Below are 57,671 nucleotides of genomic sequence, written 5' to 3'. Positions count from 1 at the left end.
TATCGCCTGTGCGGCGCAACGGTGCATGTGCCCGCCTTACGCGAGCGGGTGGACGACATCATCTTGTTGGCCGATCACTTTCTGGCGCGCGAAGAGCGTGAGCATGGCGCCAAACGCTGGCTCAGCCCTGATGCTGTAGAGCTGTTTCGACGTTATTCGTGGCCGGGCAATGTGCGGCAGCTGGAAAACGCCGTGCGCCGTCTGAGCCTGACCAGCCGCACCGACGAGATTACCAAATCTGAGGTCGAAATGGTTCTGGGCAGCCAGCCCGAGGCCGAACCGATTCTGGGCGATGGTGAACGTGAGAAATTATCGGCCTCAGTTGCCCGTCATTTGCGCCGATATTTCGACCTTCACGGAAATCTCTTACCGCCACCGGGCCTGTATCAGCGGATTTTGCGCGAGGTCGAGGCGCCACTGATAGAACAGGCTTTGGACGCAACTGGCGGAAATCAGGCGAAATGTGCGGATCTGCTGGGGATTAACCGGAATACGTTGCGGAAAAAGATTACAGATCTCGATATTCAGGTGACACGTCGACGCAAACTGATGTAATATCGCCACACAAATCGTGGCATCTGGGTTCTCACCCGGCAAGGACCACGACATATGGCGGTACGTCGCGCAAGCGACACATCAGGATGAGGGCAGACGGTGGCAACCCGGGCACAGAGCGGGCCGATTCCAGCGATAAATCGGTGGCGGAAATCCCGAAAACTGCGCAATTTCGGCACATTGGGGCTGGTTCTTCTGGGCCCTGCGCTGGCGTTGTCGACCTATCTTGTCATCGGTCCTTTTGATCTGGGGGCAACGGCCCCAACGCTGCGCCTGATCCTTCTGGCAGATTTGGTTTATGTGCTGGTCGTGGCCGCCCTTGTTTTGGGGCAGGTCTTCAACCTGATCGCGGCGCGCCGGGCGAAATCCGCGGGCTCCCGTCTACACCTTCGATTGATCGGCGCATTCACGCTGTTGGCTCTGGTGCCGACTGTCACCGTTGCGATCTTTGCGGGGTTGACGGTGAATATCGGTCTGGAAGGGTGGTTTTCGGATCGCGTACGTCAGGTGGTGGGCTCGTCCCTGACCGCGGCCGAGGCGTACGAGTTGGAACACCGGCAGGGTCTGACGCAGGATGCAACCATTCTTGCGCGGTACCTGGATAATGCGCGTAACCGTGACTTTTACATTTCGGACGCGGAGCTGCGCGAAGTTCTTGCGCAAGGACAAGCACAGATTCAACGTGGTCTGCGCGAGGCGTATGTCATTGATGGTATTGGCGAAATCAAGTCGCGCGGGGATCGTTCTTATCTATTCGATTTCGAAGCCCCCACACCTGAACAAATGATTCAGGCCACGGATGACGGCGTCCTGATCATCGCCGATTGGCAAAATAATGAATTCCGCGCGCTTGTTCCATTGCAGGCTTATCTGGACCGGTATCTGTATGTCAGCCGCGAGGTGGATGGACAGCTGTTGACGCTGCTGGACGATACCAAGGAAACGGCGCAATTCTACCAACAGTTGGAAAGCGAACGGGGCAGGGTGCTGTTCGAATTCGGACTGCTGTATCTGGGCTTTGCAGTGATCCTTATTCTGGCGGCTATGTCGCTGGGCATGTGGTTCGCCGAACGCCTCTCGCGCCCGGTGGGTCGATTGACCACGGCTGCTCAGCGCGTTGGTGCGGGTGATCTGAGTGTGCAGGTGATTGAAGAGGCCAACGATGACGAAATTGCAATGTTAGGCCGTTATTTCAATCAGATGACGCGACAACTTAAAGGACAGCGCGATACGTTACTTGAGAACACCCGCCAGATTGAACGCCGTCGGCGTTTGTTCGATTCTGTGCTTAGCTCGGTGACCTCGGGCGTGGTTGGTGTTGACCCAGATGGCTGCGTGACATTCGTGAACCGTTCGGCCGAGCGGTTGCTAGACTGGACGCGCGTGGATGAGCAGCTTGCCATCGGAATTGCGGTGCCGGAGTTCCTACCGCTGTTCGAAAGCCTAAAGGAAAGTGGGCAAGAGGCCGTGCAGGGTGAGATCAAGGTCACCCGCAAAGGTCAACTTGAAAACCTGCTGGTCCGCATGGCGACCCGCCGTGGCGAAGATGGCGGGCTTGAGGGTTATGTGGTTGCTTTCGATGATGTGACCGATCTGGTCAGTGCGCAGCGGATGGCCGCTTGGGGCGACGTCGCGCGGCGGATCGCGCACGAGATCAAGAACCCGCTGACGCCAATCCAGCTGAGCGCGGAACGGATTAAACGCAAATTCGCACGCAAGTTGGATGAAGAGGATTGCGATAGCCTTGAATCTATGACCGACGTTATCGTGCGGCAGACAAATGATCTACGGCGGATCGTGGACGAGTTTTCGAAATTCGCACGGATGCCGGAACCAGACAGGCGCGAAGAAGACGTCGTCGGACTGGTGCGCGAGGCGGTGCTGTTGCAGCAGGCCGGGCAGCCGGACGTGCAGATCGATGCAACGCTGCCGGATCAACCGATATTGACGGATGTGGACGCCACGATGCTGAATCAGGCTCTGACTAATCTGATCAAGAATGCCGGTGAGGCCATTGAAACACTAAAACAAAAAGGCCCACCAGATAACCTGAAGCCACAGATAAAGGTGGACGTGATCAGCGATGACGCGGGTACGGTGATTACCATCGCTGACAACGGCATCGGACTGCCCGAAGATCGGGCGCGACTGTTCGAGCCGTATGTGACCACAAGGGACGAAGGCACAGGTTTGGGCCTGCCCATCGTCAAAAAGATTATCGAAGAACATGGCGGGGCGCTCACTCTGGAAGATGCACCCGTCTTTGACGGACAGGACCATTTTGGTGCGATGGCCGTGATCCGTTTACCAGGGGGAAATCTCTCTCCGACCGCAGCGCCACAGAAGCAGGCAATTCATACAAACAAACTGAAAGCAGGCCAAAGATGAGCGACATTCTGATCGTAGATGACGAACGCGATATTCGCGAGCTGGTGTCCGACATTCTGGAGGATGAAGGCTATTCAACCCGGCTGGCTGGCAACTCAGACGAGTGCATGGCCGAAATCAATTCTGAACCGCCGGGGCTGTTGATACTGGATATCTGGCTGAAAGACAGCCGCATGGACGGGATCGACATTCTGAAGGCGGTGAAACGCGACAACCCCGACGTGCCGGTGGTGATTATTTCCGGCCATGGAAACATTGAAATTGCCGTGGCGGCGATCAAGCAAGGGGCGTATGACTTTATCGAAAAGCCCTTTAATATCGACCAGTTGATGGTGGTGATCCGACGCGCCATGGAAACCTCGCGCCTGCGTCGCGAGAATGCCTCGTTGAAGCGCAAAGAGGTCACCAATTCGGATATGATCGGCAAGTCCGCGTCTTTCCGCGCGATGCAAAGCCAGTTGGACAAGGTGACCAAGTCGAACGGTCGTGTGATGCTGAGCGGCCCTGCCGGATCGGGCAAGGAAATCGCTGCGCGATATATCCACGCGCATTCCAACCGCGCCAATGCGCCCTTTGTGACCGTGAACTGCGCCGGGGTTGAACCTGAGCGTGTGGAAGAAGTTCTGTTTGGCCGTGAATCCTCGGAACGTGGGATCGAGCCCGGCCTGCTGGAAGAAGCGCATGGCGGTGTGGTCTATTTCGACGAGGTGGCCGATATGCCGATGGGCACGCAGTCCAAGATATTGCGTGTGCTAGTCGATCAGCAATTCCAACGTGTTGGTGGGTCGGACAAGGTGCGGGTTGATCTGCGGGTAATTTCATCAACCAACCGCGATCTTGAAACGGAAATCGCCGCCGATCGGTTCCGCGAAGAATTGTATCACCGCCTGAACGTGGTGCCGATTGCAGTGCCGTCGCTGGAAGAACGGCGCGAGGATATCCCGGTTCTGGCGCAGCATTTCATTGAGATGTGTAATGAAACGCAGGGGCTCGCGATGCGTGAGATCTCGGAAGAGGCGGTGGCGCTGTTACAGACCATGACTTGGCCAGGCAATGTGCGGCAGCTCAAGAACCTGATTGAACGCGTGCTGATCCTGGGGGACGATTCTGGCCCGATCGAGGCCAAGGAATTGCCCGCCGAAGAAGAAAAGACCGACGACTCGGGTCGTGTGGTGCTATCGGGTGCGCTGGCGACCTTGCCCCTGCGCGAAGCCCGCGAGGCGTTCGAGCGGGAATACCTGCTGACCCAGATCAACCGCTTTGGCGGCAATATCAGCCGTACCGCCAGCTTTGTCGGGATGGAGCGCAGCGCGCTGCACCGCAAACTAAAATCGCTGGGGGTTGTGACCTCGAACAAATCGGGCGCGCGAGTGGCACAACTGGACGAACCGGAGCCGGCGGAATAATCCGCCGGGCCGTTACCCCGCCTGACCGGGATCGATGATCTGGAACGACCCGTTGTCGAATTTCACATAGCACGATTGGGTGCCTATCGGTGGCAATGTCGTGGTGGCCACGGCGGGCACCCGTGATTTCACGTTCTGCTTGCAAGGCGGCAGGCTGATCGGGCGAAACCCTTTTTTGGCCATGCACTGGGCCTCGACCTGATTGCGCAATCCTTGATTTGCATCGACGCTGTAAACCTGACCGGGCTGCCACCAGCCGGGCGAGCGGTAACAGCGCCCCCGCCCATCACAATAGGTGCGCCCGGGCCAATACGTGGGCGGGCTTTGACGTATCTGAGTGGCCACCGGAACCTCTTCCAGCGCCTTAACCTGGCATTGAGTGGTCTCAGCTTGAAGGCGCGTAACGCTCTCACCTTCACGATAATACAGTGAAAGGGGGCCTTCGCATGCGGACAAGACCATCAATGGAATAATCAAACGAAGTACTGATTTCATAGGCTTATCTTGCCTTAGCTTTGCCGGTATGACAATTCAATTGACCGCTTTGGGGGCATCTGTCATTCAAAGATTTCAGGCAGAAGGGCCAAAAACATGAAGGTCATCATTTGCGGTGCGGGTCAGGTCGGCTGGCAGATTGCACGGCACCTTTCGGGCGAGCTGAACGATGTGACGGTGGTGGACAACAACCCTGACCTGGTGCGTCGCGCGACCGAAACGCTGGATGTGCAGGGGATTGCAGGGTTTGCCAGTTATCCGGACGTGCTGGAGAGGGCAGGCGCCCGAGACGCCGACATGATCATTGCCGCGACCCATTCGGATGAGGTGAATATGGTCACCTGTCAGATGGCGCACTCTATTTTCTCGATCCAGCGCAAGATCGCGCGCTTGCGTTCGAAATCCTATCTCGAGGCGATCCACTCGGACTTGTTTCGTCGCGATCACCTGCCCATCGACGTGGTGATCAGCCCTGAGCGCGAGGTGGCCGCCGCCGCCATGCGCCGTCTGTCCGCACCTTCGGCCTTTGACACGGAAATGTTCATGGATGGTAAAGCCCAGTTGCTGGGCATCCGCATCGAAGAGGACTGTCCCATCGTCAATACGCCGCTACGGCAACTGACAGATCTGTTTTCAACACTCAGCTCTATTGTCGTGGGGGTTCGGCGCGACGGCAGCCTGTTTGCCCCGGAATCCGAGGACCAGTTGTTCGTTGGCGATGAATGTTATGTCTTCAGCAATGTTCAGGACGTTGACCGCACGATGGAGGTCTTTGGCAAGACCCAAAAGAAACAGGACCGCGTCGTGATCGTCGGTGGCGGTAACGTCGGGCTTGAGGTCGCGCGCACGCTGGAAGAGCGTGAAAGCCGAGTGCGCGCCAAAATCATCGAACGGGATCGCAGCTGCGCCGAACATGCTGCTGAAGCATTGGAACGAACGATTGTTCTGAATGGCGACGGGCTGGATGCCGCACTGTTGCGCGAGGCGGGCATCGAACGGGCTGATGCGATGCTGGCGGTTACCGATGATGACCGGGCCAACATGCTGGCCGCGGTGCGCGCCAAAGCCGAAGGATGTGCCCTGGCGATTGCGTTGATCAATGATCCAACAATGGTGGCGCTGATGGGCCCGCTGGGGATCGATGCTTATATCAACCCGCGTGCCACGACCGTCAGTTCAATCCTGCGCCACATTCGCCACGGGCGGGTGCGGCAGGTCTATTCCATTGGGGATGCCGAGGCCGAGGTGATCGAGGCCGAGGTGCTGTCGACCTCGCCGCTGGCCGGGCAAAAACTGCGCGACATTGATTTCCCCGAAGGCGTTCTGGTGGGTGCCGTGCGCAAGGGGGATGAGGTGCTGCGCCCCACTGGCAGTCTGCGTATCGAGGAAAAAGATGTCGTGGCGATCTTTGCCATGGCTAAGGATGTGCCTGAGGTCGAGCGGTTGCTGCAGGTTTCGATCGATTTCTTCTGATGATGCGCGCGCGAACACAGCAGATCGGTTTGGTGCGGCGCTTGCCGCTGTTCCTGCTGATCTGGGCGGTGTTTTCGCTGTCGATGTGGGTGCCGGCGATCTATGCGCTGGCGCTGGATGATCATGACACGTCGCGGTCGTTCTTCTATTCCGGTTTGTTGGGGCTGTTCGTGGTGGCCTCGGTTGGGTTGGCGTCATCGAACCGGGTGCCGCGAAGGGGCACGTTGGGGCAATTGGCGGTGTTGTTGGGGTGTTTTACGGTACTGCCCTTGTTTCTTGCCATTCCGCTGCACGATGCGTTGGGCAATACCACTTTCTTGAACGCCTATTTCGACATGGTCAGTGCGCTGACAACCACGGGCGCTGACATTTTCCCAGACCCTGATCGCCTTACGGCCCCGCTGCACCTTTGGCGGGCGTTAGTGGGTTGGATGGGCGGCTTGCTGATGTGGATTTCGGCTGCCGCGATTCTGGCACCGCTGTCGTTGGGCGGGTTCGAGGTGACCGCACGTGGGCAACCCGGCCGTCCGGTCTCTGGTGTTGCACAAAGTGAAAAGGTCGATCCGCGTGGACGATTGATCCGAGTGACTCTCACGCTGACGCCAGTTTATACAGGTCTGACGGCGGTGATCTGGCTTTTGCTGCTGATCGCAGGCGAGCAAGGACTGACCGCCATCTGTCATGCGATGTCCACAATGGCTACGTCCGGAATCTCTCCGGTCGGTGGGCTTGAGGGCGCACAGGCTGGTTTCACGGGTGAGGCGATCATATTCTTGTTCCTGTTCTTTGCCCTGTCCCGACTGACCTTTTCCACGGATACCGCCACCACCGGGTATTCGCGGCTGGACAAGGACCCAGAGTTTCGGATCGGTCTGCTGATCGTCATCGCCGTTGCAACGCTTTTGTTTTTTCGTGTGTGGGCGGGCGTCAATGAAATCGGCGGGACACTGAGCCCGATTGATGCGGTGTATGTGTTCTGGGGTATGGTGTTCACGGCACTGGCTTTCTTGACAACGGCCGGGTTCGAAAGCGCCAACTGGAATGACGCACAGCAATTGTCGGGGCTGGGGACGCCCGGCCTGATCCTTATGGGGCTGGCCCTGATCGGCGGGGGAGTCGCAACCACGGCGGGCGGCGTCAAACTGCTGCGGGTATTCGCTTTGTACCTGAACGGAGCGCGTGAGATTGACCGGCTGATTTACCCCTCATCGGTCAGCGGCGTAGGGGGTGGTAACCGACGCATTCAAAGTGACGGAGCCTTTATCGCCTGGATCTTTTTGATGATGTTCGCACTGACGGCCGCCTTGTTCAATCTGCTGCTGGCGATGATGGGGGCAGGGTTCGAACAGGCCATGGTCCTGACCGTTGCGGCGCTTAGCACGACGGGTCCGGTGATTGAACTGGCCACTGATATTCCCATCCGACTTGTGGACCTGTCACTTGGAGCCAAACTGACAATGTGTGCGGCAATGGTGATCGGGCGGCTGGAAACACTTGCGATCATTGCCCTGATTACGCCAACCCTTTGGCGCGATTAAGCTTCGGCATTCCAGAATTGACTGATTTTTCATCTGGAATATCTGTGCGCAGCACTCCATACTCCTGCGGAGGGAGCGCGTTGGTCCGCAGCGCGTAGCAAGAACAATGGCGAGATAATAAAATATGGCTTCGGACAGACAGAATCTGCAGGACGCGTTCCTGAACAATGTACGGAAAGCAAAGGTCCCGGTCACAATATTCCTGATCAACGGTGTGAAATTGCAGGGTGTGATCACCTGGTTCGATAATTTCTGTGTGCTGCTGCGCCGCGACGGACAGTCGCAGCTGGTCTATAAGCATGCGATTTCGACCATCATGCCGTCGCAGCCGATCAGCCTGTATGAGGGCGAAGACGCCTCTTGATGGAACACGATAGGACGCGCACCCGGGCTTGGGTGCTGCATCCGGAAATCAAATCTGATGAACAGCGCCGCGTTCCCGAACCAGCGCTGGACGAGGCGGTGGCGCTGGCTGCCGCTTTGCCCGATTTGGATGTGATCGGGTCTGAAATTGTGCGCTTGCAACGGGCCCAGCCGGGGTTGCTGTTCGGCAGCGGCAAGATCGAGGAACTGGCCGAGCGGCTTCATGACAATGAAATCGAATTGGTTCTGATCGACGGGCCGGTTTCACCCGTGCAACAGCGCAACCTTGAGAAGGCTTGGAAGGTCAAAATCCTCGACCGAACCGGCCTGATCCTTGAGATTTTCAGCGACCGCGCCCGCACCCGCGAAGGTGTGTTGCAGGTCGAGATGGCGGCGCTCAGCTATCAACGAACGCGGCTGGTGCGGGCCTGGACACACTTGGAACGTCAGCGGGGCGGATTGGGGTTTGTGGGCGGTCCCGGTGAAACCCAGATCGAGGCCGACCGCCGTGCGATTGATGAACAACTGGTGCGTCTGCGGCGGCAGCTGCAAAAAGTTGTCAAAACCCGCACGCTGCACCGCGCTGCCCGTGCCAAGGTACCGTATCCGATTGTGGCCCTGGTGGGCTATACAAACGCCGGGAAATCCACATTGTTCAACCGTCTGACCGGGGCCGAGGTGATGGCCAAGGACATGCTGTTTGCCACGCTGGACCCGACCATGCGCCGCGTTGAGTTGCCCGACGGTCCTGAGGTGATCCTGTCGGACACGGTTGGTTTCATCTCGAACCTGCCGACCGAACTGGTCGCGGCTTTCCGGGCGACACTCGAAGAAGTTCTGGGCGCCGATATCGTTGTCCACGTACGCGACATCAGCCATGAGGAAACTGATGCACAGGCGCAGGATGTCGAGGCGATTTTGACCTCGCTGGGCGTCGACGAAGAACGCCCCCGGCTGGAGGTGTGGAACAAGATCGACTTACTGAATGGCGACGAACGCGAGGCCGCGTTTAAACGAGCCAAACGTGATCCGTCGATATTCGCCATTTCGGCGGTAACCGGCGAAGGGGTAGACCCTCTGCTGGCCGAGATTGCAACCAAGCTGCAGGGTGCGCGACACGAAGAGATACTGTCTTTGGGATTTGCCGAGGGCAACAGGCGCGCCTGGCTATTTCGACAGGATGTCGTGCGGTCCGAAAAGCAGACCGAAGACGGGTTCGAAATCACTGTATTGTGGACGGACAGGCAGGCGGCGCAATTCGCCGGGATTTAGCAATCAACCCCCATCAATCTGACGCTGCATATCCTCGACGTCGAACCAGCCTTGCGAGGATAGAACTTTGTGGTCTTCGGTCAGGTCCCATTCTTCCCAGCCCCGTGTGACGACGAGATTGCCGGTTTTGGTATGGTGGCCTTCGAAGGTCCAAACAAAGATAGCGTGGGGCCCAGCCCATCGCATCATGTCGCAGCGTAGCTCAAGATCGGGAAAGTCTGATTGAAACCCACGGGCCATTTCGGCGATCGCGGCGCGGCCTTTCAGCGGTTCAGCCCGGTTCATGGATATCTGCCCGTCGGCGGCAAAAAAGCTGGCGACCGCATTATGATCACCCGAACTCCAGGCGATTGCATAGTCGCGCGCAAGGTTGTTCAGCCTATCCCGAATACTCGCCATTTGTGCCCCCGGTCCCACATAATCCGCTGACAGATCGTATGCGAAAACGGCACTCGGCGTCCACGGGGGCGGGTAGCAGGGGGCAAGGTCTTGCCGAAACAGCGGAATTCAGCGCGGGATCAGGTTGGTCACTCCGACGGCCGCAGCGCGCGCTAAATCCAGGTCCAGTGACATCGGGATATACTCGCCTCGCCGCCATAGCTGAGCCTGATCATCATAATAGCGCGACAGGAAGTGGCCCGACTGGCCGGTTGCCGTAATAAAGACCGAGCTGTCCGGGTCCGCAAAGTCATAAACACCGCGATAACCTGCGCCATGTACGTTCTGAAACGGGTCCTTGCCCTCGCCCGAGGTACGCCCGCGCAGTAGGGTATTGTCGCCGCCGCTGGTAGATTGCCGGATATTGACGAAGAACCGCAAAACCGGAACCGAGCCCAGTACCGGGTGATCGTGTGTTGCCTGATGCGCATCGCCCCAGCGCAGGGATTGCAGTGCGGTTCCATAGTTTTCGGCGATCCAGATAAGCGCATCGTCCAGCGCCAGCCGCGCCATGTCGGTGCAGGTCTCAGAGGGGGCACTTTGGCGTACGTCACACCAGACCGACGCGCCATCGATATTGCGATAGACACGCTCGATGAACAGCGGCTCGACATGTTTGTATTCGGCGGCCAGCGGGCCCAGCTCGTCCGAGATCAGACGGATTTGCAGCGCGCGCAGCCACGCTGCATAGATCAGCGGTTCGGGCAGGTGCTCGTTCATCTCACCATTCCATTCGGCCAGCAGGGAAAGGGCGATCTGGCGCTGACGTTCCGGGGTGCCTTCGGGGGCGGATGCGCCGGTAAACCAAAGGTCCGCGCCGATCAGCGGCAGCAACGAGCGGGCGGTAAAGCTGACGGTATCCAGTTGTGCCTCGATAAAGCTGTCGCGCGTGTGAACCTCGCGCGTTTGCATCAGGCGTTCCCAGCGATGAACGCGCTGGGTGTCGCCCCACTCATACGAGACATGCAAGGGGAAGGGGCGGTCGATGATCTTGTTGTTTGTGTTGCCCAGAATACCACCTGCGGGGGCCACGAATTCGGGATTGTCGGCATAGGGCAGGCGACCTTGCCAGAGGTTTTCGGCCAGCCAACCGGGTGTTGGGATGCGGCCACGGCTTTGGTTGCGCAGGTCACGTTTGGGCATTGCGCCAATCAATTTCAGACCGATCATGTCCTTGTCGACCAGCGACAGGTTTTGCGAGGGCGAAATGAACAGCTCGCCCACATCAATGGCCTCGCGAACAGTGTCGGCATTCATCAAGGCCATAGACGCCGTCATCGACGTGTCGCGCGGGCTAAGCGCCGTCCAAGACAACGAGGCGACATGACCCGGAGGCGTGATCGTTTCCAGATTGTAGTGACTTCCAGGCAGGACCGGGCCATTTTCCGTCCAACGCAGGGTCAGGGTGATGGGGGTCTCGTCCTTGATCTCGATAATCGAGGGGCGGGTGCGGAACTTTTTGAAGCCATCCGGCGACAGATATTCCTCGGTGTTGTCGGGGTTCAACTGCTCGATATGTACGTCCTGATCGTCCAGGTAGGACGACGTCAGACCCCAGCCTAAACGATCGCTGCGCCCGGTCATGATGGCAGGAACACCGGGAATAGTTGCACCAATCACGCCACCTTTGGCCAACTCCAGCCGCGCCAGATACCAGACACCGGGGGCAGTGAACCCTAGATGCGGGTCATTGGCCAACAACGTTCCCCCACTGGCCGAGCGTGAGGGCGCGGCGGTCCAGGCATTGGACGCTCCGGCCAATCCTCGTTTCGGAAAAGGCGACAGCGGCGTGTCGGGCATAGGTGTGCCGCGGGCGTAACGGGGCAGCCCTGGAAACAAAGCGGCATATTCTGGCAGGGCAGCAATACCGGCCCCCGGCACATTCGGCAGGATATCGGTCAACCGCGCCGGATCGTTCAGCATTAATGAAGTACGGGCACGCAGCACTTCGTCCTCAAGATGGCCGGACAGTTGCAGACCCATCAGCTTGATCACCGCAATGCTATCGCCCGGTTGCCAGGGCGAAACGGGCGCGTTGAACAAAAACATCTCGGGCGCACCACGGCCAAGAGCGGCTTCGTTGATCTCATCCAGCCGCGCGTTTACCCCAGCGGCATAGGCGCGTAAGGCGGTTTTGGTGTAATCGTCCTGCGCCTCGACCGAGCGGTGGGCCAGACCGTAAAGGTCCAGTCGGCGCAGCAGCTTGTCGACGTGGACGGTACGCGCGCCGAAAATTTCCGACAGGCGCCCCTGGGCGGTACGGCGCATGACCGTCATCTGCCACAGACGGTCCTGCGCATGGGCATAGCCCAGACCGAAGAACACATCCGGGTCATTTTCGGCCAGGACATGAGGGACATTGGCGGTATCGCGGATGATCTCGACCGGGGCGTTCAGCCCCCGAACCTCGACCGTCTGATCGTAATCCGGCAGGGACTGGCTCGCCAGGAAATACACCAATGCCACAGCGGCCAAAGCCAGCAGGACCAGACCCGTTGTAATGCGTACGAGCCAGCGAAAAACAAATCCCATCTGCGGCCTACAATCCTGATCCTATTCCGATTGAGGTCAGACTAGATGATGGCTGGATCGACCGAAAGAGGAACAGCCCGGGAATATTCGTGTTTACAGCGCTATAAATGAAAAACCCCGCCGCAGCTGGGAACCTGTGGCGGGGACTAATGAGGGGGGAGTGGTAGTCCGATGTTTAAGGAATGATCCGCGTATATTTGGTGCCTTCGACAGTGGCGCCGAATTTCAAACCGGCTTGGCCGAATACCACCGCCAGCACAGGCGAACGCAGAGTCGTTGTGTCAGTGGACAGGGAGTTTCCAGTTGCATCAACCACATAGCCAATATCGGCACCGGCAGTCCATCCGCTGGAACGGCGGAAATCGTTCAGTGCGTCCTGGGTCATGAAGAACAGGACATGTGCATATTGTTGCGCGCCGATTTGCAGGCCGGCGGTTCCGGAAATTGCAGAATAGTAATCAACCGTTGCGCCTTGAATGCGCAAGGCGCCTTGGCCGTAGGCGCCACCAAAGAAGATTAATCCGGCGTCGGTGATCAGGGGCATGATCAACATGCCGTTGGCTTTGTTTGCGATCTCAACCGTGTTGGGATATTTCGCATACATTTCGGTTAGTGTGGCATCGACGCGTGCGTCGATGGTGGCGGCGTTGGTGTTACCCACGCCGTTGCCACAAGCTGCGGTTACCGTCAAACCGGCCATGCCAAAGGCAAAGCCGCGACGGCTTAGTTGGGGTGCATTGGAACTGCTCATGTCTTTTTTTCTCTGTATGACTGCCTGATATGTCGGGTGTTCCCGATCTTATGTGCAAGAATACGCCGATTGCCGTCGCGTGTCACGGGAAAGCTGAGTGACAGCGAATCACAATCGGCGAAAAATTGCGACAATTGGGGGCATTAGCCTTGCAAGGCGCGCGCGACCTGTGGGGCGAAATAGGTGAGGATGCCGTCGCAGCCAGCGCGCTTGAAGGCCAACAGGCTTTCCAGCATCACCCTGTCACCATCGATCCAACCGTTCCGTGCCGCGGCCTGTATCATCGCGTATTCACCCGACACCTGATAGGCATATGTCGGCGCGCCAAAGGTGTCCTTTACCCGTCGGCAGATATCCAGATAGGGCATGCCGGGCTTGATCATCACCATATCCGCACCTTCGGTCAGGTCGCGTTCGATCAGGCGCAAGGCTTCGTTCGAATTGGCCGGATCCATTTGATAGGTCTTCTTGTCGCCCGTAAGCGCGCCCGAAGCACCGACCGCATCACGGAAGGGTCCGTAAAAGGCGCTGGCGTATTTCGCGGCATAGCTGAGGATCATCACGTTCTGGTGCCCAGCAGATTCCAACGCCCGGCGCATTTCACCGATCCGCCCATCCATCATGTCGGACGGACCGATGATATCGGCACCTGCCTCAGCCTGCGCCAACGTCATCCTGACCAACGCCTCGATCGTCTTGTCGTTCACAATTTCGCCATCGATGACATAGCCGTCGTGACCGTTGATGTTGTACGGGTCCAGTGCGACATCGGTCATTACCGCGATATCCGGGGCTGCGGCCTTGATGGCGCGGATGGCCCGGTTGGACAGATTGTCAGGGTTCCAGGCCTCGGCGCAATCCTCGGTTTTCAGGTTGGCGTCGGTGTAGGGAAAGATGCAGATCGCTGGGATTCCCAACGCCTGCGCCTCAACTGCGGCCTTAGCTATCAGGTCCACCGACCGGCGCATCACACCGGGCATCGAGGGCACGGGCTCCTCCACACCCTCGCCGTCGCGCACAAAAACCGGCCAGATCAAATCATCTATGGTCAGCGTATTTTCCCGAACAAGGCCGCGCACGGCTTGAGATTGGCGCGCCCGGCGGAAACGGGTCAGGGGATAGGGGGCGATGGTCGGCTTCATGTCGCGCTCTCCTTGAATATTCCCGCATTGGGTGGCATGAATTCCACGTGGTCTCAAGGGTAACGATGGTCGCGCCTGCGCAGTGAAGGCCCCTAAGGACAGTGAACAAAGGGCTGACGCTTGGACTTATTCTCTACGCTTTTCGAAATTATCGACATGCGCAGCTTCTCGAATCTGTGGTATTGGATCGGGCTGGCTGTGCTGTGGTCGTCCACAAGCCATTGGACGCTGGGTGTGCCCTATGATCTGCTGGTGCGCGCGCGCCGTGTCGGCGGTGAAGCCGAGCGTGATTTTCTGGACATCGTGCGGATCAACAAAAACCGGATACTGTATATCGTTGAGGTATCGGGGCTGGCCATTCTCGGGTTGAGCTGTTTCATCTTCACCGGTCTGGCGATGCTTGGGTTCGTTTACGGGGTTGAATTCGCGCAGGCTGTGTTCTTGTTGTTATTCCCGGTCTGTATTGTGATGCTGATCAACATTTCGGCGGCGCGAAAGCTGCAGGCCGGCGACGGGACATTGGAGTTTACCGGCAGGATTTTGACCCGCTGCCGGATTTATACGCAGATTATCGGCATGATCTCGATCTTGATCACGTCGCTTTGGGGCATGTATCAGAACTTTTCGATTGGTGTTCTGGGGTAGGAAATTCGGAAAGGCGAGGGAATGACGGCTCCGAACCACGTAACAGTCGGCGGCGCCCCTGAGGGGTTTGACGCACAGCTTGTCCTGAACGAGATCAAGCGATCCGCCGGGCCGGTTTGCCACGTCGCGCGCGATGACAAGCGGATGGAGGCAATGCGGGCAGCACTTGCCTTTTTCGCCCCGGACATGCCGGTGTTCGTCTTCCCCGGCTGGGATTGCCTTCCGTATGACCGGGTGTCGCCGAACGCGGATATCGCTGCGGCGCGGGTCGCAACACTGGCCGCGCTGGTGCATCAGATGCCCGAACGGTTTGTGTTGCTGACCACGCTAAACGCCGCGACCCAACGAGTGCCAGCGCGCGATGTGCTGCGTGAGGCCGCGTTTACTGCCCGGGTCAACCACCGTGTCGACGAAACAGCATTGCGGAACTTTTTGGTGCGCATGGGTTTCACGCAAAGCCCGACGGTTATGGAGCCCGGAGACTACGCGATCCGCGGCGGCATTATCGACATTTTCCCTCCGGGCGAATCCGGCCCGGTTCGGCTGGACCTGTTCGGTGATGTGCTGGACGGTGCGCGCCGGTTTGACCCAGTGTCGCAGCGCACGACTGAAAAGCTGGACGTGGTTGAACTGGCCCCGGTGTCCGAAGTCATTCTGGATGACGCCGCCATCACACGATTCCGCCAGAACTATCGCATCGAATTCGGCGCGGCGGGAACCGATGATCCGCTGTACGAGGCGGTCAGCGCTGGCCGCAAGCATCAAGGCGTGGAACACTGGTTGCCGTTTTTTCACGAAAAGCTTGAAACGCTGTTCGACTATCTGCCTGGTGCCACGATCTCGTTGGACGATCAGGTCACACCCGCGCGCTTGGCCCGGTGGGAATCGATTGAGGATCAGTACGAAACTCGGCGGTTGGCGCTGGAAAACCGCTCGCGCATGGACACGGTCTATAAACCTACGCCGCCCGGATTGTTGTATCTGGACGATGCTGCATGGGAGCAGGCGGTGGGTGATCGGCGCGTTTTGCAGTTCAGCCCGTTGCCGCAGGCCAGCGGCCCCGGCGTGATCGACGCTGGTGGACGGATCGGGCGGAATTTTGCACCCGAACGACAGCAGGAAAGCATCAGCCTTTTTGGCGCGCTGGCCAGTCATATCACAGACAAGATGGACAAAGGGCCGGTCCTGATCGCGTCTTATTCCGAAGGTGCGCGTGAACGCCTGACCGGATTGATCGAAGACGAAGGTCTGGCTGAGGCGATCCCTGTTTCCAACGGTACCCGCATCGGTAAACGCGGGCTGCACCTGGCCGTTTGGGCGTTGGAGCATGGGTTCGAAACGTCGGATCTGACAGTGATCGCTGAACAAGATGTTCTGGGCGACCGCCTGATCCGCCAACCCAAGAAACGCCGAAAGGCCGAGAACTTCCTAACCGAAACCCAATCGCTATCACCCGGCGATCTTGTGGTGCATGTGGACCACGGGATTGGCCGCTACATGGGGATGGAGGTCGTGACGGCGGCGGGCGCAGCCCATGAGTGCCTTTTGTTGGAATATGCCGAACAGTCCAAGCTGTACCTGCCGGTCGAAAACATCGAGCTGCTGTCGAAATACGGGCACGACGAAGGTCTTCTGGATCGTCTGGGCGGCGGTGCATGGCAGGCCAAAAAGGCCAAGCTGAAAGAGCGCATTCGCGAGATGGCGGACAAGCTGATCCGCATCGCTGCTGAGCGGGCGCTGCGTAAAGCTCCGGTGATGGACCCGCCGCCCCATGCGTGGGAGGAGTTCAGCGCGCGTTTTCCGTATCAGGAAACTGATGATCAGCTGCGCGCGATTTCCGATGTGATGGAAGACATGCACTCGGGCGCGCCAATGGATCGTCTGATTTGCGGCGATGTCGGCTTCGGCAAGACCGAGGTCGCCATGCGTGCTGCCTTTGTCGCCGCGATGTCGGGCGTGCAGGTGGCCGTTGTGGCCCCTACGACGCTGCTGGCCCGACAGCACGCGGCATCGTTTAAGGAACGGTTCCGGGGATTCCCGCTTGAGGTTCGGCAGCTGTCGCGTTTTGTCTCGGCGAAAGAGGCGCAACAAACCCGCGATGGGTTGGCGCGAGGCACGGTGGACATCGTGGTCGGCACCCATGCGCTGCTGGCCAAGGGGATTCGGTTCAACAACCTCGGGCTGCTGATCATCGATGAGGAACAGCATTTCGGGGTGGGTCACAAAGAGCGCCTCAAACAACTGCGCTCGGACATTCACGTGCTGACCCTAACCGCGACGCCGATACCGCGGACGCTGCAATTGTCGCTGACAGGTGTGCGTGATCTGTCAATCATCGGCACGCCGCCCATCGACCGTCTGGCCATCCGCACCTATGTCAGCGAATTCGATGCGGTCACGGTGCGCGAGGCGCTGCTGCGCGAGCATTATCGCGGCGGGCAAAGTTTCTATGTGGTCCCGCGTATCTCGGACTTGCCCGAGATTGAGGAATTCCTGAAGGAGCAACTACCGGAACTGACTTACGTTGTCGCGCATGGGCAAATGGCGGCGGGCGAACTCGATGACCGCATGAATGCCTTCTATGACGGGAAGTATGATGTGCTGTTGGCAACGACGATTGTGGAAAGTGGGCTGGATATTCCGACGGCCAACACAATGGTCGTGCATCGCGCGGATATGTTCGGTCTGGCGCAGCTTTACCAGATCCGCGGACGGGTGGGGCGATCAAAGGCCCGCGCCTATGCCTATCTGACCACCAAACCGCGCCAGCGATTGACGGTCACCGCCGAGAAACGCCTGCGGGTTCTAGGCTCTCTTGATACACTGGGGGCGGGGTTCACGCTGGCATCGCAGGATCTGGACATTCGCGGTGCCGGCAATCTGCTGGGTGAGGAACAGTCGGGCCAGATGCGCGACGTGGGCTACGAGCTGTACCAATCCATGTTGGAAGAGGCGATTGCCAAAATCAAAGCCGGTGAGATGGAGGGTCTATCGGACGCAGACGACCAGTGGGCCCCGCAAATCAATCTGGGCGTCCCGGTTCTGATCCCCGAGGATTATGTGCCCGATCTGGATGTGCGCCTGGGGCTGTACCGCCGCTTGTCCTCGCTTTCGACCAAGGTTGAACTTGAAGGTTTTGCGGCCGAGTTGATTGACCGCTTTGGTTCGCTACCAAAAGAGGTGAACACCCTGATGCTGGTCGTGCGTATCAAAGCGATGTGCAAACGTGCGGGCATTGCTAAATTGGACGGCGGACCAAAGGGTGCGACGATCCAGTTCCACAATGACAAGTTTGCCTCGCCTCAGGGGTTGGTCGAGTTCATCCAGAACCAGCGCGGGCTGGCCAAGGTCAAGGACAACAAGATTGTCGTGCGCCGCGACTGGAAAAAGGACAGCGACAAGATCAAGGGGGCCTTTGCCATCGCCCGCGATCTGGCGGAAAAGGTTGTGGCCGAGAAGAAAAAGGCGAAGGTCTAGTCTCCGCTGACAAAAGTACACAACTGCCAGTCGCCCGCGTCCGACTTGACGAACGCGGCGCGGTGGCCGGTCATGGGCCAAAGAAAATCGGCGTGCATATAACCTTGCGCGCCGTCCGTCAGCAGGACGCGCTGATATTCGGCACCGTCTCGATAGTCACGTATGATCGCGATTTCGTGGCTGATCAGGCCTATAATTGACGAGTTGCGATCCGGTCTTTGACGTAAAGATACATCGGAACCTTTGACAAAGAACGCCAACTCTGGGTCCAGCGAGGCGGGCAGGGTGATCTGCCATTGATGCGGCATCCAGAACTCGCCTTCTTCGTCGAAGTAACCGGGCTGAGACAAAGTGGTTTCCAGGTCAGACCAGTATTGCGCGCGTAATGCATCCGCGTTTTCGCGCTGTTCATCCGACAGGGCTTCCGGGTCGAGGGTCAGATTGGCGCGCAATTCCTCGGGGCCGCCATCACCGCCATGGCTTAGGTAGATATCGGGGCAGGACGCGGCAACCACAGCGTCGGTATCCCGTGCAGCCACTTGGACCAATAATGCCTCGCGAAAGGCGATCAACGATGGATCACGGTCTGCCTGATCGACCGGTGGAAAGGATTGACGGTCGGCAAGTGCTGGGCCGCAGATCACGGCAGCCAGCAGTAGCGCGTATCTCATTCGGCGGCCCTCATCGCGGCTTGGGCGCAGAAACAGGATGCTCCGACGGCGCGGTCGGCACGTGCCAGAGCCAAATCAAGACGTTGTTTGATTTGAGCGATTTCAACACTTTCGCCGCGCGCCTTCAGGCAGTCATGCAGACCTTTGAGGCTCCAAACATTGTCCGGATGGATCGAAGCACGGCTGAGGGTGCCGCCCAAGCCAAGGTCTTCGCGATAGACCGCTTCAGCCTCGGTTACGTGACCTTGTTCAAACAACAACGCCCCTAATGCATGGCGGGTTGGCTGCATCCAGCCCCACGGTTCGTCATAGGGCAGCGTGTCATCCAACTCGACCGAGCGTCGCAGATGGGCGTAGGCGATATCGTAGTTGCCCTTGCGATACTCAATCTCTCCACTCAGCATTTCCCGCGCGATTTCAAGCAGGTCAACGACGCGGTTGTTGTGTAGCAGGCGTGTTTCGGGCACGCAGGCCTTGGCCGACAGGAACAGTTGTTCCTCAGCTTCGGCTTCGGCGACATCACCGGTTGCAGCATGGGCGATGGCGCGAGCATAGTGGATGGTGGCGGTCAACGTGCGATAGAGGTCGGGGTCTGCGGGCAGTTTCAGTGCCTTGGCTTCCTCCCACTGGCCAAAACGGATCAGGATATGCGGCCCCATGGACATGTAGCTTTCGAAGTAATCCGCCATGGGTGGGCTTTCGATGCGCAACATATCTTCGGGGGTTGTGTCCCACAGGCCTTGATTGGCGCGCAGGGCCGGTTCCATCTGGCCCAGGAACAACGCCCCGTAGATGGCGAAATGGTAATTGTGCTGACGATAGCCGGTATAGATGTTGAACGCGCCTTCGCGCTCGTAATATTTTAGATCGGCTATGGTGGCCTTTTCGTTCCAATAAACGACGTTGTGGTAGTGCCCGCACAGCACATCGATATGGGTGGGCATATGCACCAGATGGCCCGCATCCGGCACCAGCGTGCGCAGAACATCCCCGGCTTTTAATGCCTTTTCTGGGGTCGGAGACATCTCCATCAGGTGGACATAGAGGTGCAGCAAACCCGGGTGCGACATGGCTGCGGGGTCATTTGCCATCGCGTCCTCAAGGACCTTCTGCGCCTCAAGCGTGGCGGCACCTTCGGCAGGTTTCCCGGTCTTCAGATCCCACATCTGCCAGGGGGTGAGGTTCAGCAGTGCCTCAACATATATCGTGCGCAGGTCCAAGTGATCGGGGTGATCGGCAAAGGCTGCGCGCATGGCATCGGCAAAATCATGGTTCCAGCCGTTCATATCCGGGATCGGATTGCGTTGAGGGTAACGGGCGGGCAGGGCGTGGATCAGCGCCTGTTCAACGGGGGTGCAGGTGTCCAACAGGGCCACCGCTTGCTGTGTCGCGTCATAGGCTTGCGCGAGCGCTTTCTGCTGACCACGCGCGTCGCGTAAATCCCAGGGCAGGTTGTAATTCGGACCGGCGGCATAAGCGATGCCCCAATGGGCCATGGCGCAGTTCGGGTCATGCTCGGCAGCGCGTTGGAAACAGACAACGGCCTCGTCATGGTTATAGCCATAGGTCCAAACCAGCCCCCGATCGAACCAAAGCTGGGCCTCGGCTGAGGTCGTGCTGACCGGACAGGAATATGTGCCCAGATCGTAATAGTCGCTCATTGAAAATCTCCCCTCGGGTCGGGGAAAGATTAGCGTGATTCACCCGGGCTGCACAGGTCAGGCAGGCAGTCTGTTTTCGATCCGGCCCATATGCAGCATCAGTCCGAAACCGGCCACGCTCATCACTAGAATGCCGGTGGTCAGCGGATATAGCGAGCCATCGAACATTTGACCGATCGGGGCGGCGATAGCGGCGGCCAGAACGGTCGAAAACGCGCCGATGACCGACGCTGCCATACCGGCAATATGGCCCATTGGCTCCATTGCGATGGCGTTCAGGTTGCCCATCGTCATGCCAGCCATGAAAAAGATCGAGGTCTGCCAGAAGACGAACACCGCAAAGTTCAGATTGGCCGAAAGCGGCATCATGTTCAGCGTGATGACGCCAATCGTGATGGCGATCTGCGCGCCAAGGGCCCATGTCACCAGCCGCCGCATCCCCACGCGGATCACAAGCGCGGCGTTCAACAGGCTGGCGGACCCCGCCATCAAAGCCACAAAGCCGAACCAAAACGGGAAGCTGTCGGCGCTGTCATGGATCACGTCATAAACTGGCTGCACCATGGTCAGCATAGTGAACAACATGCCAAGGCAAAGGGATTGCACAAAGATTGATACGCGCACCGTGGGATGGGCGAACATCTCGCGTGCGGCCGCGGTCATCAAGGGCAGGCGCAGTGGGCGACGGTTTTCCGGCCTCAGCGATTCTGGTAGGCGCAGACCCAGCCAGATCACGGTGATCACCGAGAACAGGATGAACGAAACAAAGATGCCACGCCATCCCGCGATGGCGATCATTCCGGCCCCAAGCATCGGGGCGACGGCAGGCACCAGCGTAAAGATCATCATGGCGATAGAGACGATCCGCGCCATTTCCCGGCCCGAGTACAAGTCTCGGATGATCGCCATGGCGACCACACGCGGCGCGGCGCAGCCGATGCCCTGTGCCACCCGCGCGAACAGTAGAAGTTCCAGCGAAGAACTGGCCCAGGCCACGGCTGCCGACAAGATGTACAACGCCGAGCCGACATAGATCACTGGCTTGCGCCCAAACGCGTCGGACAATGGACCCACAAAGAATGTCCCGATGCCCATACCCAGAACAAATGAGGTCAGGATCAACTGAGCGTCGTTGATATCATCGGGGCTCAGCTGCGCGCCGATCTCGGGCAAAGCAGGCAGCATCGAGTCGATCGAAAACGCAATCGTCGCAAACATCATTGCGACAAGTGCGATGAACTCTCCCGAAGACATGCGATTGGCCATGGCGCCCTCCTGACCTGATTGCGCTATCACGGCTTTTCAGGTGGCGCTAGGGGGCAGGCTGCACAGGGACCTGTGCTATTTTGCAGGGGAAGCCTCAAGCTGGGACATAATCTCACCGATTACTTTTTCCCACATTTCAGGGGGTTGTGCGCCCGGAACCGCGTGCTGGTTGGCCACAATGAAGGTAGGAACAGAATTTACCCCCATCTGTCGCGAATGGGTGTCGCGGGTGCGGATAACCTCGCGATCAGCGTCGGATTTCAGCAGTTTCGATACCACAGCTGCGTCCATGCCGATACTGTCGGCGATATCGGCCAACACTTCGTGATCGCCAATATCACGTCCCTGCACGAAATATGCATCGAACAGAGCGTTTACGGCTGCGTCTTGCTTGCCCTCGATCCCGGCCCAGTGGATCAGGCGGTGCGCGTCCAACGTGTTAGGTGTGCGTTTCATCCCTTCGAAGTCGATGCTCAGCCCGGCATTCTGCGCATGCTCAACCACCGGGGCATAGGCGCGCACCGCACCGTCTTTGCCGCCGAACTTGCGCTCCAGATATTCGCGGCGATCCATGCCTTCGTTCGGCATGTCGGGGTTTAACTGAAACGGATGCCATTCGATAACGAACGGGTGGTCCGGGATAGCGGCCAGAGCTTTGTCCAGATGGGTTTTGCCGATATAGCACCATGGGCAGATCGGATCGGACATGATGTCGAGTTTGACGGTCTGAGTCATGGTGTATTCGCCTTGAAATAGGCCGGGAGCGCCCGACGCAGGAGTTTGCCATTACCACCGATTGGCAGCTCGGGCAGGTGAATGAACGCGCGTGGCTGTTTGTAGCGCGCCAGATTTGCCTCCACATAGGTTTGCAAAGCGGCTTCGTCCAGCTTTTCCGGACCGGTATAGAAAGCGGCTATCACGAATGTGTCCTGTTTAACCTCAACCGCCGCTGCACCCACTTGCGCGATGCCGGGGAATTTGGTTAGGGCGGCCTCAACCTCGACCGGGGACACGCGATAGCCACCCGCGTTCATCATATCGTCGTCGCGGCCCAGATAGGTGATCTGTCCGTCCATCGCCATGGCCCCTTGATCACCGGTTAGAAACCAGTCGCCCTGCATGCGGGCCTTGGCCTCGTCAGGTGCATTCAGATAGGTTAGCATCAGACCGGGGTCGGATCGGTGGACGGCAATGGTACCTTCTTGGCCACGCGGAACCGGTCCGTCCGGTCCCAATATCGCCACCCGGCGACCCGGTTGAGGTTGCCCCAACGACTCGCCCCGGGCCGGATGGGCAGGGCTGGACGAGATGAAGGTCGAACATTCGGACATACCGAAGGCTTCGTACAATTCTGTCCCGGTCAGGTTGCTCCATTGCGCATGCAGGTGCCGCGACAGCTTTTCGCCTGCGCACAGGCCGTGACGCAGGTCCGGTAAATGCAGATCACCGGCGGATTTAAGCAATTTGCGAAACACGCCGGGCGCGGCAGCAAAGATCGTTGCCCGATGTTGTCTTAACAGCTCTGGAAGGGCATCAGAGTCGGTGCCGGGTTCGGGGATCAACGCCGTCGCGCCGATCGTCCAGGGATCCATCAGCCCGGTGCCCAGAGTATAGGTCCAGTTGAACGCCCCGGCATGACACAGGCGGTCCGTATCCCGCAACCCGTACCAGCCATCCACCATCATCTGGCGCGCCCAGATGGCGCGGTGGGCATGGGCCACAGCGCGTGGTTTGCCAGAAGTGCCAGAGGTATAGACGACATAGGCCAACCGGTCCGGGTCGCCGAGTTGGAATTCGGCAGGGGGCAGTGCGCGCATCCCCGACAGATCGTCCAGCGTAATCTGCAACGGATGATTGGCGCAGGCGACGGCTGGGTCGCGTAGAATGGCTGTGGGTTGCAGATCAGAAATAATGCGCGCGGTTTCGGGCTCGGTCAGCTGTGACGAGGTGGGAACCGGCACGATCCCGGCAGCTATGGCCCCAAGATAGGCGATGGGGAAATCAACCGTATTCCCCAGTCGGATCAACGCAATGTCCCCGGGATTCAATCCGGTCTTCAACAGCCCGGTAGCGGTGCCCAGAATGGCCGATTTCAATACGCCATAGGTCCAATCCCGCGCCCCGTCATTGCCTAAAACCGACAAGGCGGTTTTGTCCGGGTGGTCATCCGCGTGCCGCAGAACGTGCGCGGCCAGATTGAATGGTGCGGGGCAGGCCGGAGGCGGCCCCTGATCGAAAACAGAAAGCATGGCCACTGGCTATCGCGGCGCTTGGCGCGTTGCAAGCCGGGCAGGCTGGTCCTATAGATTGGCGCATGAGCACTAATGAACAGCCATCTCTGATCCGCATTGCACGTGACTCGGGTGAGCACACCGATCCCGAACCACTTGATCTGGGCGCGCGCGTGCGTCAACTGCGCAAGGCGCGGAACTGGACGCTGGAACAAGCGGCGTCTCAGGCGGGGCTTGCGCGCTCGACCCTCAGCAAGATCGAGAATGGGCAGATGTCGCCCACTTATGATGCGCTGAAAAAGCTGGCGACCGGGTTGGAAATTTCGGTGCCACAGCTGTTCACCCCGCCACAGCGTGATCAGGTGATCGGTCGGATGGCAATCACCCGCATGGGCGAAGGCGCTGAACATCCGACGGGAACATACGAGCACGAGTTGCTGGCGGAAAACCTAACGAAAAAGCAGATGCTGCCCTATCGGGCTCGCGTGCGCGCGCGTTCAATGGACGAATTTGACGGCTGGGTGCGCCATGACGGCGAAGAATTCCTGTATGTGCTAACCGGGGTTGTGAAACTGTACACCGAATTCTACGAACCCGTCGAAATGCGCCGTGGCGATAGCGCTTATTACGACGCCAGTATGGGTCACAACGTGATTTCCGTCAGTGACGAAGATGCGACGATCCTGTGGGTAACGTCACTTGCTTAAGGAACGGCTGAACTCGCGGTTCAGACCTTCGGTGAATAGAAAATCCTCAAGTTCTTCGTGGGCTTCATTTACGGTCAGGTGGTGGCGTTCGGCCAGGTAGGCTTCGAACCCTTTTCGATCTTTGCTCAGCCGCACCTTGTCCTGATCGCGCAGATTCGGAAAACGCCGTTTAGCGCGGGAATACATAGCATCCCAGTCTTGCAGCAGGTCAGTCCAGTTCAACATCAGTCAGCTTTCCGTAATTCGGGTTTCACGGCTGCTCGGCCCTTTCATCAGGGTACGGAGATGGCGGGAGTCGATGCGCATGACAAAATGTCGCACCTGAGCGGCGCTGACGTAACGTCAAAAAGGCCCGTTACGCACGATACGCAACGGGCCTACGGACCTAAGGTTGGAGTGAGTGGAGGCCGGTCCGCAAAATCCAAGAGTGACGCGCTGCATGACAAGCTATCTAGCGAAATAATCAGAATTAATCCGGCCAAACAGCACGTTTAAATGACAATAGGCTATATCGTACAGATATGTTCAGTAAAGCCCCTTGTGGGTGTTTTTTTTAGTTAAGCTGGAAGTTGGGTGATCAGCAAATTGTGGCGAAACTTAGTTCGAATACCCCTAGATGTAGTGTGGCTTGCGCCATGTGCCGAAATCCGCCGAAGGCTGCGGCGATATGGCAGAGCCGTCCTTTGGCGCCAAATCTTCAGATCCAAAGCACCAAAGCACCAAACAACCTACAGCGGATTAATGCGGCAGCGGGGCTTATTTGGTCACTCTTCGTACCACCAAACCTGCGGCATATACTCGGGCCCGTCGCCATAGATCGGCAAGGTCCGAGGCTGCTTCAGTTCTTTGGCATGGGCGATGCGCCCGACGTCGAAGTTCCAGATCGGAATGACATAGCGACCAGCAGTCAGAACCCGATCAAGCGCGCGAGTGGCGGCCACGAAATCCTCGTGACTTTCCGAGGCCAGCATAGCGTCAATCAACCTATCCACAGCGGGTGAGGCGACACCCATCAGGTTGCGCGTGCCCTGTACATCCGCGTTTTCGCTGCCCCAATACAGACGCTGTTCATTGCCCGGAGACAGAGACAGCGCACGGCGAAGGAACGTGATGTCAAAATCAAACTCGGCATTGCGGCCGACAAATTGCGCGCTGTCTACCTGTTCGACATTGACCTTGATGCCCAGACGCTCAAGCGCGCGGGTGTAGATTTCGATGGCCGTTTGTCCTTCGCTATCGCCCTGTTGCAGCAGAACGGTGATGGCAAAGTCCTGACCATTCTGGTTGCGCAGCACGCCGTCCTGAATGGTCCAGCCAGCCTCGGCCAGCAGCTTGTTGGCCTTGCGAATATTGGCGCGATTCCGGGCCGAACCGTCGCCGACGGGCAGGGCATAACCTTCAAGCGCGTCGGGCGGAAGGTCGTCGGCATAAAGTTGCAGCAGCTCGGCGACACGCCCAGTGGCCGGGCCGGGTTGCATGCCCAGGTCAGAGCCCGAGAAATACGAAGTGATCCGTGGTTGGGCGCTGCCGGTGATCGTATCGTTGATAAATTCGAAATTGAACGCCAGCAGCATCGCCTCGCGGACTCGCCAATCATCGAAAGGAGCCTTGCGGGTGTTCATGACAAACCCGGTCATGCCCGAGGGTTTGCCGTGCGGGATTTCGGTCTTGACCACATCACCGCGCTGAACGGCAGGAAAATCGTACTGAGTGTTCCATTTGTCGGCGTTGAATTCGCGCACCGCGGTCAGTTCACCGGCCTTGAACGCCTCGAACAGGACGGTGCCGTCGCCAAAAAACTCGATCCTTATGTCATCCAGGTTCATGGTCCCGCGCCGGAACGGAATGTCAGCCCCCCAATAGTCTGGATTGCGCCGCAAATTCACATAGCGGCCCGCCTCATAGCTATCGATCACGTACGGCCCCGATCCGATGGGAACGTCCTGCAGCGCGGCGTTGGCGAAATCTTTCCCCTCCCACTGTGCTTTTTGCAGGATCGGACGCAGCCCGGCGATCAGTGCCAATTCCCGGTCGGGTTCGTTGAAAGTGATCCGCACCGTGCGGGGGCCGGTCTGTTCGATGCTGTCGATCTTGCCCCACAAACCGCGGTAACGCAGATGACCTTCGGTGCCCAGAGTTTCATAAGACCAAATCACATCATCTACGGTCACCGGATTTCCGTCAGAAAACTGGGCGTTCTCACGCAGGGTAAATTCTACCCAAGAGCGGTCCGGTGCAGTCTCAACTGATTCGGCTAACAACCCGTAAAGAGTGAAAGGTTCGTCCCAGGACCGGCCCATCAGGCTTTCATGGGTCCAAAATCGCAATTGCCATGGCGAGCTGCCTTTTTGCACAAACGGGTTCAAACTGTTAAAGCCGCCGGTGTTTCCGAATACAACCTTGCCGCCTTTAGGCGCGTCGGGATTGGCATAGGGCAGGGACACAAAATCCGGTGGTAGGGCAGGGTCGCCGTACATAGCTATGCCATGGGCCGATTCTGCATGAGCGATTGTGACAGCAAAAATAAAGGTGATTCCCGCGATCACAGGGCGAACGGGGCGTAGAAAATTGGGGCGCATTTTGGAAACAATCCTGCTCTGGCCTTATTTTGTTGGGATTCACCGTATCGATGATTTTTCTTATTTTCAAACTTTTAGCTTGGACGGATGCAAGGAATTGCTTATAAAGGATGCACTGCTCGATAGGTTTCTTGCCTGTATGAAACCTGCCTCAATAACTTAACGCCCGCTTCGTGCGGGCGTTTTTTTTGAGGCGTTTCCACCCCGGATGCAGAACCCATATGTTTCCCCGTTTCCTTTGCAGTTGCAGCATGGCACTGTGCGGTCAAAGCAGATGTTGACGGAGAAAGCTCATGAGCGTGGCGGGAAAAACGGCGATCATCACAGGGTCGAATTCAGGGATCGGTTTGGGTGTTGCCCGCGAATTGGCCAAGGCTGGGGCCAACGTAATATTGAACTCGTTCACCGACCGGGATGAGGATCACGCGCTGGCCGCCGAGATTTCGCAGGAAACCGGAACCAACGCGCGTTACATCAAGGCGGACATGTCCAAGGGGGACGAATGCCGTGCCCTGATCGAAAAAGCGGGTGCCTGCGACATTCTCGTGAACAATGCAGGCATTCAACACGTCTCACCGATTGATCAGTTCCCGGTCGACAAATGGGATGCAATCATCGCGATCAACATGAACTCGGCCTATCACACTATGGCAGCGGCTCTGCCGATGATGCGCCAGGCCGGGTGGGGGCGCATTGTGAACATCGCCTCGGCGCACGGGCTGACTGCGTCGCCGTTCAAGGCGGCCTATGTCGCGGCCAAACATGGTGTGGTTGGGATGACCAAAACCGTAGCACTGGAGACCGCGCAGGAACCGATAACCTGTAACGCGATTTGCCCGGGCTACGTGCTGACGCCGCTGGTCGAGGCGCAGATTCCCGACACTATGAAAGAATACGGCATGAACCGCGAGGACGTGATCAAGAACGTCATGCTGGAACGACAGCCTTCGAAAGCTTTTGCAACGGTTGAGCAACTGGGCGGTACAACGGTCTTTTTGTGTTCGGATGCCGCCGCGCAGATCACCGGAACGGCAATCTCGGTGGATGGGGGCTGGACGGCTCTGTAAGTCAGGGGGCAGGTAATGAAACGCATCAATCTGGCACTGCAGGGCGGCGGCGCGCATGGCGCCTTTACCTGGGGTGTCTTGGACCGGTTGCTGGACGAGGATGATATCGAGGTCGCGGCAATCACCGGCACCTCGGCCGGGGCGCTGAACGGGGCTGCGTTCAAATCCGGCATGGTACGCGATGGACGTGACGGTGCGCGGGCCAGCCTTGATGGGCTGTGGGCGCGCATGGGGGCCGTCGGCGATATGCGCCTTGCCAATTGGATGCAGGCACTTGAGCCCGCTCAGATTGCGCATGCCATGGAGTATTCTCTGCCGTTTTCCGTGGGTGACGCGTGGTCTCGTCTGGTGTCGCCCTATGCTTATGGTCCCTTTTATCGTAACCCGCTGGAACCGGTGGTGGACCGGTTCAATTTCAAGGAAATCTGTGCCGATGAAGGACCGCGCCTGTTCGTCTGCGCCACCTGCGTGCGCAGTGGCAAGATCCGTGTTTTTACCGGGGATGAGGTCTCGACCGATGCGATTTTAGCATCGGCCTGCCTGCCGAACCTGTTTCAGGCAGTTGAGATTTTTGATCCCAATTCGGGCCGGATCGAAGCGTATTGGGATGGCGGCTATACCGGGAACCCGGCGCTGTACCCCTTGTTCAACACCGATCTGCCGGATGATGTGGTGATCGTGAACATCAACCCGCTGGAACGGGAAGAGGTGCCGAAAACGCCGCAACAAATCCAGAACCGGATCAACGAGATCAGCTTTAACTCATCCCTGTTCCGCGAATTGCGCGCGATCAGCTTCGTGCAGCGCTTGTTGGCCGAAGGCAAATTGAAAGCGGGTGAGATGAACCGGGTTCTGGTTCACATGATCGCCGATGACGCGCTGATGAACGATCTGTCGGTGGCAACTAAGACGGTGCCGAACCCGGTTGTTCTGCACAAGTTGAAAGAGGCCGGGCGCACGGCTGCGCATCGGTTCCTTTCGGACAACAAGGGCGATTTGGGGCAGAAAAGTACTGTCAATCTGCCCGAGATGTTTGGCTGATCACTCAGGCGGTAGCGTCGGATCTTTGCCGTTGGGGTAAACCAGACCGGCAGAAATCACCAGCTTGGCCGCGTCCTCGATAGTCATGTCCAGCAGAATGACGTCTTCGGCAGGAAAGAACAGCAAAAACCCCGAGGTCGGGTTTGGCGTGGTCGGGATGAAAACACTCAGCAATTCGCCCGCGGTTTCGGCGCGCTGGGTGACCTCGCCTTTGGCAGTGGTCGATACAAAGCCGATAGCCCAGATACCGCGGCGTGGATATTGCACCAAGCAGGCTTTTTCAAAAGATCTTTCTGTCTGGGCAAAGACTGTCTCGGATATTTGCTTGATCCCGGAATAGATCGAGCGGACAACCGGCATCCGTTCTACCAGGCTTTCGGTGAAGGAAATAAAGGACCGCCCCAGAATCCCCTTGGCGACCCAGCCCACCAGAACAGTGAACACCAGAAAGATGATGACGCCGACGCCGCGCAGGTTGATGCCTACATATTGTTGGGGCTGGAACTGTTGTGGGATCAGCGGCAGGACAGCACTGTCGATCCAGCCCACGACGGACCAAATCAACCAGATCGTCAGCCAGACAGGCGCAATGACAACGATGCCCGTCAGAAAAGACGCGCGCAGCCGGGAAAACAGGCCCGGTCCGCGGTGGGGTTCTTCGTCAAACGGTGTGTTCATTGCGATCCTGATTGGTTTGCCGATTTAGTTAAGCAGTCCGGCGTCTTGGTACAATAGGGTAGCTCTAGGCGGATTTGGTCAAAGCAATCGCGATACCGGCGGCTAGACGGGCATTGTTGCGCACCAGCGCAATGTTTGCGGTCAGCGAGCGGCCCCCGGTCTGTTCATAGATCCGTTGTAGCAGGTATGGCGTGACGCCTTTGCCGGTGATCCGGTGCGTATCCGCGTCGGATTGGGCGGCAGCGATGATGGGGGCCAGTTCCTCGGCCGGGATTTGATCGGCGTCCGGGATCGGGTTGGCAACCAGCTGACCCCCGGGCAGGCCAAGCGCGCGACGGGTGGCGTGGGCCTTGGCGATGTCTTCGGCACTATCCATGCGCAAGGGCGCGGGATAGGGGGACTTGGCGGACCAAAAGGCCGGGAACTCATCCTGTCCATGCGCGATAACCGGAACGCCCAATGTCTCGAGCACTTCAAGTGTTTTAGCAAGATCCAGGATGGCTTTCGCACCGGCTGCAACAACAGTAACGGGTGTCTGCGCCAATTCGTGCAGATCGGCTGAGATGTCAAACGAGGTCTCGGCCCCCTGATGCACACCACCGATGCCACCGGTCGCAAAAACCTCGATCCCGGCATAGCGTGCGGCGATCATCGTGGCGGCCACTGTCGTGGCCCCGGTGCCGCTGGTCGACATACAGGCCGCCATGTCCGCGCGTGAGATCTTGGCGACGCCCTGGGCCTGCCCCAAGGCTTTCAACTGGTCGTCTTCCAGGCCCACATGCAGTTTGCCTTTGATCACGGCCATGGTTGCAGGAACCGCGCCAGCGTCACGGACGTCCTGCTGAACCTGCGCCGCCACCTCGATATTCTGAGGGTAGGGCATACCATGGGTAATGATGGTGCTTTCCAGCGCAACGATGGGCTGACCTGCATCTTTGGCGGCGCGGACCTCGGCGGAATATTGGATGTCGATCACAGTGGTGTTTCTCCGGAAACATAGGTTGCGGCGGCATGTAGGGCGCGGCGTAAGGCTTCGTCATTGGACGCACCGTTGGCCTCGGACGCGATATGCGCCGCCATGAAAGTATCGCCCGCACCGGTCACACGGGTGACCAGAACGGAGGGCGGTGTTTGGGTCAATATTTCGTCAGCGCTGCCAATGGTGGCCGAGTTGCCGCCGTCCGTGACCAGCACCCGCAGCGCGCCACGGTCCAGCAGGCCCTTGGCGGCGCCTTCAGAATCGGTGAATTCGCGCTGGCACAAGATGCCGGCCTCTTCGAGGTTCACATAAAGCGTGGCGCGGGCGTGTTTCAGGAACGGCAGCAGACGTTCGGCCTTGCCGGGCGAGGCCGGGGCCACGCGCAGGTCCGCACGCGCAAAGGCGGGGCTTTGGGCGATTTCTTCCAACAAGTTCAGCGTCAGGTTGCCGTCCAGCGCGATGGGACCCTGGAACGGAGTGTTCTCATACCCCAGCGGCCCATGCATCAAGGGGCGCAGGATTTTCGCCCCGGCGGCCTCAAGCGAATGCGCGTCAGCAATTGCCGCGATCAGGCCGTTGGCCCCTTCGACGGCCATGTACCTGTCTGTCGGCAAATCCTGCGAACGATAGATGTGGTCCGTGACCATGCCCAGCCGCGAACAGGCGTTGACCAACTCGTCGCCTTCGGGGTCGCGACCAATGGCTGTCAGAAGGGTCGGCGTCATGCCGAAGCGCACCAGCGTCATGGCGATGTTCATGGCCACTCCGCCGGGCAGGCGGGTGATCCGCCCCGGCACGTCCGAGCCCTGACGCATGGCGCTGGCGGACCGCCCGATTATGTCCCACAGGACCGAGCCGATACACAGGATTTCGCTGTTCTGAGTCATGCCCGTGTCATGCCGCAGCCCCGAGGTGGGTGCAAGGGTTAACGCTCACATCGCATCGGTAAGAATTTTAAGCGCGGCAAACGGGTCTTCTTGCGACCAGATCTCATCCCCGATACCGAAGAAATCAGTGCAAGGGGTCAGGTCGCGGATCAGCTCAGGCGTCAGGCCACCTTCGGCCACAACCGGAACCTCGATCATCTCAGACCACCACTGAAACAGGTCTTTTTCAGCCGTGGTTCCGTCCCCCAGCGTTGACGCGCCGACCGGGCCAAAGGCAACATAATCTACGCCAGCTTCGCCAGCGGTCATGCCATCATGGCTGGACGCGCCACAAAAACTTCCAACAATGGCATCCGCGCCCAACTCCTTGCGCGCGGCGCGCACTGAACGTGCGGCGTCGTCCAGATGCACCCCGTCCAAACCCAACCGTTGCGCCAGCAGAACATGGTTCGAGATGACCAGCGCCACGTCACGGGTATGGGCCACTTCGCGACAAGCATCAGCAGCGCGCGAGATCGCGTCTTCGTCATTGCCTGCCAAGGCCAGTCGGATGCAGGCAATCTCGGCACCGTCCAGAACGCGGCTAAGCTGGTCGGGGAACGTGCTCAATGAGATGGTCGGAGGGGTGATCAGGTAAATCTGCGGCTGCTCGGGGGTGTCCATTGGCGCGTCCTTAGCTTTCAGTCTTTGGCGCGGTTTAGCGGATTGTGCCGGGGAAGCAAACTTTTATGCCGGTTTAAGGCGTAATTGACCAATCGGATGCCTTGCCCTGCGCCATCACGCCGATTACAGCAAGCCAAGTTTTCCGGAGACAACCATGCCCAGCGATACATCCCAGCCGTCCTTTGTGCTCGTCCGCCCTCAGATGGGTGAAAACATCGGCGCTGCCGCGAGGGCGATGTGGAATTTCGGGCTGGACCGGATGCGGATCGTCGCACCGCGCGACGGCTGGCCAAACCCCAAGGCGGCGGCAATGTCCAGCGGGGCGGGGCGCTTGCTGGACGAAGCGCAGCTATTCGATGACCTTGCGGGCGCGCTGGCCGACAGCACCTTTGTCTTTGCAACCACCGCGCGCCAGCGTGGTCTGACCAAACCGGTCTACAGCCCCGAACGCGCGATGCAGATCGCGGCTGAGAAAGTGGCGGCTGGTGAAAAGGTCTCGGTCTTGTTCGGACCGGAACGGGCAGGATTGGAAAACGAAGATATCGCCAAGGCAAATGCCATTATCTCGGTTCCGGTAAACCCGGAATATGCCTCGCTGAACCTTGGCCAATGCGTGTTGTTGACCGCCTATGAGTGGATGCGCCAGACCGGCGATGTGGTGCACGAAGCCACCGATCTGGGCAAAGGCGACTGGGCCACGGGGATCGAGGTCGAAAAACTGGTCGAACATTACGAGGACCGGCTGGAGGAGGCGGGCTTTTTCTATCCCCCCGAAAAGGCCGAAGGCATGAAGACCAATTTGCGCAATCTGTGGTCTCGGATGCGGATGACGCGCGCGGATGTGCAGATGCTGCACGGGATCATGCGTCAGATGGTCCGTTGGAAGGATAAAGGCTGAGGCTGGACCTTAGCCCCCCTTCACCCTAGCTTGCGACGAAATCCAAGGCACAAGAGGACAGCATGAGCGGTAAGCGCAGCATCTTCGAAGACGTCTCAGACACAGAAAAACAACAGGCCGTTCAACCGGGCATGATTGACCGTGGTCGTGGCGGCGCACGCGGGGCCATTCGCGCCTGGCTGATGATCCTGTTCGCGCTGGTCGTTGTCATGATCTCCGTAGGCGGCCTGACACGCCTGACCGATAGCGGACTGTCGATAACGGAATGGCGCCCGGTCACTGGGGCCATCCCGCCAATGACCGAGGCCGATTGGCAGGCCGAGTTCGAAAAGTACAAGCAGATCGATCAATGGCGCATTCAGAACCAATGGATGGAGCTTGATGACTTTAAATCCATTTACTGGTGGGAGTGGGGTCACCGTCAACTGGGCCGGGTGATCGGTCTAGTTTGGGCACTTGGGTTCTTTGGCTTCCTGCTGGCCCGGAAAATTCCGACCGGGTGGACAGGTAAATTGCTGATTCCAGGCGCTTTGGGCGGTGTTCAGGGCGCGGTTGGCTGGTGGATGGTTGCCTCGGGCGTGACGCAGGGCGAGGGGATGACGGCCGTTGCCAGCTATCGCCTGGCAGTCCATCTGGGTCTGGCCTTCGTTATACTCGGGTTCCTTGCATGGTACATCTTTGAGCTGGGGCGCGAGGAGCGTGACCTGATGCAGGCCCGCCGCGCGAAAGAGGGCAAACTGTTCTCGCTATCGACCGGGCTGATGCATTTCGCCTTTCTACAAATACTCATAGGCGCCCTTGTGGCAGGCATAGACGCTGGAAGATCATATACCGATTGGCCCCTGATCGGTGGTCAACTGTTGCCGCCTGACGCGACGATGCTTGAACCGATGTGGCGCAATTTCTTTGAAAGCCCCGGTCTGGTGCAGTTCATTCACCGCTGTGCTGGCTATCTTCTGTTTATCTTCGGCTTCATTGTCTGGAGACGCGGCAGCACCAGCGCGCATCCGCAAACGCGGTTTGCGTTCAATGCAGCTTTTGCGGCGCTTTCTCTGCAGGTGGTGGTCGGGATTATGACGGTGATCTACGCGGCCCCTTGGCAGATCGCCATCTTCCACCAGTTCATGGCCGTTGTTGTTTGGACCCTGATCCTGCGCGCACGTTTCCTGACAGCATATCCAATCGCCACCTCAATCCGCGGAGCATGACCCTGATGACTGCCTATGATGACCTGATGGCCTTCCAACGCGAAACGTCGGCCCTCGGGCAAATCGCCGGGCGGCTGGGCTGGGACCAGGAAACGGTGATGCCGCGCGGCGCGGCCCCGCAACGGGCTGAGGAAATGGCCGCCATCGAAGCGGTTCTGCATGCCCGCCGCGCTGACCCGCGCGTGGCTGAGTGGTTGGAGCAAGCCGACCCACAAGACGACGTAGCCCGCGCCCAATTGCGCGATATCCGTCGAACTTACGAGCGGACGGCAAAAGTGCCAGCCGATCTGGCCAAGGCCATTGCGCGCGTGACGTCAGCAGCCCAGGGAACTTGGGCGCAAGCCCGTTCAGACGAGAATGTGGCTACCTTTCTGCCTGTTCTCGAGGAGGTCGTTGCCCTCAAGCGTGAAGAAGGCGCTGCACTGGCGCAGGGTGGTGATGTCTATGACGCCATGGTCGAAGACTACGAACCCTATACCACCGGGTCACAAATCGCCGAGATTTTCGATCAGATGCGCCCTCGTCTTGTGGCCCTGCGCGCGGCCGTTTTGGATAAACCAGCGCCGCACGCTCTGATCGGAAAATTCGACGAACAAATACAGATGCAATTGTCGCAGAAACTGGCGACCACGTTCGGGTACGATCTGAATACTGGGCGGGTGGACAAGGCAGTGCATCCGTTCAGTTCGGGCAGTGGCCTGGATGTGCGCATCACCACTCGCACCAGCGAGACCGACCCGTTCAACTGTTTCTACTCAACCATTCATGAGGTCGGCCACGCCGCCTATGAACAGGGTATCAACCCGGCCTATGCGCTGACACCACTGGGGCAGGGCGTGTCGATGGGCGTGCATGAAAGTCAAAGCCGGATTTATGAAAACCAGCTGGGCCGATCTCGGGCGTTCACGGAGTGGCTTTACAATCAAATGGTTGACGCGTTCGGTGATTTCGATGTCGCGGATGCCGATGCGTTCTATGCCACGGTCAACGGCGTACACAAAGGCTATATCCGGACCGAGGCGGACGAGGTGCAATACAACCTGCACATCATGCTGCGCTTTGACCTTGAACGCGCCCTAATGGCCGGAGACCTTCAGGTCAGCGATCTGGAAGCGGCGTGGAACGACCGATTCAAGGCCGATTTTGGATATGAGGTCGACCGACCTTCGAACGGGTGTTTACAGGACGTCCACTGGTCGGTCGGGTTGTTTGGTTATTTCCCGACCTATTCATTGGGCAATGTCTATGCCGGATGTCTGTATCAAGCGTTGCGCGCTGCGGTTCCTGATTTGGATGCGCAACTGATCAGGGGCGACACGTCAGGCGCAACCAGTTGGCTGTGCGAGAACCTACAGCGTTTTGGCGGGCTCTTCACCCCGCGCGAGACTATCCAACGCGCCAGCGGGATTGAACCGGGACCGGAACCGTTGTTGGCGTATTTGGAACAGAAATTTGGTACGCTCTACAATCTTTGAACGCACAATTTCCGGCCAAACTGGTTGTCACATGTGTGCCGCGTTGCCAGTTCTTTGCCTAAAGCAGCCCATAGGAACCGAGCATTGCTAATCAGGCAGTAGGTAGATGGTCAGATAGCATAGTAATTGAAAGCTCCCCTGAACCATATGGTTTTCTTCCAAATCAAAATTCATGACCGTCTGATCCGCCAGAAAAAAAGCAAGCCACAATCCTAGCGATACGATAAACGCTGCGTCGACCCTCTTCTGCCAGCGATCCGTCTGGGAATACGGGGTAAATGACGCGAACGCAAATAGCAGCGTCGAAAGAAATAGCCACAGTATGATCCCGACAAATAAAATTACATCAACGGCAGTAGAGGCACCAAACTGCGCCAGCGTTTTTTGCAGAAACGGAAAGTTGTGACCGTCAAACCAAGGGGTTGAAGTCACCCCCAGCAGCTCTAGCCCGCCGATGAAATCGGTCAAAAACGCGAATGTCCACCAGAGAAACCAAAAGATAACTAAACTTTGTTTGAACAAAATTCGCATTAAAACGACCTCTTGAAACTGCTGTTTCAAATATCCTTGGTCATAGAATAGCGATTTTTAGGAAATACAGAAACCAGCGCCGATTTGATCGTTCTATCGGGCAAACCGTTGATTTCCACATTTTGAGAGATTATTGGCGAAAACAAATCCAAGGCCCCAAAACACTGCGCTCTGGGGCCTTTGTTGTAATCTTATCCCTCGGCCTCTTCGTCGCCTTGATCGGCGATCCAGGCGACGCTGACGACCACTTCGCCTTTACCGGTGTTGAACACCTTCACACCGCCCGCGCTGCGCGACCGGAACGAGATGCCTTCGACGGGAACCCGGATTGATTGGCCTTTGGAAGTGGCCAGCATGATCTGATCGTCGATCTCAACCGGGAACGAGGCCACCAGCTCTCCACCGCGCATTGCCTTGTCCATGGCAGCAACCCCCATGCCTCCGCGTCCGCGGACCGGGTAATCGTGGCTGGAGCTTAGCTTGCCCGAACCGCCTGCTGTGATGGTCAGGATCAAGTTTTCAGCAGCGGACATCTCGGCATAGCGTTCCTGACTAATGGTCGCCAGCGCGTCGCCTTCCTCGTCGGTTACTTCGGCGTCGTCGGTCAGGCCGGCAACGGCGCGGCGCATCTTGAGGTAAGCGGCGCGTTCGTCCGAAGTAGCCTTGAAATGGCGGATCACCGACATGGACACAACGCGGTCGCCGTTAGACAGCTTGATGCCCCGCACACCGGTCGACTTGCGGCCCTTAAAGACACGCACATCGGTGGTCTGGAAGCGGATCGCACGGCCAGAGTTGGTGACCAGCATCACGTCATCATCTTCCGAGCAAATGCGCGCGTTTACCAGTTCGACACCGTCGGGCAGATCCATCGCGATCTTACCGTTGCGCTTAACGTTGGTGAAGTCGCTCAGCGCATTGCGGCGCACGTCCCCGGCGCTGGTGGCAAAGACGATTTGCAGGTTTTCCCATTCTTCATCCGGCACATCCACGGGCATGATCGCCGCGATGGAAACGCCGGTCGGGATTGGCAGGATGTTGACGATGGCTTTGCCCTTACCGGTCCGGCCCGATTGTGGCAGGCGCCAGGTCTTGAGCTTATAGACCATGCCGTCGGTGGTGAAGAACAGCAGCTGTGTGTGCGTGTTCGCGACGAAGAGGTTGGTAACAACATCCTCTTCCTTGGTCTGCATGCCCGACAGGCCCTTACCGCCGCGTTTCTGCGCGCGGAAATCAGCCAGCGGGGTACGTTTGATGTACCCGCCAGAGGTGACAGTCACGACCATATCTTCGCGTTCGATCAGATCCTCGTCTTCCATGTCGCCGGACCAGTCGACGATCTCGGTGCGACGGGGAACGGCGAACTGTTCGCGCACGCTGCGCAACTCATCGCCGATGATCGACATGATGCGTTCGCGCGAGGACAGAATATCCAGGTATTCTTTGATCTTACCTGCTAGTTCTTCCAACTCGTCCGTGACCTCTTTGACGCCCAGTTGGGTCAGGCGCTGGAGGCGCAGGTCGAGGATGGCGCGGGCCTGAACCTCGGTCAGGTTATAGGTGCCGTCGTCGTTCATCTTGGACAGAGGATCATCGATCAGTCGCAGATAACCCTCGATCTCAGCGGCAGGCCAACGGCGCGTCATCAGCTTTTCACGCGCCTCGGCTGCGTCCGCGGATGACCGGATGGTGGCAACCACTTCGTCCACGTTGGAAACGGCCACGGCCAGACCACACAGGATGTGGCTGCGTTCCCGCGCCTTGCGAAGGTCATAGGCGGTGCGGCGGGCAACGACATCCTCGCGGAAATCGATGAACGAGGTCAGGAACCGGCGCAGGGTCAGTTGTTCAGGCCGACCACCGTTCAGGGCCAGCATGTTACAGCCAAAGGACGTTTGCATCGGCGAGAAGCGGTAAAGCTGGTTCAGCACCACCTCGGGCGTCGCATCGCGTTTCAGTTCGACTACCACGCGGACACCGTTACGGTCGGATTCGTCCTGTACATGGGCCACGCCTTCGATGCGCTTTTCACGCACCGCTTCGGCGATCTTTTCGATCATCGCGGCCTTGTTCACCTGATAGGGAATTTCATCGACGACGATAGCGTAACGATCCTTACGCAGTTCTTCCACGCGGGTCTTGGCGCGGATAATGACGCTGCCGCGACCTTCAAGATAGGCTTTGCGCGCACCCGAGCGGCCCAGCATGACGCCGCCGGTCGGGAAGTCGGGGCCGGGTACGTATTCAATCAACTGCTCGGACGTCAGGTCCGGGTCGTCGATCAGTGCCAGCGTGGCGTCGACCACTTCCCCCAGATTGTGCGGTGGGATGTTGGTCGCCATGCCCACGGCGATACCACCAGCACCATTGACCAACATGTTCGGGAAACGGGCGGGCAGGACGGTCGGTTCCCGATCCTTGCCGTCATAATTGTCCTGGAAATCGACCGTCTCTTTTTCGATATCGGCAAGCAGCGACGCGGCGGGCTTGTCCATGCGCACTTCGGTATAGCGCATGGCCGCCGGGTTATCGCCGTCCATCGAGCCAAAGTTGCCCTGACCATCCAGCAACGGCAAAGACATCGAGAAATCCTGCGCCATCCGCACCAGCGCATCATAGATCGCGCTGTCACCGTGCGGGTGGTACTTACCCATAACGTCGCCAACCGGGCGGGCCGATTTGCGATAGGCCTTGTCGTGTGTGTTCCCGGTTTCGTGCATTGCATACAGAATGCGGCGATGCACCGGCTTCAGCCCGTCGCGCAGATCGGGGATCGCGCGGCTGACGATGACCGACATTGCATAGTCCAGGTAGGACGTGCGCATCTCGGATTCGATGGACACCGTCGGGCCGTCATAAACGGGGCGCTCGGGCGGGGTTTCGTCCATGTTTTCAGGAATATCTGGCGTATCGCTCACGTAAACTGCCCGTGTTTTGTTTTGGGTCTATATCTTGTGGATTCACCTTATCAGACCCGGCACATAAGGTGCAAGCAAGCAACGATTTTGCATACGAAAAACCCCGTAACACCTGAGTAACATATTGTTAACTAAGGGTTAGGGTGTTTTCGTGTTACCCTGAAGAGACCTTGCAACAAAATTGGAGGTCTGCATGGAGCAAAGCGAAACCGAACTAATGCTCAAAGGGTACGGGCTGACAACGGCAGAATTCTTCTACCGCATGCCCGATTACATCCACGTTCTGAACACGTTCATCTGGCAGGATTACGATCTGGCGCCGGATCATCCGAAATTGTTCGATTTCATCGACTTCTGGCAGCGCGAGATTGACGGTCCGCTGCATTCGGTCCGGTTTACGCATCGCAAGATGATCGCGCCCGGTGAATGGCGCAACATGGTGGGTGAATTCAGGGTCAATTGAATATCCAGCCTGTTTTTTTGTCAGTAACGATTGAGACGCGTTAAATTTATTGGTGCTTGGGTTATGGTGTCGACCAATCCATTGGTCACATACGGAATCGCTTTATGTCCCGAGCTTTGCTTTTCGCCGCTGCGCTGTTAATTGGCGGACCAGCCGTCGCCGAAGGCGTCTTTGATAAAATCAAAAAAGGTGCTGCGAACACAGCCGACGCTGTAGGGCGTGGGACTGAAACCGTGGGCAACACCATTCAGAAAGGTGCAAGCGCGGTTGAGGGGACCATCAACTCGACCACGGATTTGGTGACGAACGAGGCCACCCCGGAAGAGACGCGCGCCAAGCTGGACGCGATGGCCAGCGAGGTTCTTACCCAGTTATTAGCGGAAAACCCCGACGCAAAAGCGTTGTATGACGTTAGTGCGGGCTACGCCGTGTTCGACTCGCGCAAGGTTACGGTGTTTCCGGTCTCGGCCGGGTATGGGCGAGGGGTGGCCGTTTCAATGGATACCGGTCAGCACACTTATATGAACATGGGTACTGGCGGAGTGGGGGCCGCAGTGGGTATTGGTGGGTTTGAAACCAAGTTCGTGATCCTGTTCGAAACCCCCGCCGATCTGGCGAAATTTATTGAATTTGGTTACGACGCAACAGCGGAAACCGGGGCGATGTACGGTGACGAGCGCAGCGGGGAAACCGTGCGGTTCACTGATGGCCGGTCCTTTTTCGTACTGGGCAAGAAAGGCTGGCGCGTCTCGGCTGGGGCGTCCGGCACGAAATTCTGGGAATCGCCTGAACTGAACTGATCAGCCTGAACAGCTGGCCCCGCCCAGAACACAGAATTTGGCGCAGTGGGGATGGTTGAGGTGTACGTCCGCCTCGGCCTCGGCCAGGGTGTGACCCATTTCGAATTCAGGCGCATAAGGTAAAAGTGTGCAGGCCAGAACGGCGGGGCGTTCCGCACCCTTGCGCTTTACCACCATACGGGCGCTGGCGCACATCACGGCGTCGGGTGATTTGTCCAGAATACCCCAGCAAGCTGTGGTGATTTCCGGCACTTCGATGGTTTCGTCCATCTCGGGGAACAGGACCGTCTGGCCCGGGTTTTGGGCGTCAATGTCAAAGCCGTGCTGCTTGAAAAACGCAGCATAGCCAGCGCGGCTTTCCGCGTCGCTGTCACCCCAGACAGTGCGCCCGGCCACGGCCATGTTTAAGCCGTTGTCACGCAGCCACTCCATCCCGGTCACGGTCTTGGCGAAGCTGCCCTTGCCACGTTCTTCGTCATGCAGATCGGAGCAGTAGTGATCGACCGAGATTCGCAGGGTTAGCTTGTTGCCGTAGTCACGCTGCAATTCCAGCAGACCCTCACGCATCTTTTGGCGCATCATTGGTTGCATGGCATTGGTGAGAATCAAAACCTCATACCCACGCTCCAGCGCGGCGCGGGTCATGTCGATCATTTCTGGGTTCATGAATGGTTCGCCACCAGTGAACCCGATTTCCCGAACCGGCCAATTTCGGGCTTCGATTTGATCCAGATAGTACCGCACCTCATCAGCGGTGATATAGACCAGTGCATCGTTGGTCGGGCTGCTTGCGATATAGCAGTTGACACATTCGATATTGCACAAGGTACCGGTGTTGAACCAAAGCGTTTCAGGGTTGCTAAACGCAACCGAGGCCCGCGTTTGCCCGTCAGCCGTCACCAATGTGTTCTGAAATTTGCCGATGTTGGCAATCTGAGAGGCGTTGTCTTTCATTCCGGTATCCGGTTCTTTGCAGTCCTGCTGCTGACTTAGCCTTTCAGACCGAATTAGTTAAGGGTTCCACGGCCGACCTGACAGAGTTTTGATGATGGGAGAAAGTGAAATTTTGTTTGCGCTAACATTGGACATGCCCTCAGGGGTAAGGTAAGGGAAACGCATGGTTTCTCGCGTCATCCCCGTCGACCCGTTCGATCTGGTCATTTTTGGCAGTACCGGCGATCTTGCGCAGCGTAAAATCCTGCCGGCGCTGTTCCGTCGCTATTGTGCCGGACAATGGCCCGAGGATGTTCAGATCATTGGTGCCGCCAGATCGGAATTGGACAGCGATGCGTTTCGGGATGTGGTCGCGCAATCGTTGCGCGAACATGCGCCCGCGCATTGTGCGGATGCCAAGGCATTGAATGCGTTCTTGCAACGGGTTGATTATGTCGCGTTAGATGCGCTTACGGATGAGGGGTGGGGTCAGCTTGCAGCGAAGCTCACAATTGATCGAGTACGGGCGTTCTATTTCTCGGTTGGGCCGCGCCTGTTCGGACCGCTGGCCGAACGGATCAAAGCAAATGATCTGGCCACGACCCAGACACGGATCGTTGTCGAAAAACCCTTTGGTCACGATCTGGGCAGCGCGCAGGCGTTGAATGCGACGCTAGCGGCACATTTCTCCGAAGGGCAGATTTACCGGATCGACCATTATCTGGGCAAAGAAACCGTTCAGAACCTGATGGCCGTTCGGTTTGGCAACATGCTTTTCGAGCCATTGTGGAACAGTCAGTATGTCGACCACATCCAGATCACCGTGGCCGAATCCGTCGGCATTGACGGGCGCGAAGAGTATTATGAGCGCGCAGGCGCCATGCGTGACATGGTGCAGAACCACCTGATGCAACTGCTCTGCCTGATCGCGATGGAACCGCCGGCCAAGTTCGACCCCGACGCGGTACGGGACGAAAAACTCAAGGTGATCCGCGCATTGGACCCGGTCGAGCCGCACCACATTGTGCGCGGTCAGTTTGAAGGTGGGCTGAGTGGACGCAGCTATCGGGATACTGTTGGTAATCCACGTTCGACCACGGAAAGCTATGTGGCGCTGCGGGCTCACGTCAGTAACTGGCGGTGGGCGGGTACGCCGTTTTATTTGCGTACGGGCAAAAGGCTTGTGGCGCGATCTTCGGTGATCAATGTGATGTTCAAAGACGCGCCGCATTCGATCTTTGGCGCAGATGCCGGGCGCCACGCCAACGTTTTGTCGATCCGCCTGCAGCCGAACGAAGGCATCACGCTGAAGGTGACGATCAAGGAACCGGGGCAGGGTGGGATGCGCCTGGTCGACGTGCCTCTGGACATGAGTTTTGCCGAGGCATTGGGGCCGGAAAACCAGAACCCGCCGGACGCTTATGAGCGTTTGGTGATGGACGTGATCCGCGGCAACCAAACCCTGTTTATGCGCGGAGATGAGGTCGAGGCCGCATGGGCCTGGACCGATCCGATCATCGCGGGCTGGCAGGCGCGCGGGGATGTTCCCAAACCTTATGAAAGCGGCAGCACTGGCCCGGGCGACGCCGAGCTGCTGATGAAACGAGACGGTCGCCGCTGGCAAGGGATAAACCCATGAACATACAGGAATACGCCGACCGGGATATGCTGGCCATCGACGTTGCAAACGTGCTGGCAGGTGAACTGGAATCCGCCTTGCTGCATCACGACTTTGCCTCGTTGGCAGTACCCGGAGGCACGACGCCCGGCCCGATGTTTGATGTACTGTGCGCGGCGGATTTGGAATGGGACCGGGTGCGGGTTCTGCCCACCGATGAACGCTGTGTGCCGGGTGATCACGACCGCTCGAACGAGCGTCTGATCCGCGAGCGGTTGCTGACCAATCGGGCGTCGGTGGCGCAATATATCCCTCTGTACGTGCCGGGAAAGGAGCCCGAGGATGTATTGCCGGAAATCGAAAGCCTGATCATTCCGATCCGGCCCTTGTCGGTGCTGGTGTTGGGAATGGGCGAGGATATGCACACGGCATCCCTGTTCCCGGGTATGGATGGGCTTGAGGCCGCGTTGGACGGTCACGCGCGTCCTCTGGCGGTGGCACGGACCGAGGTTCAGCCGGAACCCCGTATCACGCTGACTGCGCCTGTTTTGGACGGTGCCTTGTCAAAACACCTGATCATTTTCGGGAACGCGAAACGGGATGCTTTGGAACGGTCCATGTCCCTGCCACCGGAAGAGGCCCCCATCGCAGCAGTGCTGAGTGGCATGACCGTACATTGGGCGGAGTAGGCGCTATGAAACTGGAGACACTCAAAGCACTGGCAGCAGAGCGGAAGGGGCAGCCCATTCTGAGTCTGTTCAGTAAGGATGCAAACCGGGCGCAGGGGTATTCGGCCTCAACCGGTGACCTGCTCTTTGATTACTCAAAAACCAGTATTGACGCGGACATCCGTGACGCTTTGATCGGGCTGTGCGATACAGCGGGTCTGGCGGAGCGGCGCGACGCCATGTTCTCGGGTGCCAAGATCAACGAAACCGAAGGGCGCGCGGTATTGCACACGGCGTTGCGTAATCTGGATGGCGGACCAGTTGAGGTCGACGGTCTGGATGTGATGCCTGACGTTCTGGACACGCTGCACCGGATGCGGGTTTTCGCCGAAGAGGTGCGCGGCGGCGCGATTTCCGGGACAGGTGGCAGCTTTACCGACGTCGTGAATATCGGCATCGGCGGCTCGGATCTTGGGCCAGTGATGGCCACGCATGCGTTGGCCCCGTATCACGACGGGCCAAACCTGCACTATGTGTCCAATGTCGATGGCGCGCATATCGCGGATACGCTGCGCCCACTTGACCCGACCCGGACGCTGGTGATTGTCGCATCCAAGACATTCACCACCATTGAAACCATGACCAACGCCCGGACCGCCCGTGCCTGGTTAACGGATGGCGGTGGCGATTGTGGAAAACAGTTCGCAGCCGTGTCGTGTGCGGTAGATAAGACCGATGCCTTTGGTATCGCCCAAGATCACGTATTTGGTTTTGCCGATTGGGTAGGGGGGCGCTATTCGGTCTGGGGGCCGGTTGGGCTACCGGTGATGATCGCCGTCGGTTCGAACGCGTTTGATGCCTTTCTGCGCGGGGGACAGGTGATGGACGTCCATTTCCGCGCTGCTGACTGGATCGAGAACATGCCGGTAATGCTGGCTCTGGTTGGGGTCTGGCACCGCCAGGTATTGGAATATACCAGCCGCGCGGTTCTGCCCTATGATCAACGGCTGCTGCGTCTTCCCGCCTATTTCCAACAGCTTGAGATGGAGTCGAACGGTAAATCCGTTGCAATGAACGGCAGCGCCTTGACCATGCCTTCGGGGCCTGTGGTTTGGGGTGAACCGGGCACCAATGGCCAGCACGCCTTTTACCAGTTGATCCATCAGGGCACCGATGTGATCCCCTGCGAATTCATGGTGGCCGCCGAAGGGCACGAGCCCGAACTTACCCACCACCACCGCCTTTTGCTGGCCAATTGTCTGGCCCAATCCGAGGCGTTGATGCGCGGCCGGTCGTTGGATGAGGCGCGGCAGCGCATGGCCGAAAAAGGGTTGGCCAGTGAGGAGCTTGAACGTCAGGCCCGTCACCGTGTGTTCCCGGGCAACCGGCCGTCCTCGACCCTGATTTATCCGAAGCTCACACCGTATGTCCTAGGCCAAATCATCGCCTTGTACGAACACCGTGTTTTCGTCGAAGGGGTTCTGCTGGGGATCAATTCGTTCGACCAATGGGGGGTGGAACTGGGCAAGGAATTGGCGACCTCGCTGGGTCCGATAGTGGATGGTGTCGTTAGCGCTGACGGCAAGGATGGCTCGACCGCTTCGCTGGTTGCTTATGCGCTAAAACACCGCGATTGAGGGTTCGATTTTACCACCTGCCGCAACGGTAAATCGCATTCTTTTATTGTCAGACAATTAAATGCTTGGCAGGCTCTGCCTAAGGAAAAGCCATATCGCCCGATGTGATTGCGGGCACAAAGTGGCACCGCCATAGGGAGGACGCCCATGCTGGGACAGATGATGACGCAGCCCTTGCTGATCTCGTCGTTAATTGATCACGCCGACCGCTTTCACGGTCAGACTGAGATTTATTCGGTTGAAACCGATGGCACAGTTAGCCATAGCAGTTGGTCGCAAGTGGCGGAAAACGCGCGGAAGCTGGCCTCGGCACTGTCCAAGTTGGGATTAGAGCCACAGACGCGGATTGCGACGCTGGCTTGGAATAACCGGCGGCATCTTGAGATCTACTATGCCACTTCCGGGGCGGGGTTCGTGTGCCACACCGTCAACCCACGACTGTTTCCCGAACAGCTGACGTATATCATCAACCATGCACAGGACCGGGTTCTGTTTTTCGACGCAACCTTTATTCCTTTGGTCGCAGCCCTGCACGAGCATTTGCCCGATGTTCAACATTTCGTCCTGATGGGGCCAAGAAACGATGACGCTTTTGCGCAGATACCGGGTGTGCAATTTTATGACGATCTGATCGAGACCGGTGAGGCCAGTTTTGAATGGCCCAGCTTTGACGAAAACACTGCATCCGGCCTGTGTTACACATCTGGCACAACCGGCAATCCAAAGGGGGTGTTGTATTCGCATCGCTCCACCGTGCTGCACAGTTTCGGATCGAACACACGCGACGTTATCGGGTTTTCGGCGATGGATGTGGTCATGCCGGTGGTTCCGATGTTCCATGTAAACGCCTGGGGGTCCCCATATGCTTGCGCCATGTCGGGATCGCGGATGGTGTTGCCGGGGCCGGGTTTGCATGGTGAGGCGCTGGTGAATCTGATCGACACTTACGGCGTCACTCTGGCCATGGGCGTGCCGACGATCTGGCAGGGGCTGCTGGCTTTTGCCGAGCAGTCTGGCAGCAAGCTGGCCAGCCTGCAGCGGACGGTGATCGGCGGGGCCGCGTGCCCGCCTTCGATGATCGAAATCTTCCGCGAAACCTATGGTGTCGACACCATCCACGCCTGGGGGATGAGCGAGATGAGTCCGTTGGGGACCGCAAATCACCCTCTGGCCAAGCACTTTGACCTGCCGGAAGACGAGCAACACGCCATTCGAGAAAGCCAGGGAAGGCCCTGTTATGGTGTCGATCTGAAGATCGTCGACGATGACGGCAATGATCTGCCGCATGACGGCGAAACCCAAGGTGATCTGCTGGTGCGAGGGCCGTGGGTTCTGGACAGTTATTTCCAGATGCAAGATGAAGATTTGCTGCGGGATGGCTGGTTTGCCACTGGTGATGTCGCAACGGTGGACTCTGACGGCTATATGACCATCCGCGACCGGTCCAAGGACATCATCAAATCCGGGGGTGAGTGGATCAGTTCGGTCGAGTTAGAGAACATCGCCGTTGCGCATCCCAAATTGGCGACCGCAGCCGTGGTTGGCGTACCGCATCCAAAGTGGGACGAGCGCCCACTGCTGGTGGCCGTACGCGCCGAGGGGGAGGACCCAAGCGAAGAAGAGGTGCTGACATTTTATGACGGCAAAATCGCTAAATGGCAGGTGCCGGACAAGGTGGTGTTTGTGGATGCCTTGCCTCTGAACGCAACGGGTAAGGTTCTGAAACGCAACTTGCGCGCGGAATTCAAGGACGCCTTGGTGGGCTTATCTTAAAAAACGTGGGAAATGGCTCCGGCGGTAGGGATCGAACCTACGACCAATTGATTAACAGTCAACTGCTCTACCGCTGAGCTACGCCGGAACGGTCCGCGCCGTATAGCAACCAGTTTCTGCGGCGTCCAGAGGGCGTATAGTATTTTTCGTCGAAAAATCTTGCGCCGCAAACGACCGTTGGTGATGGGGATTTAAGGTGGGGAGAATTTGGCTCCGGCGGTAGGGATCGAACCTACGACCAATTGATTAACAGTCAACTGCTCTACCGCTGAGCTACGCCGGAACTGAGGGCCGTATAACAATCCCGATTTTTGCCGTCCAGAGGGGAATTCGACGTTTTCGAAAAAAAGTTCCGGCGGCTTAGGTTTGTCTGATGAAACGGGTGTGAGCTGACAGCTTTCCTTCGGAAGTGACCTGAGATTTCCCAATCAGATCAATCAAATGGGCGAAAACATTCCGTTCAGCAGCAGGCAAAAGGGCGGTCGGAGTGTCGAGGTAAATTCGCTCGGCCAGTTCTCGGGCCGTACCGGGGTGATCTTCCAGCGTAGACAGAATCTGTGCTTCGCGTGTCAGGCGGTGTTTGATCAGCCAGTCCAGACGCGCTGCGGGATCGGCAATCGGCGCGCCATGCCCGGCGTGAAAGACGGCCCACTCGCGTGAGTGCAGACGATGGCAGGCCGCCATGAAATCCGTCAGGTCACCGTCTGGGGGCGAAACCAGTGAACTGGCCCATCCCATGACGTGATCACCCGTGAAACAGGCGTCACCCCAGCCAAGCGCGATGTGATTTCCCAGATGGCCGGGGGTGTGAATCACCTCAAGCTGCCAGCCGTCGCCTGAGATCAAAGCCCCATCCGCAAGTTCGATGTCGGGGCGAAAGCTGGTGTCGATGCCTTCACCGCCGCCGACTAAACCGCTCTCGGCCAGTTGAGTCATAACTGCGCTACGCCCGGCCTCGGGCCCTCCAAAGGCCATGATCGGTGCTCCTGTATGATCCGCCAAGGGTTGGGCCAGCGGAGAGTGATCCAGATGGCTGTGGGTAACGATGATATGGCTGATCCGCTGTCCGGGTAGTAGTCCCGCCAGAATCGCATCCAGATGTTCATTGCTGAGCGGACCAGGGTCGATCACGGCAAGCTCGCTGGTGCCCACCAGATAAGTGTTGGTCCCGCGATATGTCATTGGGGATGGATTTGGCGCCAGAATACGCCGCAATCCCGGCTGCAGCTCGACCGCCGGGCCGGCGGGCGGATTGAAATCGTCAGGCGCCTGCATTCTGACCTCTTTCTCTTGTCGTAACAGCCCGTTAGGTTTAGCGCATGTCCGCGCTTTGGCTCAAACACTATATGCCGCGCAGCCTCTATGCCCGTGCTGCACTGATCCTGGTCCTGCCGGTGGTCGTGGTGTTGCTGGTGGTGGGGGTCGCGTTCCTGCAAAAACATCTGGAAGACGTCACGGCGCAAATGACACGCGCTGCTTCGCGCGAAGTGATGTTGATCACGGAAGTCATGGAAGAGACGGAAACGCAACAACAGGCGATGGCGGCTGTTCGGCTTGACCTGCAAGCGCTTGAAATGAAGGCCCGGTTTCTGGGCATTAACGACGAACCAATGGTTGGTCACCGCCGTTGGTACGATTTCATTGCACCCCAGGTCGAGGCCGATCTGCGGGCCTTGCTTCCAGATTTGATTGCGGTTGCCTTGCCCAGCGGACAAGAGGCGCGGCTGTATCTGCAGACGGATCTGGGCATTCTACAGCTGACTTTTGATCGCCGTCGTCTGTCTCCGGTAGCGCCGCACCAGTTGATCGTGACAATGGTGTTCTTTGCGGTTGTCATGACCACGATTTCTTTCCTGTATATGCGCAATCAATTGCGTCCGATCACTCGTCTGGCCGAGGCTGCACAGGCCTTTGGTCGGGGCAGGGTGGTGCCGTATTCTCCCGGTGGGGCCATCGAAGTACGCGCGGCGGGCAGTGCTTTTCTGGATATGCGTGCCCGTATCGAGCGCCAGATGGAGCAGCGCACCATGATGCTGTCGGGGGTCAGTCACGATTTACGCACACCGCTGACGCGTTTGAAACTTGGCCTTTCGATGTTGCCCGAGGATGAAGCAGCCCCTTTGCAGCAGGATGTCGATGAGATGCAATTGCTGCTGGATGCGTTCCTTGAGTTTTCGCGCGGGGCGGCCGAGGGCGCTCCGGAATCTGTCGATCCGAAGGTGCTGTTGGAGCAAATCGTCAAAGACGCGCGTCGTGCAGGGCATGAGGTCGACCTGATCTCGGTCGAAGGGGAAGGAACAGTCATGCTGCGCCCCACTGCCATGCGGCGCGCCGTGGAAAACCTGATTGGAAACGCCGTGCGGTATGGCAATCGCGCGGATGTCAGCCTGTCCACCACACCCAAATCCCTGCGTATCCGGGTCGAGGATGACGGGCCAGGAATTCCACCTGAACAGCGATCCGAAGCGGTCAAACCGTTCGCGCGCCTTGATCCGGCGCGCAATCAAAATCAGGGTACCGGAGTGGGGTTGGGCCTTGCCATCGTTTCAGATATCGCGCGGGCCCATGGGGGCGTGGTGCGTCTGAGCAAAAGTGAGCGGTTAGGCGGCCTCTGCGCCGACATTATCATCGGTCGCTAACGACCCTGTACATGCGCTGCATCACCAGCGGAGTCAGGTACATCGGAATTTGATAGGCCCCGATGAACACCATGATCGGCGCAGTAACCTCGGGCGCTAATGCCACGAAGAACAGCGCGATATTGCGGTTGCCTGCGATCAGGGACACTGCCGTCGACGCGGCTGTGGGCATACGAAACCGGGTCAGTCGAAAACAGACGACCTGAACGCCAAAATTGGCCGCGCAGGCGAAGGTAATCCAGAGTAACGCTCGTTTCGGATCGGTCAGGATGACCTCGCTGACTGAGGGCATCAGACCGATGACGAAGAGAGCCAATGTGATGTTGGCAAGGCCTTCGAGCGCACTTTCTGTTGTGGGCGATGGGTCTCGCAACAGCGTTTTGCGAATAGCGACTGCGGTCAGCGTCACCAGCAGGATTGTGATTAGCAGTTTTAATGCGGCCCAAAGCACCGTATCGAAACCGCCCAGTTGCGGCGCCAGCCAGAACACCGGGGCTATGGTCATTGGCAGTACCGCAGTACCGATCACCAAAAGGCGGAGCGCGTATTCAGATGGGTGCCCCATCATCCGACACATATTTGGGCTGCCAGCGATGGAGGGAGCCGCGGTCATGACCAGCAAGGCAAACAGGGCGGGGGTGTCGAGCCACCCGCCCAAGGCACCGACCGTCAGAACTGTCAGGGGCATCGCAAGTTGTAGACCAAGAACTACCAAGACAACGCGGGGCAGATCACGCAGTGATCCGAATATGCGCGCGGGCTCCATTCGTAGCACGGTGACGAACAGCAACAGCACAACCATCGGCGGCAACAGCGGCCGCATCGGTTGCGCCAACCCCGGCAGCAGCAACCCCGACAAAAGGCCCGCCAACAGAACATAAGGTCCGTGGCGGGCAGCGATGTGCAGCGGATTCAACGACAAACTACCCGGTTGGGCCTTGCCGCAGGTTATTCGGTAGCCAGGTGGCCAAATCCGGGAACCAGATCAGGACGAAAACCATAACAACCATGATCAGGAACATCGGAATCGCAGCACGGGCGATATAGCTCATTTCATGATTGGTCATGCCCTGCATCACAAACAGGTTGAACCCGATAGGCGGCGTGATTTGCGCCATTTCGACCACGACGACGATAAAGATACCGAACCAGATCAGGTCGATTCCGGCGTCGCGGATCATAGGCTCGACCACAGCCATGGTCAGCACGACTGAGGATATGCCGTCCAGAAAACACCCAAGGATGATGTAGAACACAAGCAGCACCATCAGCAGTTCGAAGCGCGTCAGTTCCCATCCGGCAATCAGATCGGCCAGACCGCGTGGCAGGCCGGTAAAGCCCATCGACAGCGACAGGAAAGCCGCGCCCGCAAGGATCAATGCGATCATCGCGCTGGTGCGAGTGGCCCCCATCAGGCTTTCAGTGAACGTCTTCCAGTTCAACGAACCCTGACCAGCTGCGAGCAACAGCCCTCCGATCACACCAAAGGCGGCGGCCTCGGTCGCGGTGGCATATCCCAGATACATCGAACCGATGACCACGACGATCAACAGGATCACTGGCAGCAAAAAGCGCGAGTTCTTGATCTTCTCGGCAAAGGTCAGTTTGTTTTCCTGGTTCGGGTTCCAGTCCTTGCCGATTTTGGAATAGATCGCGACATAGCCCATGAACATGCAAGCCAGCACCAGACCCGGCAGGATGCCAGCAAAGAACAGCTTGGTAATCGATTCATTGATGGTGACGCCATAAACGATCAGCGTCAGCGAAGGCGGGATCATCAGGCCCAGTGTCGCAGCACCCGTCAGAGTGCCGATGATCATGCGTTCGGGATAATTGCGCTTGCGCAGTTCTGGGATCGACATCTTGCCAACCGTGGTCAGCGTCGCCGCGGACGAGCCCGACACGGCGGCAAAGACCGTACAACCCACGATATTGGTATGCACCAGACCGCCGGGCAGGGGGGCCATCCACGGTGAAAGCCCCTTGAACATGTCTTCGGACAATCGCGTTCGATACAGGATTTCACCCATCCAGATAAACATCGGCAGCGCCGTCAGCGTCCAAGAGGATGAGGCTGACCAGATGGTGGTGATCATGACGTCGCCGACGGGGCGAGTAGTGAACAGCTCCATCCCGACCCAGGCGACGCCCATCAGTGCCAGCCCGACCCAGACGCCGGTGCCCAACAGAGTGAATAGAACAAAGAGGAAGAGGATGATGATTGATGCGTTTTCCATGCTCTCACTCTCCGTGGCTTTGATCGGCAAGATCGCGGGTGATGCGGTGATCGCCGCGGAAGATCACGTGAATCAGATGATCAGTCAGGGCGATGGCCAGAATGACCGCGCCGATTAACATGGCCGATTGCGGTATCCAAAGCGCGGTTTTGTCCTGTCCCTGGCTGATATCGTTGAACTTCCAGCTCCAATAAACAAAGCGGTAGGCGTACCAGCAGAAGTACCACATGACGGCCGTGCCGATGCCAAAACACCAAATCTCCAGCACCCGGCGGAATTTATCAGGCACCGCATTCAACAGGATCGACACGCGGATATGGCTGCCCCGGTTCAGCGCATTGGCAAAAGCCAGGAATGAGGCCGCGGCCATCGCATACCCGGCATAGTCGGGCGCGCCAGGGAATACCTCGCCGGTCCAACGGGCCAACATCTGCACCACGATTAGAACCAGTATGGCGATAAGGCTCAACGCCGCCAGTACGCCTGCTGCCAGGTAGATGAAATCCAGTACGGACCGAAGCCCTCGTAACGCTGCCATACTGTCCCCGCTTTTCTTTTGGTTGGATAGAGAACGGGCGGCAGATCGCTGCCGCCCGCGTCCATTTGGTTATTGTTGTGCTTGGAAGGCATCGACAATGGCTTTGCCTTCGTCCCCGGCGGCCTCGAGCCATTCATTGGTCATGGTTACGCCGATTTCTTTCAACTCGTTGGTCATCTGCTCGGACGCCGGACCAACGGTCATGCCGCCATCACGCAAGCCTTGCAGGGTGAACCCGGTATATTCCTTGGCCCGCCAGTTCCCCGCATATTCCGCCAGTTCGGCGCAGGCTTTGATGACGTTCTTGTTCGCGTCAGACACGCCCGCCCAGATGTCCGAGTTCACCATCACGTAGTTGCGCGGCAGCCAGGCATCTACTTCGTAGAAATAATCCAGGCTTTCCCAAACTTTGCGGTCATACCCGGTTGAGCCAGAAGACACCATGGAATCGGCAACGCCAGTGGCAAAGGCCTGGCTGATCTCGGCCGCTTCGATGGTCACCGGCAGCATTCCGGTCAGCTCGGCCAGACGTGACGTGGCGTTGTTGTACGAGCGGAACTTGATGCCTTTCATGTCAGCGACCGAGTTCACTTCGTCTTTGAAATACAGCCCTTGCGGCGGCCACGGCACTGCATAAAGCAGCGTTAGGTTCTGTTCGGCCAACAGGTTCTCGATCGAGGGTTTTGCAGCATCCCAAAGCTTGGCGCTGTCGTCGAAAGACGTGGCAAGGAAGGGGATTGAATCAAATCCAAACAACGCGTTCTCGTTCTGGTGGCCGGACAGCAGACGCTCTCCAATAGGGGCCTGGCCGGTCTGAATGGCGCGTTTGATATCCGCCCCTTTGAACAGGGAACCCGAAGGGTGGGTGACAATCTCGATCTCGCCGCCGGTACCGGTGGTCACGCATTTGGCGAATTCAGCACCCGTGGCCGAATGGAAGTTCGACGCAGAATAGGCCATCGGCATGTCCCATTTTTCAGCTGCGACCGGCAGGGCTGCGGCAGCGGTCAGTGCGGTTGCTGCCAAAAGGCTCGTCAGTTTTTTCATTTTAGTCTCCCAGTTGGTATTGATTCTGCCGATGTTGTTCACCGGCTTTGCTAATTTGCGTATCGCGACGGGGCGTAAACGCTGACATCCGTGTTCGGAAGTCTGCCCGCGATCATTTGCGCCAAAAGACGCCCTGTTTTCGGCCCGCCCGTCAGACCGATGTGATGGTGGCCAAAACCCATATACGCGCCGTCAATCCCCGGAACTTCACCGATAACCGGGATCGAATCTGCGGGTGCGGGCCGGTGCCCCATCCATTCCACTTCATCCTTCCATGTCACACCCGGAAAAGCCGCCCGGGCATTCTTGCGCATCAATTCGAACGGCGCCTTCGAGGGTGGCGCGTCCAACCCGCCGAACTCGACAATCCCGGCCAGACGGATGCGACCCTCTAACGGAGTGGCGACGAATTTGCCTGACGCTACCATAACCGGGCTTTTCGGCATCGCGGAAGGTTCCACTAATTCAAGATGATACCCGCGTTCGCTTTCCAGAGGAACAGAAATGCCCAGCTGGTCAGCCAAGGGGCCGGACCAGACCCCCGCCGTTATAATAGCTGTGTCGCATGGGATGGTTGTACCGCCTGCGCGTACACCTGTAACTTTGCCGTTGTTCCGAACCACGTCTTCGACTGCAGCGCGAATAACTTTGCCTCCATTGTCCTCGACATGGGCGGCCAGATCTTTGACATAGCGCCCCGGATCAGTGATGTGGCCATGATCGGCAAGCCGGGCGGCAAACCCGAGGTCTTTGCTGAAAATCGGGTCATAAGCGTGAAAGGCTTCGCCTTCTAATTCGTCCCACGCAAAACCATGCTTGCGCCGGATGTCCCAGCCAAGTGCATCATTCTCAAAATGTTTCCGGTTTTCGTAAAGGAACAGATAGTCGGACGGGACAATCCACTTCTCGGCCCCGGTGCCGTGCGCCAGCGCCTTATGGTCATTCAGGCTATCGCCGACAATAGGCGTCAGCGCAGCAGCAATGCGTTCAACGTCGCTCGCGTTGGCATGTTTCAGATAGCGCAGTAGCCATGGCAACAGCTTGGGCACGTATCCCCATTTCAAGAACAGTGGCTGGGACGAATCAAACAACATCCTCGGGGCCTTTTGCAGCAGCCCCGGAACCGTGACTGGAATGATCGAGCAGGATGCCAGAACTCCGCCATTGCCGTGCGACGTACCCTCGCCAGGTCCAGCCTTGTCGATCAATGTGACGTCATGCCCGTCACGTTGCAGCCAGACCGCTGTGGACACGCCAACAATACCGGCACCGATTATGGCAATGGTCTTGCGCTCACTCATGCCGCCACCGCCTTGGCCACGGCATAGTGGTTCAGCTTGTCCAGATCCGGTCGGCCACCAATCCCGGGCATGTCCGGCACGATGACTTGCCCGTTCTGTACCACGAAGGGGTCTTCCAGAATGTCTTCTTTCAGGAAATACGATGCCTGATAGAACTCGCATCCCAGCTTTATTTCGGGTGTTGCAGCGATCATGTGGGTTCCGGCCAGATGCGCCAGACCAGCCTCGAACATATCTCCACCATAGGAGCTGAGCCCATGAGCCGCAGCGATGCGGGCCACAGTCTGACCCCGGCTAAGCCCACCGGACTTCATGATCTTGACCGACACGCCATCGCATATGCCTTCTCGCGCGGCACGCTCCATATCCTCGGGGCCAAACACGCTTTCGTCGGCCAGCAAGGGCAGGTCGATCTGACCTCGCAGTTTGGCCATCATGCCATAGTGATGCGCCCGCACTGGTTGTTCGATGAAATCGGGTTTGAATTGAGCAACATCGCATACCTGAGCAGGAGCATCCTCGATAGACAGACCTTGATTGTAATCCACGCGCACAGAAAACTCGGGGCAATGTTGCGCAAGATGTTCAAGCCGCATGATGTCGAACGCATGGTCCTTGAACCCGGTCTTCAGCTTGACGATGCGAACCCCGTCCTCGCGCAATTGCTCGAGTAGGGCAATGTCCTGCGCGAAATCAGGATTGGCGATCGAACAACTCAGCGGAATCGAGTCCCGGCATTTGCCACCCATCAGTGCCCAGACCGGCACGCCGCTGATACGCCCTGTCAGATCCAGCAAGGCGGTTTCCAGTGCGGCCTTGGCCTCGGTGCAATGTGCGACGGCATAGGCGGCCTTGGCCATGATCCCAGCCCGATCTGCCACACGTGACCCAACAACCAACGGCCGGATATAACGATCCAGCGCTGCGTAAGTTGCTTCGGGTGTACCGGTAAAAACCGACCATGGTGACGCTTCGCCAAATCCTTCTGATCCGCCCTCTGAGGTCAGGCGCAAGATCACAATTTCGCAGCTGCCTTCGACCGAGCCGATTCCATGATCACGCCGTGATGTAACAGGCAGCTCAAGGTGCCAAAGGTCAAACCCTGTGATGGTTTGGTTCAAGTCGGTCATTGGTCCTCCGGTCGTTCGGGGAACCGTGCCGCGATAGCTATATCATTTCAAATACTATATTGTGGCAAGGGTATCAGAAAAAATGATGTGGGAATGTCAATGTCTTTAAGGTTTCGGCAATTGCAGGCGTTTCACGCGATTATGGAGACGGGAACGGTGACTGGGGCGGCTTCGGTTCTGGGGATATCGCAACCTGGTATCAGCAATCTTCTGGCCCAGTTAGAACGCGAAGCCCGCCTGCCGCTGTTTGAGCGCAACAAGGGCCGTCTGTTGCCAACCCCCGAAGCTGATCTGCTGTATCGCGAGGTAGACACGGTCGTGCGTGGGCTGGATCACGTGGCGCAGGCCGTGACGGATTTGCAGAACAAACATCCCGGTCAGCTGCAAGTGGCCGCACCGCACATGCTGTCGTTTGGATTCATGCCACGGGAAATCGCGCGATTCGCCGCCAGCCGCCCCAATCTGTCGGTCAGTTTTCAATCGCAATACTCGTCCAAGATTCAGGAATGGGTGATCTCGGGCCTGTTCGAGGTCGGCATTGTCGAGGTGCCAATTCTGCACGATACGCTTAATGCTCAGGTGTTCCGCTTTGAAACCATGGCCACATTTCCCGAAGGCAGCCATTTGGCCCAATACGACGTGCTGACCCCTGAGTTGTTAGAGAACGAGCCCTTTATCGTGATGGGCCCCGAGCATCAGACCTATCGTGGGACACGGGATGTTTTTCAGGCGGCGCACCGGACTTGGCGCACGCAAATTCATACACATCTGTCCGAAAACCTGCTGAGCTTTGTCAAACAGGGCATGGGGGTTGCAGTCATCGACCCCTTTACCGTCGCCTTTGATACTGAGCGCGGATATCAGACCCGCCCATTCCGGCCTGCGGTGACTTTGGAACTGGCGATCATCACAGCCAAAGGGCGTCCTTTGTCGACCATCGCGCGAGAGTTTC

The 57,671-nt window shown here is 58.1% G+C and carries 49 protein-coding genes and 2 tRNA genes (2 of these 51 running past the window's edge); 23 read left to right on the top strand and 28 right to left on the bottom strand.

Annotation, left to right across the window (positions count from 1 at the left end; translation table 11 throughout):
* The 3 genes from ACR0B8_RS06005 to ntrX form a co-directional block, all read left to right on the top strand.
* A protein-coding gene (locus ACR0B8_RS06005) for a response regulator (protein WP_170358733.1) crosses the window boundary here: on the top strand, positions 1–555 show its 3' end. The gene continues 813 nt to the left of window position 1, outside the view; 555 of the gene's 1,368 nt are visible here — the last part of the coding sequence; its start codon lies off the left edge, out of view; its stop codon occupies positions 553–555.
* Positions 556–654: 99 nt separating this feature from the next.
* Positions 655–2,943, top strand: coding sequence for a sensor histidine kinase NtrY-like (locus tag ACR0B8_RS06000; protein WP_226688379.1), 2,289 nt, complete (start codon positions 655–657; stop codon positions 2,941–2,943).
* Entirely contained in the window at positions 2,940–4,349 is a 1,410-nt protein-coding gene (ntrX, locus tag ACR0B8_RS05995) for a nitrogen assimilation response regulator NtrX (RefSeq protein ID WP_170348886.1), read from the top strand. The genes ACR0B8_RS06000 and ntrX overlap by 4 nt, the downstream gene beginning before the upstream one ends.
* A 12-nt stretch (positions 4,350–4,361) precedes the next feature.
* Here ntrX and ACR0B8_RS05990 read toward each other — a convergent pair whose 3' ends face one another.
* On the bottom strand, positions 4,362–4,844 hold the full coding sequence (locus ACR0B8_RS05990; RefSeq protein WP_170395977.1) for a hypothetical protein: 483 nt from the start codon (positions 4,842–4,844) through the stop codon (positions 4,362–4,364).
* Between the two features lie 96 nt (positions 4,845–4,940).
* Between ACR0B8_RS05990 and trkA the strand changes: the two genes are divergently transcribed.
* The 4 genes from trkA (at position 4,941) to hflX (ending at position 9,490) form a co-directional block, all read left to right on the top strand.
* Positions 4,941–6,317, top strand: coding sequence for a Trk system potassium transporter TrkA (gene trkA / locus ACR0B8_RS05985; protein ID WP_170358726.1), 1,377 nt, complete (start codon positions 4,941–4,943; stop codon positions 6,315–6,317).
* On the top strand, positions 6,317–7,855 hold the full coding sequence (locus ACR0B8_RS05980; RefSeq protein ID WP_480658165.1) for a TrkH family potassium uptake protein: 1,539 nt from the start codon (positions 6,317–6,319) through the stop codon (positions 7,853–7,855). Before trkA ends, ACR0B8_RS05980 begins: the two co-directional genes overlap by 1 nt.
* A gap of 124 nt (positions 7,856–7,979) precedes the next feature.
* On the top strand, positions 7,980–8,219 hold the full coding sequence (gene hfq / locus ACR0B8_RS05975; protein WP_010440340.1) for an RNA chaperone Hfq: 240 nt from the start codon (positions 7,980–7,982) through the stop codon (positions 8,217–8,219).
* A complete protein-coding gene (hflX, locus tag ACR0B8_RS05970; RefSeq protein ID WP_226688380.1) occupies positions 8,219–9,490 on the top strand; it encodes a GTPase HflX in 1,272 nt (423 codons plus the stop codon). Before hfq ends, hflX begins: the two co-directional genes overlap by 1 nt.
* Before the next feature lie 3 nt (positions 9,491–9,493).
* Here hflX and ACR0B8_RS05965 read toward each other — a convergent pair whose 3' ends face one another.
* The 4 genes from ACR0B8_RS05965 to hemB all read right to left on the bottom strand — a co-directional run bounded on the left by ACR0B8_RS05965 (position 9,494) and on the right by hemB (position 14,353).
* Entirely contained in the window at positions 9,494–9,889 is a 396-nt protein-coding gene (locus ACR0B8_RS05965; RefSeq protein WP_170348881.1) for an SgcJ/EcaC family oxidoreductase, read from the bottom strand.
* 108 nt (positions 9,890–9,997) lie between these two features.
* Positions 9,998–12,460, bottom strand: coding sequence for a penicillin acylase family protein (locus ACR0B8_RS05960; protein ID WP_226688381.1), 2,463 nt, complete (start codon positions 12,458–12,460; stop codon positions 9,998–10,000).
* Between the two features lie 175 nt (positions 12,461–12,635).
* Entirely contained in the window at positions 12,636–13,211 is a 576-nt protein-coding gene (locus tag ACR0B8_RS05955; RefSeq protein WP_170358718.1) for a lipid-binding SYLF domain-containing protein, read from the bottom strand.
* 143 nt (positions 13,212–13,354) lie between these two features.
* Entirely contained in the window at positions 13,355–14,353 is a 999-nt protein-coding gene (gene hemB / locus ACR0B8_RS05950) for a porphobilinogen synthase (RefSeq protein WP_480658168.1), read from the bottom strand.
* Between the two features lie 120 nt (positions 14,354–14,473).
* Here hemB and ACR0B8_RS05945 point away from each other — a divergent pair, with 120 nt between their 5' ends.
* Together ACR0B8_RS05945 and mfd are read left to right on the top strand one after the other, a co-directional pair.
* Entirely contained in the window at positions 14,474–14,998 is a 525-nt protein-coding gene (locus ACR0B8_RS05945; protein ID WP_170358714.1) for a component of SufBCD complex, read from the top strand.
* A gap of 21 nt (positions 14,999–15,019) precedes the next feature.
* Positions 15,020–18,475, top strand: coding sequence for a transcription-repair coupling factor (mfd, locus tag ACR0B8_RS05940; RefSeq protein ID WP_170358712.1), 3,456 nt, complete (start codon positions 15,020–15,022; stop codon positions 18,473–18,475).
* Here the strand turns inward: mfd and ACR0B8_RS05935 are convergent.
* The 5 genes from ACR0B8_RS05935 to ACR0B8_RS05915 all read right to left on the bottom strand — a co-directional run bounded on the left by ACR0B8_RS05935 (position 18,472) and on the right by ACR0B8_RS05915 (position 24,322).
* On the bottom strand, positions 18,472–19,146 hold the full coding sequence (locus tag ACR0B8_RS05935; protein WP_170358710.1) for an SH3 domain-containing protein: 675 nt from the start codon (positions 19,144–19,146) through the stop codon (positions 18,472–18,474). The two genes, mfd and ACR0B8_RS05935, sit on opposite strands and share 4 nt — an antisense overlap.
* Positions 19,143–20,807, bottom strand: a complete 1,665-nt coding sequence (locus ACR0B8_RS05930; RefSeq protein WP_226688383.1) for a tetratricopeptide repeat protein — start codon at positions 20,805–20,807, stop codon at positions 19,143–19,145. The genes ACR0B8_RS05935 and ACR0B8_RS05930 overlap by 4 nt, the downstream gene beginning before the upstream one ends.
* Positions 20,808–20,864: 57 nt before the next feature.
* Positions 20,865–22,073 carry a multidrug effflux MFS transporter gene (locus ACR0B8_RS05925; protein ID WP_170348873.1) on the bottom strand — a complete coding sequence of 403 codons (1,209 nt, stop codon included), beginning with the start codon at positions 22,071–22,073 and terminating at the stop codon, positions 20,865–20,867.
* 75 nt (positions 22,074–22,148) lie between these two features.
* On the bottom strand, positions 22,149–22,808 hold the full coding sequence (locus ACR0B8_RS05920) for a DsbA family oxidoreductase (protein WP_226688384.1): 660 nt from the start codon (positions 22,806–22,808) through the stop codon (positions 22,149–22,151).
* A complete protein-coding gene (locus ACR0B8_RS05915; protein WP_170358706.1) occupies positions 22,805–24,322 on the bottom strand; it encodes a class I adenylate-forming enzyme family protein in 1,518 nt (505 codons plus the stop codon). Before ACR0B8_RS05915 ends, ACR0B8_RS05920 begins: the two co-directional genes overlap by 4 nt.
* Positions 24,323–24,387: 65 nt before the next feature.
* Between ACR0B8_RS05915 and ACR0B8_RS05910 the strand changes: the two genes are divergently transcribed.
* The gene (locus ACR0B8_RS05910) at positions 24,388–25,011 is read left to right on the top strand and encodes a helix-turn-helix domain-containing protein (protein WP_170348870.1); all 624 of its coding nucleotides are present in this window, start codon (positions 24,388–24,390) and stop codon (positions 25,009–25,011) included.
* On the opposite strand, the gene ACR0B8_RS05905 is transcribed toward ACR0B8_RS05910, so the two are convergent.
* Complete coding sequence (locus ACR0B8_RS05905) at positions 25,000–25,236, bottom strand: hypothetical protein (RefSeq protein WP_170348869.1); 237 nt, start codon at positions 25,234–25,236, stop codon at positions 25,000–25,002. The genes ACR0B8_RS05910 and ACR0B8_RS05905 overlap by 12 nt on opposite strands.
* A gap of 539 nt (positions 25,237–25,775) precedes the next feature.
* The gene (locus ACR0B8_RS05900) at positions 25,776–27,590 is read right to left on the bottom strand and encodes an extracellular solute-binding protein (protein WP_226688386.1); all 1,815 of its coding nucleotides are present in this window, start codon (positions 27,588–27,590) and stop codon (positions 25,776–25,778) included.
* 293 nt (positions 27,591–27,883) lie between these two features.
* Between ACR0B8_RS05900 and ACR0B8_RS05895 the strand changes: the two genes are divergently transcribed.
* Positions 27,884–28,657 (top strand): 3-hydroxybutyrate dehydrogenase, encoded by a 774-nt coding sequence (locus ACR0B8_RS05895; RefSeq protein WP_170348867.1) that lies wholly within the window; start codon positions 27,884–27,886, stop codon positions 28,655–28,657.
* Between the two features lie 15 nt (positions 28,658–28,672).
* Positions 28,673–29,698, top strand: a complete 1,026-nt coding sequence (locus ACR0B8_RS05890) for a patatin-like phospholipase family protein (protein ID WP_170358703.1) — start codon at positions 28,673–28,675, stop codon at positions 29,696–29,698.
* On the opposite strand, the gene ACR0B8_RS05885 is transcribed toward ACR0B8_RS05890, so the two are convergent.
* From ACR0B8_RS05885 to ACR0B8_RS05870, 4 genes are all read right to left on the bottom strand, one after another.
* Positions 29,699–30,376 carry a DUF502 domain-containing protein gene (locus ACR0B8_RS05885; protein ID WP_170348865.1) on the bottom strand — a complete coding sequence of 226 codons (678 nt, stop codon included), beginning with the start codon at positions 30,374–30,376 and terminating at the stop codon, positions 29,699–29,701.
* 64 nt (positions 30,377–30,440) lie between these two features.
* Positions 30,441–31,352 (bottom strand): pseudouridine-5'-phosphate glycosidase, encoded by a 912-nt coding sequence (locus tag ACR0B8_RS05880; RefSeq protein ID WP_170348864.1) that lies wholly within the window; start codon positions 31,350–31,352, stop codon positions 30,441–30,443.
* Entirely contained in the window at positions 31,349–32,242 is an 894-nt protein-coding gene (locus ACR0B8_RS05875; protein ID WP_170358700.1) for a PfkB family carbohydrate kinase, read from the bottom strand. Before ACR0B8_RS05875 ends, ACR0B8_RS05880 begins: the two co-directional genes overlap by 4 nt.
* Before the next feature lie 45 nt (positions 32,243–32,287).
* Complete coding sequence (locus tag ACR0B8_RS05870) at positions 32,288–32,905, bottom strand: thiamine phosphate synthase (protein WP_170358698.1); 618 nt, start codon at positions 32,903–32,905, stop codon at positions 32,288–32,290.
* A 154-nt stretch (positions 32,906–33,059) separates the two neighbouring features.
* On the opposite strand from ACR0B8_RS05870, the gene ACR0B8_RS05865 reads away from it, so the two are divergent.
* The 3 genes from ACR0B8_RS05865 (at position 33,060) to ACR0B8_RS05855 (ending at position 36,486) form a co-directional block, all read left to right on the top strand.
* Complete coding sequence (locus ACR0B8_RS05865; RefSeq protein ID WP_480658173.1) at positions 33,060–33,803, top strand: RNA methyltransferase; 744 nt, start codon at positions 33,060–33,062, stop codon at positions 33,801–33,803.
* A 62-nt stretch (positions 33,804–33,865) separates the two neighbouring features.
* Positions 33,866–35,011, top strand: coding sequence for a heme A synthase (gene ctaA / locus ACR0B8_RS05860; protein ID WP_226688389.1), 1,146 nt, complete (start codon positions 33,866–33,868; stop codon positions 35,009–35,011).
* A 5-nt stretch (positions 35,012–35,016) separates the two neighbouring features.
* Complete coding sequence (locus tag ACR0B8_RS05855; protein WP_226688390.1) at positions 35,017–36,486, top strand: carboxypeptidase M32; 1,470 nt, start codon at positions 35,017–35,019, stop codon at positions 36,484–36,486.
* A gap of 87 nt (positions 36,487–36,573) precedes the next feature.
* Here ACR0B8_RS05855 and ACR0B8_RS05850 read toward each other — a convergent pair whose 3' ends face one another.
* Both ACR0B8_RS05850 and gyrA read right to left on the bottom strand, forming a co-directional pair.
* Complete coding sequence (locus ACR0B8_RS05850; RefSeq protein WP_170358692.1) at positions 36,574–37,047, bottom strand: hypothetical protein; 474 nt, start codon at positions 37,045–37,047, stop codon at positions 36,574–36,576.
* A gap of 161 nt (positions 37,048–37,208) precedes the next feature.
* Positions 37,209–39,935, bottom strand: coding sequence for a DNA gyrase subunit A (gene gyrA, locus ACR0B8_RS05845; protein WP_226688391.1), 2,727 nt, complete (start codon positions 39,933–39,935; stop codon positions 37,209–37,211).
* Positions 39,936–40,128: 193 nt separating this feature from the next.
* On the opposite strand from gyrA, the gene ACR0B8_RS05840 reads away from it, so the two are divergent.
* Both ACR0B8_RS05840 and ACR0B8_RS05835 read left to right on the top strand, forming a co-directional pair.
* On the top strand, positions 40,129–40,398 hold the full coding sequence (locus ACR0B8_RS05840) for an usg protein (RefSeq protein ID WP_058280415.1): 270 nt from the start codon (positions 40,129–40,131) through the stop codon (positions 40,396–40,398).
* A gap of 104 nt (positions 40,399–40,502) precedes the next feature.
* Positions 40,503–41,198, top strand: a complete 696-nt coding sequence (locus ACR0B8_RS05835; protein ID WP_170358688.1) for a lipid-binding SYLF domain-containing protein — start codon at positions 40,503–40,505, stop codon at positions 41,196–41,198.
* Here the strand turns inward: ACR0B8_RS05835 and ACR0B8_RS05830 are convergent, their stop codons facing one another.
* Positions 41,199–42,152: a radical SAM protein gene (locus ACR0B8_RS05830; protein WP_226688392.1), complete on the bottom strand. Its 954-nt coding sequence runs from the start codon at positions 42,150–42,152 to the stop codon at positions 41,199–41,201.
* Positions 42,153–42,315: 163 nt separating this feature from the next.
* Here ACR0B8_RS05830 and zwf point away from each other — a divergent pair, with 163 nt between their 5' ends.
* The 4 genes from zwf (at position 42,316) to ACR0B8_RS05810 (ending at position 47,827) form a co-directional block, all read left to right on the top strand.
* The gene (gene zwf, locus ACR0B8_RS05825; protein ID WP_170358685.1) at positions 42,316–43,770 is read left to right on the top strand and encodes a glucose-6-phosphate dehydrogenase; all 1,455 of its coding nucleotides are present in this window, start codon (positions 42,316–42,318) and stop codon (positions 43,768–43,770) included.
* Positions 43,767–44,438: a 6-phosphogluconolactonase gene (pgl, locus tag ACR0B8_RS05820; protein WP_480646855.1), complete on the top strand. Its 672-nt coding sequence runs from the start codon at positions 43,767–43,769 to the stop codon at positions 44,436–44,438. Before zwf ends, pgl begins: the two co-directional genes overlap by 4 nt.
* Positions 44,439–44,443: 5 nt before the next feature.
* Positions 44,444–46,054 carry a glucose-6-phosphate isomerase gene (pgi, locus tag ACR0B8_RS05815; RefSeq protein WP_480658178.1) on the top strand — a complete coding sequence of 537 codons (1,611 nt, stop codon included), beginning with the start codon at positions 44,444–44,446 and terminating at the stop codon, positions 46,052–46,054.
* A 147-nt stretch (positions 46,055–46,201) separates the two neighbouring features.
* Positions 46,202–47,827: a long-chain-fatty-acid--CoA ligase gene (locus ACR0B8_RS05810; RefSeq protein WP_480658180.1), complete on the top strand. Its 1,626-nt coding sequence runs from the start codon at positions 46,202–46,204 to the stop codon at positions 47,825–47,827.
* 13 nt (positions 47,828–47,840) lie between these two features.
* On the opposite strand, the gene ACR0B8_RS05805 is transcribed toward ACR0B8_RS05810, so the two are convergent.
* The 3 genes from ACR0B8_RS05805 to ACR0B8_RS05795 all read right to left on the bottom strand — a co-directional run bounded on the left by ACR0B8_RS05805 (position 47,841) and on the right by ACR0B8_RS05795 (position 49,102).
* Positions 47,841–47,915, bottom strand: a tRNA-Asn gene (locus ACR0B8_RS05805).
* 120 nt (positions 47,916–48,035) lie between these two features.
* Positions 48,036–48,110, bottom strand: a tRNA-Asn gene (locus ACR0B8_RS05800).
* A gap of 77 nt (positions 48,111–48,187) precedes the next feature.
* Positions 48,188–49,102, bottom strand: coding sequence for an MBL fold metallo-hydrolase (locus ACR0B8_RS05795; RefSeq protein WP_170358677.1), 915 nt, complete (start codon positions 49,100–49,102; stop codon positions 48,188–48,190).
* Positions 49,103–49,146: 44 nt separating this feature from the next.
* On the opposite strand from ACR0B8_RS05795, the gene ACR0B8_RS05790 reads away from it, so the two are divergent.
* The gene (locus ACR0B8_RS05790) at positions 49,147–50,466 is read left to right on the top strand and encodes an ATP-binding protein (protein WP_170358675.1); all 1,320 of its coding nucleotides are present in this window, start codon (positions 49,147–49,149) and stop codon (positions 50,464–50,466) included.
* On the opposite strand, the gene ACR0B8_RS05785 is transcribed toward ACR0B8_RS05790, so the two are convergent.
* From ACR0B8_RS05785 to ACR0B8_RS05760, 6 genes are all read right to left on the bottom strand, one after another.
* Entirely contained in the window at positions 50,453–51,382 is a 930-nt protein-coding gene (locus tag ACR0B8_RS05785; protein WP_226688394.1) for a hypothetical protein, read from the bottom strand. The two genes, ACR0B8_RS05790 and ACR0B8_RS05785, sit on opposite strands and share 14 nt — an antisense overlap.
* 7 nt (positions 51,383–51,389) lie before the next feature.
* Entirely contained in the window at positions 51,390–52,703 is a 1,314-nt protein-coding gene (locus tag ACR0B8_RS05780) for a TRAP transporter large permease (protein WP_170348848.1), read from the bottom strand.
* A 4-nt stretch (positions 52,704–52,707) separates the two neighbouring features.
* Positions 52,708–53,241, bottom strand: coding sequence for a TRAP transporter small permease (locus tag ACR0B8_RS05775; protein ID WP_170348847.1), 534 nt, complete (start codon positions 53,239–53,241; stop codon positions 52,708–52,710).
* 69 nt (positions 53,242–53,310) lie between these two features.
* Entirely contained in the window at positions 53,311–54,288 is a 978-nt protein-coding gene (locus ACR0B8_RS05770) for a TRAP transporter substrate-binding protein (protein WP_226688396.1), read from the bottom strand.
* A gap of 50 nt (positions 54,289–54,338) precedes the next feature.
* Positions 54,339–55,589 (bottom strand): NAD(P)/FAD-dependent oxidoreductase, encoded by a 1,251-nt coding sequence (locus ACR0B8_RS05765; protein ID WP_170358668.1) that lies wholly within the window; start codon positions 55,587–55,589, stop codon positions 54,339–54,341.
* The gene (locus ACR0B8_RS05760) at positions 55,586–56,719 is read right to left on the bottom strand and encodes an enolase C-terminal domain-like protein (RefSeq protein WP_170358666.1); all 1,134 of its coding nucleotides are present in this window, start codon (positions 56,717–56,719) and stop codon (positions 55,586–55,588) included. The genes ACR0B8_RS05765 and ACR0B8_RS05760 overlap by 4 nt, the downstream gene beginning before the upstream one ends.
* A 99-nt stretch (positions 56,720–56,818) precedes the next feature.
* On the opposite strand from ACR0B8_RS05760, the gene ACR0B8_RS05755 reads away from it, so the two are divergent.
* Positions 56,819–57,671, top strand: partial view of a LysR family transcriptional regulator gene (locus ACR0B8_RS05755; RefSeq protein WP_170358664.1) — the 5' portion only. It continues 65 nt past the right edge of the window; 853 of the gene's 918 nt are visible here — the first part of the coding sequence; the start codon lies at positions 56,819–56,821; its stop codon lies off the right edge, out of view.

This window comes from Ruegeria sp. BH6 (assembly GCF_056538105.1).
Note: the sequence above shows the minus strand (reverse complement) of the source record. Positions and strands in the feature narration are given on the sequence as shown.

Bases quoted from the DNA above. Each gene is read 5' to 3' on its own strand.
- ntrX (WP_170348886.1), top strand. From the start codon at position 2,940: ATGAGCGACATTCTGATCGTAGATGACGAACGCGATATTCGCGAGCTG.
- ACR0B8_RS05990 (WP_170395977.1), bottom strand. From the start codon at position 4,844: ATGAAATCAGTACTTCGTTTGATTATTCCATTGATGGTCTTGTCCGCA.
- trkA (WP_170358726.1), top strand. From the start codon at position 4,941: ATGAAGGTCATCATTTGCGGTGCGGGTCAGGTCGGCTGGCAGATTGCA.
- ACR0B8_RS05980 (WP_480658165.1), top strand. From the start codon at position 6,317: ATGATGCGCGCGCGAACACAGCAGATCGGTTTGGTGCGGCGCTTGCCG.
- hfq (WP_010440340.1), top strand. From the start codon at position 7,980: ATGGCTTCGGACAGACAGAATCTGCAGGACGCGTTCCTGAACAATGTA.
- hflX (WP_226688380.1), top strand. From the start codon at position 8,219: ATGGAACACGATAGGACGCGCACCCGGGCTTGGGTGCTGCATCCGGAA.
- ACR0B8_RS05965 (WP_170348881.1), bottom strand. From the start codon at position 9,889: ATGGCGAGTATTCGGGATAGGCTGAACAACCTTGCGCGCGACTATGCA.
- ACR0B8_RS05960 (WP_226688381.1), bottom strand. From the start codon at position 12,460: ATGGGATTTGTTTTTCGCTGGCTCGTACGCATTACAACGGGTCTGGTC.
- ACR0B8_RS05955 (WP_170358718.1), bottom strand. From the start codon at position 13,211: ATGAGCAGTTCCAATGCACCCCAACTAAGCCGTCGCGGCTTTGCCTTT.
- hemB (WP_480658168.1), bottom strand. From the start codon at position 14,353: ATGAAGCCGACCATCGCCCCCTATCCCCTGACCCGTTTCCGCCGGGCG.
- mfd (WP_170358712.1), top strand. From the start codon at position 15,020: ATGACGGCTCCGAACCACGTAACAGTCGGCGGCGCCCCTGAGGGGTTT.
- ACR0B8_RS05935 (WP_170358710.1), bottom strand. From the start codon at position 19,146: ATGAGATACGCGCTACTGCTGGCTGCCGTGATCTGCGGCCCAGCACTT.
- ACR0B8_RS05930 (WP_226688383.1), bottom strand. From the start codon at position 20,807: ATGAGCGACTATTACGATCTGGGCACATATTCCTGTCCGGTCAGCACG.
- ACR0B8_RS05925 (WP_170348873.1), bottom strand. From the start codon at position 22,073: ATGGCCAATCGCATGTCTTCGGGAGAGTTCATCGCACTTGTCGCAATG.
- ACR0B8_RS05920 (WP_226688384.1), bottom strand. From the start codon at position 22,808: ATGACTCAGACCGTCAAACTCGACATCATGTCCGATCCGATCTGCCCA.
- ACR0B8_RS05915 (WP_170358706.1), bottom strand. From the start codon at position 24,322: ATGCTTTCTGTTTTCGATCAGGGGCCGCCTCCGGCCTGCCCCGCACCA.
- ACR0B8_RS05910 (WP_170348870.1), top strand. From the start codon at position 24,388: ATGAGCACTAATGAACAGCCATCTCTGATCCGCATTGCACGTGACTCG.
- ACR0B8_RS05905 (WP_170348869.1), bottom strand. From the start codon at position 25,236: ATGTTGAACTGGACTGACCTGCTGCAAGACTGGGATGCTATGTATTCC.
- ACR0B8_RS05900 (WP_226688386.1), bottom strand. From the start codon at position 27,590: ATGCGCCCCAATTTTCTACGCCCCGTTCGCCCTGTGATCGCGGGAATC.
- ACR0B8_RS05895 (WP_170348867.1), top strand. From the start codon at position 27,884: ATGAGCGTGGCGGGAAAAACGGCGATCATCACAGGGTCGAATTCAGGG.
- ACR0B8_RS05890 (WP_170358703.1), top strand. From the start codon at position 28,673: ATGAAACGCATCAATCTGGCACTGCAGGGCGGCGGCGCGCATGGCGCC.
- ACR0B8_RS05885 (WP_170348865.1), bottom strand. From the start codon at position 30,376: ATGAACACACCGTTTGACGAAGAACCCCACCGCGGACCGGGCCTGTTT.
- ACR0B8_RS05875 (WP_170358700.1), bottom strand. From the start codon at position 32,242: ATGACTCAGAACAGCGAAATCCTGTGTATCGGCTCGGTCCTGTGGGAC.
- ACR0B8_RS05870 (WP_170358698.1), bottom strand. From the start codon at position 32,905: ATGGACACCCCCGAGCAGCCGCAGATTTACCTGATCACCCCTCCGACC.
- ACR0B8_RS05865 (WP_480658173.1), top strand. From the start codon at position 33,060: ATGCCCAGCGATACATCCCAGCCGTCCTTTGTGCTCGTCCGCCCTCAG.
- ctaA (WP_226688389.1), top strand. From the start codon at position 33,866: ATGAGCGGTAAGCGCAGCATCTTCGAAGACGTCTCAGACACAGAAAAA.
- ACR0B8_RS05855 (WP_226688390.1), top strand. From the start codon at position 35,017: ATGACTGCCTATGATGACCTGATGGCCTTCCAACGCGAAACGTCGGCC.
- ACR0B8_RS05840 (WP_058280415.1), top strand. From the start codon at position 40,129: ATGGAGCAAAGCGAAACCGAACTAATGCTCAAAGGGTACGGGCTGACA.
- ACR0B8_RS05835 (WP_170358688.1), top strand. From the start codon at position 40,503: ATGTCCCGAGCTTTGCTTTTCGCCGCTGCGCTGTTAATTGGCGGACCA.
- ACR0B8_RS05830 (WP_226688392.1), bottom strand. From the start codon at position 42,152: ATGAAAGACAACGCCTCTCAGATTGCCAACATCGGCAAATTTCAGAAC.
- zwf (WP_170358685.1), top strand. From the start codon at position 42,316: ATGGTTTCTCGCGTCATCCCCGTCGACCCGTTCGATCTGGTCATTTTT.
- pgl (WP_480646855.1), top strand. From the start codon at position 43,767: ATGAACATACAGGAATACGCCGACCGGGATATGCTGGCCATCGACGTT.
- pgi (WP_480658178.1), top strand. From the start codon at position 44,444: ATGAAACTGGAGACACTCAAAGCACTGGCAGCAGAGCGGAAGGGGCAG.
- ACR0B8_RS05810 (WP_480658180.1), top strand. From the start codon at position 46,202: ATGCTGGGACAGATGATGACGCAGCCCTTGCTGATCTCGTCGTTAATT.
- ACR0B8_RS05795 (WP_170358677.1), bottom strand. From the start codon at position 49,102: ATGCAGGCGCCTGACGATTTCAATCCGCCCGCCGGCCCGGCGGTCGAG.
- ACR0B8_RS05790 (WP_170358675.1), top strand. From the start codon at position 49,147: ATGTCCGCGCTTTGGCTCAAACACTATATGCCGCGCAGCCTCTATGCC.
- ACR0B8_RS05780 (WP_170348848.1), bottom strand. From the start codon at position 52,703: ATGGAAAACGCATCAATCATCATCCTCTTCCTCTTTGTTCTATTCACT.
- ACR0B8_RS05775 (WP_170348847.1), bottom strand. From the start codon at position 53,241: ATGGCAGCGTTACGAGGGCTTCGGTCCGTACTGGATTTCATCTACCTG.
- ACR0B8_RS05770 (WP_226688396.1), bottom strand. From the start codon at position 54,288: ATGAAAAAACTGACGAGCCTTTTGGCAGCAACCGCACTGACCGCTGCC.
- ACR0B8_RS05765 (WP_170358668.1), bottom strand. From the start codon at position 55,589: ATGAGTGAGCGCAAGACCATTGCCATAATCGGTGCCGGTATTGTTGGC.
- ACR0B8_RS05760 (WP_170358666.1), bottom strand. From the start codon at position 56,719: ATGACCGACTTGAACCAAACCATCACAGGGTTTGACCTTTGGCACCTT.